The sequence below is a fragment of the Streptomyces sp. CBMA156 genome, assembly GCF_014596515.1.
Taxonomy (GTDB): domain Bacteria; phylum Actinomycetota; class Actinomycetes; order Streptomycetales; family Streptomycetaceae; genus Kitasatospora.
In genome coordinates, this window is the sequence record NZ_MSJQ01000422.1 from 1 (window position 1) to 43422 (window position 43422).

A 43422-nucleotide genomic window follows, 5' to 3' on the forward strand; every position below is an offset into this window, starting at 1 on the left:
CTGCTGGTGAGCACCAGGTGCTCGGCGCCGTTGGCGGCCGCCCAGCGGGCGACGTGGCCGCCGAGGGCGCCGGTGCCACCGGTGATCAGGATCGTGCCGCGCGGCGTCCACGAGCCGCCCGCCTGGTCGGCGAGCGAGGAGCGGACGAGGCGGCGGCCGAACACGCCGGTCGCGCGGACCGCGAGCTCGTCCTCCCCGCCCTGGCCTGACAGCACGTCGGCGAGGCGGGTGACGGCACGGTCGTCGACGGTGCCGGGCAGGTCGACCAGGCCGCCCCAGCGGTTCGGGTGCTCCAGGCCGGCCACCCGGCCGAGGCCCCAGACCTGCGCCTGCGCGGGGTCGGCGGCGAGGTCGGAGCGGCCGACGGAGATGCCGCCGCGGGTGGCGAGCCAGAGCGGGGCCTCGACGGCCGCGTCGCCGAGTGCCTGGACGAGGGTGAGCGTCCCGGCGAGCCCGGCGGGCACGAAGGGGTGGGCGGCGTGCGGGGCGGCGTCGAAGCCGAGCAGCGACAGCACGCCGTTCGGCGGGGTGTCACCGGCCGCCGCGCGGATCCGCTCGGCGAGCGCGGCGCGGTCGGTGTCGGCGGCGTCCCACTCGACCCGCACGGCCACGCCGCCGCGCGCCGTCAGGGCACGCTCGGCGGCGGGCACCCAGGCGTCCCCGGCGGCCTCGCCGGCCGGGACGACCAGCAGCCAGGTGCCGGAGACGCCGGCGGTGGGGGCGGAGGAGAGCGGCTTCCAGGTGACGCGGTAGCGCCACGAGTCGACGGTGTTCCGCTGCCGGCTCTGCCTACGCCAGGTCGACAGCACGGGCAGCGCGGCCTCCAGCCAGGCCGGCTCGGCGCCGTCGACGGCGAGCGCGGCGGCGAGGGCGGCGGTGTCCTCCCGCTCGACGGCCTCCCAGAAGCGCGTCTCCTCGGGAGCGGCGCCGCTGACGGCGGCCGGCTTCTCGGGCGCGGCCGACTCCAGCCAGTAGCGCTGGTGCTGGAAGGCGTACGTCGGCAGGTCGATGCGGCGCGCGCCGCGACCGGCGAAGACGCCGTCCCAGTCGAGCACCGCGCCCCGGGTGTGCAGGCCGGTGACGGCCTGGGTGAAGGTCTGGGTCTCGGGGCGGTCCTTGCGCAGGACGGGAGCGAAGTGGCCGTCCGTGATCTCCTGGGCGAGGGCCGACAGGGTGCCGTCCGGGCCCAGCTCCAGGAAGTCGGTGACGCCCTGAGCGGCCAGGTAGGCGATGCCGTCGGCGAAGCGGACCGCCTGACGGACGTGGCGCACCCAGTACTCGGGCGACGTCAGCTCGGTGGCGAGTTCGCCCGTGACGTTGGAGACGACGGCGAACTTCGGCTCGGAGTAGGTGAGTTCGGACGCCACGGCGCGGAACTCGGCCAGCATCGGCTCCATGCGCGGCGAGTGGAACGCGTGGCTCACCCGCAGCTGACGACCCTTGCGGCCTTCGCTCTTCCAGTGCTCCAGCACCTCCAGCACGGCGGCCTCGTCGCCCGAAACCACCACCGAGGAAGGCCCGTTGACCGCCGCAATGGCGATCTCCGACTCGCGGCCGGCCAGCAGCGGCAGCACCTCGGCCTCGGTGGCCTGGATCGCGGCCATGGTGCCGCCCGCGGGCAGCGCCTGCATCAGGCGCCCTCGGGCCTCGACCAGCTTGGCCGCGTCGTCCAGGGAAAGGACTCCGGCGACGTGGGCAGCGGCGATCTCACCGACGGAGTGGCCGACCAGGAAGTCGGGCTTCAGGCCCCACGACTCGACCAGACGGAACAGTGCGACCTCGACGGCGAACAGTGCCGCCTGTGTGTAGGCGGTCTGGTCCAGCAGCTCGGAAGCCTCGAACACCACGTCCTTCAACGGGAATTCGAAGCGGGAACACACCTCATCGAAGGCGGCGGCGAACACCGGGAACGCCTCGTACAGCTCCTGACCCATCCCCGCCCGCTGGCTGCCCTGCCCCGTGAACAGGAAGGCCAGCCCGCCGACCGAACCAGCCGATCCGGCGACGACACCCGAGCCGGTCCGGTCCTCGGCCACCGCCGCGAGGCCGGCGAGCAGCTCGTCGCGGTCCGCGCCCGAGACGACCGCCCGGTGCTCGAACCGGGCCCGCGACAGCGCCAGCGAGTAGCCGACGTCCGTGAGCGGCAGCTCCGGCCGCTCCCCGGCGAAGGCCGCCAGGCGCGCGGCCTGGTCGCGCAGCGCCGCCTCCGACTTGCCCGACACCACCCACGACACCGGAGCGGTGACGGTGGCCTCCGCCGCCTCCTCGGGCTCCTCCGCCGGAGCCTGCTCCAGGATCACGTGGGCGTTGGTGCCGCTGATGCCGAACGAGGACACCGCCGCCCGGCGCGGACGCCCGGCGGCCGGCCAGTCCCGCGCCTCCGTCAGCAGCTCCACCGCGCCCGCCGACCAGTCGACCTTCGTCGACGGCTCGTCCACGTGCAGGGTCTTGGGCATGACGCCGTTGCGCAGCGCCATGACCATCTTGATGATGCCGCCCGCGCCGGCGGCGGCCTGGGTGTGGCCGACGTTGGACTTGAACGAGCCGATCCACAGCGGGTTGTCGGCCGGGCGCTCCTGGCCGTAGGTGTTGATCAGGGCCTGGGCCTCGATCGGGTCGCCCAGGCTGGTGCCGGTGCCGTGCGCCTCGACCACGTCGATCTGGTCGGAGGAGAGCTGCGCGTTGTCCAGCGCCTGGCGGATGACGCGCTGCTGCGACGGACCGTTCGGCGCGGTCAGGCCGCTGCTCGCACCGTCCTGGTTGACGGCCGAACCCCGCACCACCGCAAGCACCTTGTGCCCGTTGCGGCGCGCGTCCGACAGCCGCTCCAGCAGCAGCATGCCGACGCCCTCGGCGAAGCCGGCGCCGTCGGCCCGGTCGGAGAAGGCCTTGCAGCGGCCGTCGGCCGAGAGGCCGCCCTGGCGGGCGAGGTCGATGAAGGCCTCGGGGGTGGACATGACCGTGGTGCCGCCGGCCAGGGCCATCGTGCACTCGCCGTTGCGCAGCGCCTGCGCGGCCAGGTGCAGGGTGACGAGGGAGGAGGAGCAGGCCGTGTCGACGGAGACGGCGGGGCCCTCCAGGCCCAGGGTGTAGGAGATCCGGCCGGAGGTGACGCTGTAGGCGTTGCCGGTGCTGAGGTACCCCTCGACGTCCTCGGGGAGGCGGTCGAGCCGGGTCGCGTAGTCCTGGTACATCACGCCCGCGAATACGCCGGTCCGGCTTCCGCGCAGCGAGTGCGGGTCGATTCCGGCGTGCTCGAAGGCCTCCCAGGAGATTTCCAGGAGAAGGCGCTGCTGCGGGTCCATCGCGAGCGCCTCGCGGGGGGAAATCCCGAAGAAGGCGGGGTCGAACTGCGCGGCTTCGTAAAGGAATCCGCTTTCCCGGTTGTAGAACGTTCCGGGCTTTTCCCGGTCGGCGCTGTAGAGCCGTTCGATGTCCCAGCCGCGGTCGGACGGAAGGGCGGACACCGCGTCCCTGCCCTCGGCGACCATCTCCCAGAGTTCCTCGGGGGAATTGGCGCCACCGGGATAGCGGCAGCTCATTCCCACGATGGCAATGGGCTCGTGCGCCCGCGAGTCGGCCTCGTTCAACAGCTGCTTCGTCTGCTGCAGATCGGCCATTACCCGCTTGAGGTAGTCGCGAAGCTTCTGCTCATTCTGCATCTAAAGCAACCTCTTGAGGAGCGCGGCGGGACATCGACATGACTTCACATGCGACGCTAGGAGCTGGCTCCCCGCGGCGGCCACCCCTAGCGTCCCTAGTCGCCCCCCTACGACCCCAGAGGGGCGGGAATGCCGATCGGCCAGGGGATATTCGGCCCGCCGGGAAGGTCGTACGGGACCGAGGTCCGGTACGCGGATACGGGGCGGGGATCCCGGGCGGAGGCGTGGGGCGGAGGTCCGGTAGAGGGGTGCGGAACAGAGGTGTGGAACGGCCGTCCGGACGGCCGAGGGGCGGCCGTCCGGACGGATGGGGGTTCCGCGGGCCCTGGCGGGCCCCTGGGGTCAGCCCAGGCCGAGTTCCTGGTCGATCAGCGCGAACATCTCGTCGTCGCTCACCGCGTCCAGGTCCGTCACCGCGCCGCCGGCGCCGGCGCCCCCGCAGGACACCACCACGGAGCGGCCGAGGACGGCCAGCAGGCCCTGGAGGCGGTTGACCACCTTGTCCCGGTCCTCGTCCGACAGGTCGGCGGAGGACAGCGTGGCCTCCAGCCGGCCGAGGTCGGCGTGCACCGGCGCGGCGCCCTGGACGGCCGGGCCGGCGCTGATCCGGGTGCCGAGGTGTCCGGCGACCGCGCCCGCCGACGGGTAGTCGAAGATCAGCGTCGCGGGCAGGCGCAGCCCGGTCGCCCCGTTGAGCCGGTTGCGCAGCTCCAGGGCGGTCAGCGAGTCGACGCCGAGGTCGATGAAGCCGCGCCCGGCCTCGACCTGACGGTGGCTGGTGAAGCCGAGCACCTTGGCCACGTTGATCTGCACCAGCTCCAGCAGGACCTCGGCGCGCTTCTCCTCGCTCAGCCCGCCCAGCCGCCTGACCAGCAGCTCGGCCGGGGACTCCCCCGCCGCGCCGGCGGTCGACGCCTCGCGCCTGGCCGGCACCCGGACGAGCCCGTCGAGCAGGGCGGTGAGGTCGCCGACCGCGGCCTGGGCCCGCAGCTGCGGCAGGTCGAGCCGCACGGGCACGATCACGGCCTGCGCGGTCGCGAGCGCGGCGTCGAGGAGCTCCAGTCCCTCCGCCGAGGGGATCGTCGCCAGGCCCGAGCCGGTGATGCGCTGCACGTCGCCGGAGCCGAGCCCGGACGTCAGCTCGCTGCGCTGCTCCCACAGGCCCCAGGCCAGGGAGTGGGCGGTGAGCCCGGCGGCGCGGCGGTGCCGGGCGAGGGCGTCCAGGAAGACGTTCGCCGCGGCGTAGTTGGCCTGGCCAGGTCCGCCGAAGACGCCCGCGGCGGAGGAGAAGAGGACGAAGGCCGTCAGGTCCAGCTCGCGGGTCAGCTCGTGCAGGTTGACGGCCGCGTCGACCTTCGGGCGCATGACCGCCTCCAGCCGCTCGGGGGTGAGCGAGCCGATCACGCCGTCGTCCAGCACACCGGCGGTGTGCACGACGCCGGTGAGCGGGTGCTCGGCGGGGATGCCCGCCAGCAGCGCCGCCAGGGCCCCGCGGTCGGCGGCGTCGCAGGCCGCGACGGTCGCCTCGGCCCCGAGCCCGGCCAGTTCGGCCACCAGCTCGGCGGCACCGTCGGCCGCCGGGCCGCGCCGGCTGGTCAGGAGGAGGCGGCGGACGCCGTGCGCGGTCACCAGGTGGCGGGCGACGAGGCCGCCGAGCGAGCCGGTTCCACCGGTGATCAGCACCGTCCCCTCGGGGTCGAACCGGGGAGCGCCGGACCCTGCGGCCTCGGCGGCGTCGGCCTCGGAGGCCACGGAGGCCGCGGCCGCGGCGGACGGCTCGACGCGGGCCAGCTTCGGCACGTACAGCACGCCGTCGCGCAGGGCCAGTTCCGGCTCCACGGAGGCGGCGGCCAGCGCCAGCACGTCGTACCCGACGGACTCGGCGCCGTCCGGGTCGAGGTCCAGCAGGACGAACCGCCCGGGGTTCTCGGCCTCGGCCGAACGCACCAGGCCCCACAGGGCCGCGTGCACCAGGTCGGTCGGCGCCGCGTCGGCCCGCCCGGCCGTCGCACCGCGGGTGACCATCAGCAGCCGGGCCCCGTCCAGCCGGTCCGCCGCCAGCCAGCCGCGCACCGTCTCCAGGGCGCGTACGGTCGCGGCCCTGGCGTCCTCGGCGAGCGTCGGCAGGGTGTCGGCGGCGCCCTCCGGGGCCCACGGCAGGCAGACCACGTCCGGCACCTGCCCACCCGCCTCGACGGCCACGAGCAGCTCGGTGAGGCCCGGGTGGACCGACACCCCGCCCGCGACGCTCTTCAGGGCGGCGTGCAGGCCGAGCGCGTCCTCGCCCACCGTCGCCCAGCTGCCCGTGGCGGGTGCGACCGCCGGGGCCGGCACCCAGTCCACGTGGTACAGCGGCCGGGCCGCGCCGCCCGCCGAGGCCAGCTGCCGGGCGGACACCGGCCGGGTCGCCAGGCCCTCCACGGAGACCACCGGCGCGCCGGTGGCATCGGCGGCGGCCAGGGTGATCCGCTTCTCCTCGTCCATGGTGAGGCGCACCCGCAGGTGGGAGGCGCCCTCCGCGTGGAAGGTGACACCGGCCCAGGAGAACGGAAGCCGGACCTCGGGCTCCTCCTCCCCGCCGGCCGCAGGATCGGCGGCAGCAGCCGCGACCCGGTGGTTCACGGCGACGATCGAGGCGTGCAGCGCGGAGTCCAGCAGCGCCGGGTGGACGGAGAATCCGCGGGTCGCGGTGCCCTCCGCGAGCTCCACCTCGGCGAAGACCTCCTCGCCGCGCACCCACACCGAGCGCAGGCCCCGGAAGACCGGACCGTACTCGTACCCCTGCTCGTTCAGCCCCTCGTACAGCCCGTCCAGCCCGATCTGCTCCGCCCCGGCCGGCGGCCAGGACAGCAGATCGGCCTCGACCGTGACGGCGGCCGCGCCGAGCGAGCCGACGGCGTGCGTCGTCCACGGCTCCTCGGCCGCGCCGTCCGGGCGGGAGTGGACGCCCACCGAACGGTGACCGGACGCCTCGGGCGCACCCACCACGACCTGCACCTGTAGCGCACCGGTCGCCGGGAGCACCAGCGGCGCCTGGATGGTCAGTTCCTCGACCTGGCCGTACCCGACCTGGTCACCGGCGTGCACGGCCAGCTCCACCAGGCCCGTGCCCGGCACCAGGACCGTCCCCATCACCGCGTGGTCCGCCAGCCACGGGTGCGACCGCAGCGAGACCCGCCCGGTGAACACCATGGTGTCGGTGCCGGCGGGCGTCACCACGGCACCCAGCAGCGCGTGCGCGCTCTCCACCAGGCCGAGCCCGGCGGGGTCACCGGCGGAGGCTCCGCCCTCCAGCCAGAAGCGCTGGTGCTGGAAGGCGTAGGTCGGCAGATCGGTGCGGCTCGCGCCGCGACCGGCGAAGACGGCCTCCCAGTCAAGGGCGACGCCGTGGGTGTGGAGACCGGCGACGGCCTGGGTGAAGGACAGCGCCTCCGGGCGGTCCTTGCGCAGGACGGGCGCGAAGTGGCCCTCGGCGATCTCCTGGGCGAGAGCCGACAGGGTGCCGTCGGGGCCCAGCTCCAGGAACCTGGTGACGCCCTGGGCCGCCAGGTAGGTGATGCCGTCGGCGAAGCGGACCGCCTCACGGACGTGGCGCACCCAGTACTCGGGGGACGTCAGCTCGGTGGCGAGTTCACCCGTGACGTTGGAGACGACGGCGAACTTCGGCGCCGAGTAGGTGAGTTCGGACGCAACGGCGCGGAACTCGTCCAGCATCGGCTCCATACGAGGCGAGTGGAACGCGTGACTCACCCGCAGCTGACGGCCCTTGCGGCCCTGCGCCTTCCAGTGTTCCAGCACCTCAAGGACGGCGGCCTCGTCACCCGAAACCACCACCGAGGAAGGCCCGTTGACCGCCGCGACGGCGATCTCCGACTCCCGACCGGCCAGAAGCGGCAGCACCTCCGCCTCGGTCGCCTGGATCGCCGCCATCGTGCCGCCCTCGGGCAGCGCCTGCATCAGGCGGCCACGCGCCTCGACCAGCTTGGCCGCGTCGTCCAGCGACAGCACACCTGCCACGTGGGCAGCGGCGATCTCACCCACGGAGTGACCAACGAGGAAGTCGGGCTTCAGACCCCACGACTCCACCAGACGGAACAGTGAGACCTCAACGGCGAACAGCGCCGCCTGCGTGTACGCGGTCTGGTCCAGCAGCTCCGAAGCCTCGAACACCACGTCCTTCAACGGGAATTCGAACCTGGCGCACACTTCGTCGAAGGCGGCGGCAAAGGTCGGGAAGGCCGCGTACAGCTCACGCCCCATCCCCGTCCGCTGGCTGCCCTGCCCCGTGAACAGGAGCGCGACCTTGCCACGGCCCACCGAAGCGCCGGACGCCTCACCACTCGCCAGGCCTGCCAGCCCGGCCAGCAGCTCGCCCCGGCTCGAACCCGACACCACCGCACGGTGGTCGAACCGCGCCCGCGACACCGCCAGCGAATACCCGACGTCCGTGAGCGACAGCTCCGGCCGCTCCCCCACGAACGACGCCAGGTTCGCGGCCTGCGCCCGCAGCGCAGCCTCCGACTTGCCCGACACCACCCACGCGACAGGAGCGTCGACGGTGACCGCGACGGCCTCCGCCGGCTCCTCCACCGGAGCCTGCTCCAGGATCACGTGCGCGTTGGTCCCGCTCAGGCCGAACGAGGACACACCGGCCCGGCGCGGACGCCCGGCCTCGGGCCACTCGCGGTTCTCGGTCAGCAGCTCGACCGAGCCCGCCGACCAGTCGACCTTGGACGACGGCCGGTCCACGTGCAGCGTCTGTGGCATGACACCTTCACGCAGCGCCATCACCATCTTGATCACACCGGCGACACCGGCGGCGGCCTGGGTGTGACCGATGTTGGACTTGATCGAGCCGAGCCACAGCGGGCGGCCCGCCTCCCGGCCCTGCCCGTACGTCGCCAGCAGCGCCTGGGCCTCGATCGGGTCACCGAGCGTGGTGCCGGTGCCGTGCGCCTCGACCACGTCCACGTCGCCCGTGGACAGGCCCGCGTCGGCCAGGGCCTGCCGGACCATGCGCTGCTGCGACGGGCCGTTCGGGGCGGTCAGACCGTTGGACGCACCGTCCTGGTTGACGGCCGAACCCCGCAGGACGGCAAGGATCTTGTGGCCGTTGCGGCGCGCCTCGGACAGCCGCTCCAGCACCAGCATTCCGACGCCCTCGCCCCAGATGGTGCCGTCGGCGGCCTCCGCGAAGGCCTTGATCCGGCCGTCCTCGGCGAGACCGCGCTGGCGGGAGAAGTCCGTGAAGGAGATCGGCGTCGCCTGGACCTGCACGCCGCCCGCGAGCGCGAGGGTGCAGTCGCCGCGCCGCAGCGCCTGCGCGGCCAGGTGCAGGGTCACCAGCGAGGAGGAGCAGGCGGTGTCCAGGCTGACCGCGGGGCCCTGGAGGCCGAGGCTGTAGGAGATGCGGCCGGAGGCCACGCTGTTGACGTTGCCGTTCGAGAGGAACGGTTCGAGGTCGGCCGGCACCGTCGGGAGGATGCAGCCGTACTCGTTGTGGATCACGCCGAGGTACACCCCGGTCGGGCTGCCCTTGAGCGAGGCCGGGTCGATGCCCGCCCGCTCCAGCGCCTCCCACGAGACCTCCAGCGCGAGCCGCTGCTGCGGGTCCATGGCGACGGCCTCGCGCGGCGAGATCCCGAAGAACGCCGGGTCGAAGGCCTCGACGTCCTTCAGGAAGCCGCCTTGGTGGACGTAGGTGGTGCCGGGCCGGTCGGGGTCCGGGTCGTAGAGCTCCTCCAGGTCCCAGCCGCGGCCCTGCGGGAAGTCGGCGATCGCGTCGCCGCCGCCCGCGACCAGCTGCCACAGCTCCTCCGGCGAGCCCACCCCGCCCGGGAAGCGGCAGGCCATGCCGACGATCGCGATCGGCTCCCGTCCGGCCTCCTCGACCTCGATCAGGCGATTGCGAGTTCGGCGCAGCTCCGCGGTCACGAACTTGAGGTTTTCCAGCAGCTTCACGTCTTGCGCCATTTCCGCATCACCTATCGAAGTCAATCTTCGGCGGACGGGCCCGGGTTCGACCCGTCCGTCCCCCTGAGAACAGAACGGCGGCCCGGACGGCGCGTGGCCGTCCGGGCTCGCCACGGCACTACGCCCCGCCGAACTCCCGCTGGATGATGTCCAGGATCTCGTCGGCCGTGGCCGACTCGAGGTCGTCGTTCCCGTGCTCGGCCCCGAGAGCCGTGCTCTGGACCTCGTTCCACCTGGCCAGCGCGGCCTGCAACCGGTCCGTGATCCGCGCGGCCTCCTCGCCCTCGGGCGAGGCGGCGGCGATCGCGGACTCCAACCGGTCCAGCTCCGACAGCACCGAACCGACGGGCGCGACGGCGGGCTCGGCGACCCCGCCGACCTCGGCGAGCAGGTACTGCGCCAGGTCCGCCGGGGTGGGGTAGTCGAAGATCAGGGTCGCGGGCAGGCGCAGTCCGGTGAGGGTGTTGAGCCGGTTGCGCAGCTCGACCGCCGTCAGCGAGTCGAAGCCCAGTTCCTTGAAGCTCCGCTCCGGCTCGATCGCGCCCGAGCCCGCGTGCCGCAGGACCTCGGCGACGTTCGACACCACGAGGTCGAGCAGGTGCTCCAGCTGCTCGGCCGCCGGGCGGCCGGCCAGCCGGTCGCCCAGCGACACCGGACCGCTGCCGGTGCCCGTGCCGGCCTGCGCCACGCGCCGCACCGGTGTCCGGACGAGCTTGCGCAGGATCGCGAAGTCCGGTCCGTCGCTCGGCTGGATCCGGTCCGGCTCCAGTCCCATCGGGGAGGCGACGGCGAGACCGGCGGACAGCACGACGTCCAGCAGTTCGAGACCCCGCCCGGTCGGCAGCGGGCTCATCCCCGCCTGACGGATCCGCTCGACGTCCGCGTCCGACAGGCCCTCGGTGATGCCGCTGCGCTGCTCCCAGAAGCCCCACTGGAGCGAACTCGCGACCAGGCCCTCCGCCCGGCGCTGCTCCGCCAGGGCGTCCAGGAAGGTGTTGGCGGCCGCGTAGTTGCCCTGGCCGGCGTCGCCGAACAGGCCCGCCGAGGAGGAGAACAGCCCGAAGGCCGCGAGGTCCAGGTCCCGGGTCAGCTCATGGAGGTTGTACGCCGCGTCCACCTTCGGGCGCAGCACCGCCTCCAGCCGCTCCGGCGACAGCGAGGCCACCAGGCCGTCGTCCAGCACACCGGCCGTGTGGAACACGGCGGTCAGCGGACGCTCGGCGGGGATGGTGGACAGGAGGCCGGCGAGGGCGTCTCGGTCGGCGGCGTCGCAGGCGGCGAACTCGACGGTGGCGGCGCCAAGTTCGAGCAGTTCCTCCGTCAGTTCGCGCGCACCGGATGCCGCGGCGCCGCGGCGGCTGGTCAGCGCCACGTGGCGGACGCCGTGCTCGACCACGAGGTGGCGGGCCACCAGGCCGCCCAGCGTGCCCGCGCCGGTGACCAGCACCGTCCCGGACGGGTCGAACTCCACCGGCTGTGCCAAAGCGTCCGAGGCGACCCGCACCAGACGCGGCACCATCACCCTGCCGCCACGCACCGCCAACTGCGGCTCACCCGACGACACCGCGCCCGTCAGCCGCTCCCACACCGGCGCGACGTCATCAACGTCCAACAGCGTGAACCGGTCCGGGTTCTCCGACTGCGCCGAACGCACCAGACCCCACACCGGAGCATGAACCAGATCCCCGACACCCTCACCGTCGACCGCGGCCACCGCACCACGCGTCACGAACACCAGCCGCGAACCCGCGAACCGCGCGTCCTCCAGCCACTCCCGCACCACACCCAGCGCCCGAACCACAGCCCCGCGCACCACATCCGCCGAAGCCGAACCCGACACCGGCTCCAACGGGAAGAACACCACACCCGGAACCGACGAACCCAGCCCCGCCAGACCCCCCTCACCCACAACAGCGAAATCACCAGCCGCAACCGACTCGGACTTCAGCTCCGACCACTCGACCCGGAACAACGACTCCTCGAAGCCCCCGGCCACCGACAGCTCACCCGCCGGCACCTCACGACGCACCACCGAACGCACCGAGAACACCGGCACACCCGAACCATCCGCCGCCACCACGGAATCACCCGACACCCGCACCCGCAGCACCGAAGCACCCGACGCGAAGACCGACACCCCCGACCACGACCACCCCGCACCAGGACCCGCCACACCCACAGCCGACTCCATCAGCCCCGGATGAACGACGAACCCCTCCACCGACACACCATCAGCGAGCGCGACCTCGGCGAACAGCTCATCACCGACCGACCACACCCCCTCTTCCACAACCCGCGCACCCGCCGGCGGCCACACCGACAGATCGAAGGCCGGCCCCTCCGACACCACCGACAACACACCCACCGCATGCACCGTCCACTCGGTCCCGTCACCGGCTCCGTCCGGACGGGAGAAGATCCGCACCTGACGACGGCCGTCCTCGCCGGCCTCGTCCACCGACACCCGCAGCACGACGCCGCCCTGCTCGGGCACGACGAGCGGAGCCCGCACGGTCAGTTCCTCGACCGTGCCGGCACCGGCCTGGTCACCGGCGTGCACCGCCAGCTCCACCAGAGCGGACGACGGCACCACCGCCACACCATGCACCCGGTGCTCACCCAGCCACCCGTGCGACTGCAACGACACCCGACCCGCCAGCACCACAGCATCCGAGCCCGGCAGCACCACCACCGCACCCACCAGCGGATGACCGGTGCTCCCGAGACCGAGGCTGGTCACGTCCCCGGCCGCAGCCGTCGAACCGAGCCAGAACCGCTCGCGCTGGAACGCGTAGGTCGGCAGATCCACCCGTCGGCCGCCGCGACCGGCGAACACGCCCGCCCAGTCGAGCGACGCGCCATGGGCGTGCAGGCCGGTGACGGCTTCGGTGAAGGACAGCGCCTCGGGGCGGTCCTTGCGCAGAACGGGGGCGAAGTGGCCCTCGGCGATCTCCTGCGCCAGCGCCGACAGGGTGCCGTCCGGGCCCAGCTCCAGGAACGTGGTGACACCCTGCTCCGCCAGGTACGCGACGCCGTCGGCGAACCGGACCGCCTGACGGACGTGGCGCACCCAGTACTCGGGCGACGTCAGCTCGGTGGCGAGTTCACCGGTGACGTTGGAGACGACGGCGAACTTCGGCTCGGAGTAGGTGAGTTCGGACGCGACCGCGCGGAACTCGGCCAGCATCGGCTCCATCCGCGGCGAGTGGAACGCGTGGCTCACCCGCAGCTGACGACCCTTACGGCCCTGCGCCTTCCAGTGCTCCAGCACCTCCAGCACCGCGGCCTCGTCACCCGAAACCACCACCGACGTCGGCCCGTTGACCGCCGCCACGGCGATCTGCGACTCGCGCCCCGCAAGCAGCGGCAGCACCTCCGCCTCGGTCGCCTCGATGGCGGCCATCGCACCACCCGTAGGCAGGGCCTGCATCAGCCGGCCACGCGCCTCGACCAGCTTCGCCGCATCCTCCAGGGAGAACACACCCGCGACATGCGCAGCAGCGATCTCACCGACCGAGTGACCCACCAGGAAGTCCGGAGTCAGCCCCCACGACTCCACCAGACGGAACAGCGCAACCTCAACGGCGAACAGCGCCGCCTGCGTGTAAGACGTCTGGTCCAGCAGCTCCGAAGCCTCGAACACCACGTCCTTCAACGGGAATTCGAACCTGGCACACACCTCGTCGAACGCCGCAGCGAACACCGGGAACGCGTCATACAGCTCCCGCCCCATCCCCGCCCGCTGGCTGCCCTGCCCCGTGAACAGGAACGCCACCCTGCCACGGCCCACCGAACCACCGGACGCCTCACCGCTCGCCAGGCCCGCGAGGCCCGCCAGCAGCTCGCCCCGGCTCGAACCCGACACCACCGCACGGTGGTCGAAGCGGGAGCGCGACAGCGCCAGCGAGTACCCGATGTCCGTGAGCGGCAGCTCCGGCCGCTGCTCCACGAACGACGCCAGCCGCCCGGCCTGCGCCCGCAGCGCCGCCTCCGACTTGCCCGACACCACCCACGGCACCGGAGCGTCGACCGTCACCTCGGTCATCCCGACCGGCCCGGCCTCCGGAGCCTGCTCCAGCAGCACATGCGCGTTGGTGCCGCTCATCCCGAAGGAGGAGACGGCGCAGCGCCGAGGCCGGTCGGTCTCCGGCCACTTCCGCGCCTCGGTGAGCAGCCGGACCGCGCCCGACGACCAGTCCACCTCGGGGGTCGGCTCGTCCACGTGCAGGGTCTGCGGCAGGATGCCCTCCTGCATCGCGAAGACCATCTTGATGATGCTCGCGACGCCCGAAGCGGCCTGGCTGTGGCCGAGGTTGGACTTGTGCGAGCCGATCCACAGCGGCTCGCCGCCCTCGCGGCCCTGCCCGTACGTGGCGAGCAGTGCCTGAGCCTCGATCGGGTCGCCCAGCCGGGTGCCCGTGCCGTGCGCCTCGACCACGTCCACGTCGCCGGTGGTCAGGCCGGCGTTGCTCAGCGCCCGCCGGATGACCCGCTGCTGCGCGGGGCCGTTCGGCGCGGTCAGGCCGTTGGAGGCGCCGTCCTGGTTGAGGGCGGTGCCCCGGACGACGGCCAGTACCCGGTGCCCGTTGCGCCGCGCGTCCGACAGCCGCTCGACGAGCAGCATGCCGACGCCCTCGGCCCAGCCGGTACCGTCCGCCGCCGCAGCGAAGGGCTTGCAGCGGCCGTCGCCGGCCAGGCCGCGCTGGCGGGAGAACTCCAGGAAGGTGTCCGGGGTCGACATCACGGTGACGCCGCCCGCGAGCGCGAGCGTGCACTCGCCGCGCCGCAGCGCCTGCACGGCCTGGTGCAGCGCGACCAGCGAGGAGGAGCACGCCGTGTCGATCGATACCGCCGGGCCCTCCAGGCCCAGGGTGTAGGAGATCCGGCCGGAGGCGACGCTGCCCGAGTTCCCGGTGCTGAGGTAGCCCGCCAGGCTGTCGATGGCCTGGACCGAGCCGGTGTAGTAGTCCGAGGTCATCACGCCGGCGAAGACACCGGTCTGGCTTCCGCGCACGGAAGCAGGGTCGATGCCGGCCCGCTCGAACGCCTCCCAGGAGGCCTCCAGCAGCAGCCGCTGCTGGGGGTCCATGGCCAGCGCCTCACGCGGCGAGATCCCGAAGAAGGACGGGTCGAACTCCCCCACGTCGTAGAGGAATCCGCCCTCGACCGAGACGGACTTGCCGAACGCGTCCGGGTCCGGGTCGTACAGGCCCTCGACGTCCCAGCCGCGGTTCGTCGGGAACCCGGCGATCGCGTCGGTGCCGTCCGCGATCAGCTGCCACAGCTCCTCGGGCGTGGTGACCCCGCCCGGGTAGCGGCAGGCCATGCCGACGATCGCGATCGGCTCGGTCGCGGCACCGACGAGCTGCCGGTTCTGCTGCTTGAGACTCTCGGTCTCCTTGATCGACGCACGCAGCGCCTCGACGAGTTGTGCCTGGGACGTTGTCATCAAGAGCTCCACACATCAGCCATCAGGAGTCGGAGTTTCCGAGCGCCATACGGATCAGGTCCTCGGTGTCCATCGCGTCGATCCCGTCGATCGCTCCGGTCGCGTCGGCCTCCTCGGCCGTCGTCTCCCCACCCCCGAGGTTTGCCAGGTCAAGCAGGAGGTCCAGCACGCCGGCGGCCCGGAAGCGGTCCAGCGGGATGGCCGCGAGCGCGGTGCGGATGCGGGTCTCCTCCGGGTCCGCGTCGTCCGCCGCGTCGTCCGGCACCAGCTCGGCCCGCAGGTGGGCGGTGAGCGCGGCGGGCGTCGGGTAGTCGAAGACCAGCGTCGCCGGCAGCTTCAGCCCGGTGGCCGCGTTGAGGCGGTTGCGCAGCTCGACCGCGGTGAGCGAGTCGAAGCCGAGCTCCTTGAACGCGCGGCCCGGCTCCAGCGCAGCCCCGCCGCCGTGGCCGAGGACGGCCGCGACGTGGGTGCCGACCAGGTCGGTCAGCACGGCGTCCCGCTCCTCGCCCGGCAGGGCGGCGAGCCGCTCCGCGAGCGACACCGGACCGGTGGCGGTCCCGCCCGTCGCCGCCGTGCGCCGGCCGGCGCCACGGCGCAGCCCGCGCAGCAGCGGGTCGTCCGCGCCGTCCGAGAGGAGCTTCGCGAAGTCGAGGCGCATCGGCGAGAGCACCGGGCGGCCCGACGCGTGGGCCGCGTCGAACAGCGCCATGCCCAGGTCCGCCGTGAGCGGCAGCATGCCGCCGCGCTCCATCCGCTGGACGTCGGCCTCGGTGAGGTGGCCGGTGATGCCGCTGCGCTGCTCCCAGAAGCCCCACTGGAGGGAGACTCCGGCGAGCCCCCTGGCCCGGCGGTGCTGGGCGAGGGCGTCGAGGAAGGTGTTGCCCGCGACGTAGTTGCCCTGCCCGGCCTCGCCGAACATGGCGGCGGCCGAGGAGAAGAGCACGAAGGCCGCCAGGCCCATGGACTCCGTCAGCTCGTGCAGGTGGAGCGCCGCGTCGACCTTGGGACGCAACACCCGGCCGAGCCGCTCCGGGCTGAGCGAGCCGATCGTGGCGTCGTCGATCACACCTGCGGTGTGGACGACGGCCGTGAGCGGGTGCTCGGCCGGAACCGACTTCAGCAGGGCCTCGACCGCCGAACGGTCCGTCACGTCGCAGGCGACGACCTCGACCCGGGCGCCGAGCCCGGTGAGCTCGGCCACCAGCTCGGGGGCGCCCTCGGCGTCGAGACCGCGCCGGCTGGTCAGCACGAGGTTGCGCAGCCCGTGCCCGGTGACCAGGTGGCGGGCCACCAGGGCACCGAGGGTGCCGGTGCCGCCGGTGATCAGCGCGGTGCCGGCGCGGTCCAGCTCGGCCGGGACGGCGGTGCCCACCCCGACGACCGGGACCCTGGCCAGCCTGCGGGCCGACACCCGGGTGCCGCGCACCGCCAGCTCGGGCTCCCCGGTGGCGAGGGCCGCCGCCAGCAGCTCGGCGGTCAGCTCGTTGCTGCGCACGTCCAGCAGGACGAGCCGGTCCGGGTTCTCGCGCTGCGCCGAGCGGAGCAGGCCCCACACGGCGGCGTGCGCCAGGTCGGTCACGTCCTCGTCCGGCCCGGTGGCCGTGGCGCCCTGGGTCACGACGACCAGGCGCGAGTCCGCGAACCGCTCCTCGGCCAGCCACTCCTGGACGAGACCGAGGGCCCCGTACAGCGCGGTGTGGGTCTCCCGCACGAGTTCGGACGCGTCCCCGCGGTTGGGCGTCGCCGAGCCCAGCGGCACGAACACCAGCTCGGGCACGGCCTCCTCGGCCGCGATCTCCGCCGGCTCCGAGTACCAGGTGACCTCGTCGAACGGCAGGCCGCAGGTGTCGCCGCCGAGCACCGCCCAGTCGGCACCGGCACCGGCGTTCCCGCCGGTGGCCGGGGCGAGCGGCAGCGCCGCCCACTCCGACTGGAACAGCGACTCGTGGAAGCCGGTACGGCCTGCGGCCAGGCCCTCGGCGGTCACCGGGCGGCGCTCCAGCGAGGCGACGGCCGCCACGGGCGCGCCCGCGCCGTCGGCGATCTGCACCGACAGGGCCTCCGTTCCCTCACCGCCGCGGACGATGCGCACCCGCAGCAGCGAGGCGCCGGTGGCGAACAGCGTCAGGCCGTTCCAGGCGGCGGGAAGGGCGATCCGGCCGTCGGCCGCGGTGAACGCGTCCAGCAGCACGGGGTGCAGGGCCGCGTCGAGCAGTGCCGGGTGAACGCCGAAGCCGTCGACCGCCACGCCCTCGGGGAGGGCGACCTCGGCGAACAGCTCGTCGCCACGGCGCCAGGCGGCCCGCAGGCCCTGGAACACCGGGCCGTGAACGGCGCCGAGGCCGGCGAGATCGGCGTACACGCCGTCGGTCTCGATCACCTCGGCGTCCTTCGGCGGCCAGGCCGCCAGGTCGAACCCGGCCGCCGGAGCGGCCCCGGTCAGCGCGCCCTCGGCGTGCCGCGTCCACGGCGTGCCCGCCTCCGCGTCGTCCGGCTGCGAGAAGACCGCCACCCGACGGCGCCCGTCCGGGCCGGCCGGGTCGACCGTCACCCGCACGGCGACACCGCCACGCTCGGGCAGCACCAGCGGCGCCTGCACGGCCAGCTCCGCGACGGTGCCGGAGCCGACCTGGTCGGCGGCGTGCACCGCCAGCTCGGCCAGCACCGACCAGGGCAGCAGCGCCGCGCCCAGCACGGTGTGATCGGCCAGCCAAGCGTGCGACTGGAGGGAGAGCCGGCCGGTGAGGACCACCGTGTCCGACTCCGGCAGTGTGATCGCCGCACCGAGCAGCGGGTGCCCGGTCGCGGCCTGGCCGAGACCGGTGGCGCTGCCGAGCGTGGCGACGGGCTCCAGCCAGAAGCGCTCGTGCTGGAAGGCGTACGTCGGCAGGTCGATGCGGCGTGCGCCGTGACCGGCGAAGACGGCCTCCCAGTCGAGTGCGGCGCCGTGGGCGTGGAGGCCGGTGACGGCCTGGGTGAAGGACAGCGCCTCCGGGCGGTCCTTGCGCAGGACCGGGGCGAAGTGGCCGTCCGTGATCTCCTGCGCCAGAGCCGACAGGGTGCCGTCCGGACCCAGCTCCAGGAAGTCGGTGACGCCCTGCTCCGCCAGGTAGGCGATGCCGTCGGCGAACCGGACCGCCTGACGGACGTGGCGCACCCAGTACTCGGGGGACGTCAGCTCGGTCGCCGGCTCGCCGGTCACGTTGGAGACGACGGCGAACTTCGGCTCGGAGTAGGTGAGTTCGGAAGCCACCGCGTGGAACTCGGCCAGCATCGGCTCCATCCGCGGCGAGTGGAACGCGTGGCTCACCCGCAGCTGACGGCCCTTGCGACCCTCGCTCTTCCAGTGCTCCAGCACCTCAAGGACGGCAGCCTCGTCACCCGAAACCACCACCGACGACGGGCCGTTGACCGCCGCCACGGCGATCTCGGCTTCCCGCCCGGCCAGCAGCGGCAGCACCTCGGCCTCGGTCGCCTGGATCGCCGCCATCGTGCCGCCTGTGGGCAGCGCCTGCATCAGGCGGCCACGCGCCTCGACCAGCTTCGCGGCATCGTCCAGGGAAAGGACCCCGGCGACGTGGGCTGCCGCGATCTCACCGACCGAGTGACCGACCAGGAAGTCGGGCTTCAGACCCCACGACTCGACCAGACGGAACAGTGCGACCTCGATCGCGAACAGCGCCGCCTGCGTGTAAGCCGTCTGATCCAGCAGCTCCGAAGCCTCGAACACCACGTCCCTCAAAGGGAATTCGAACCTGGCACATACTTCGTCGAAGGCGGCGGCAAAGATCGGGAAGGCCTCGTACAGTCCCCGGCCCATGCCGGTCCGCTGGCTCCCCTGGCCGGTGAACAGGAACGCCAGACGACCACGCGTCGCCGTCCCGCCGGACACCTCACCGCTCGCCAGACCTGCCAGCCCGGCCAGCAGCTCCTCCCGGCTCGCACCCGCGACCACCGCACGCTGCTCGAACCGAGCGCGCGACACCGCCAGCGAGTACCCGACGTCCGCGAGCGACAACTCCGGCCGCTCCCCGACGAAGGACGCCAGCCGCGCCGCCTGGTCCCGCAGTGCGGCCTCGGTCCTGCCCGACACCACCCACGACACCGGAGCGGTGACGGTGGCCTCCGCCACCTCGACCGGCGCACCGTCCGGAGCCTGCTCCAGGATCACGTGCGCGTTGGTGCCACCGATACCGAAGGAGGAGACGGCGGAACGCCGGGCCCGGTCCACCGCCGGCCACGCGCGGGCCTCGGTCAGCAGCTCCACCGAGCCGGCCGACCAGTCGACCTCGGGGGTCGGCTCGTCCACGTGCAGGGTCTGCGGCAGGTAGCCCTCCCGCATCGCCATGACCATCTTGATCACGCCGGCGACGCCCGAAGCGGCCTGGCTGTGGCCGAGGTTGGACTTCACCGAGCCCAGCCAGAGCGGCTCGCCGCCCTCACGGCCCTGCCCGTACGTGGCGATCAGCGCCTGCGCCTCGATCGGGTCGCCCAGTCGGGTCCCCGTCCCGTGTGCCTCCACCACGTCCACCTCGGTGGCCGCCAGCCCGGCACCCGCCAGCGCCTGGCGGATCACCCGCTGCTGCGACGGACCGTTCGGCGCCGTCAGGCCGTTCGACGCACCGTCCTGGTTGACGGCCGAACCCCGCACCACCGCAAGCACCTTGTGCCCGTTCCGGCGCGCGTCCGACAGCCGCTCCACGAGCAGCATGCCGACACCCTCGGCCCAGCCCGTCCCGTCGGCGGCTGCCGCGAAGGCCTTGATCCGGCCGTCGGGCGCCAGCCCGCGCTGCCGCGAGAAGTCCACGAAGGTCTCCGGCGTCGCCATGACCGTCACGCCGCCGACCAGGGCGAGCGCGCACTCCCGCTGACGCAGCGACTGCACCGCCAGGTGCAGGGCCACCAGCGAGGACGAGCACGCCGTGTCCACCGACACCGCCGGGCCCTCCAGGCCCAGGGTGTAGGAGATCCGGCCGGAGGCCACGCTGCCCGAGTTGCCGGTGCCGAGGTAGCCCTCCAGGCCCTCCGGCGCGGCGTCCCGGCCCGCGTAGTAGTCCGAGCTCATGACACCGGCGAACACGCCGGTCTGGCTGCCGCGCACCGACACCGGGTCGATCCCGGCGTCCTCCAGCGCTTCCCACGACGCCTCCAGCAGCAGGCGCTGCTGCGGGTCGGTGGCCAGCGCCTCGCGCGGCGAGATCCCGAAGAACGCCGGGTCGAAGTCGCCCGCGCTCTCCAGGAAGCCGCCGACCCGCGCGTAGGTCGTGCCGGCCCGGTCGGGGTCGGCGTCGAAGAGGGTGTCCAGGTCCCAGCCACGGTCGGTCGGGAAGTCCGTCAGGCCCTCCCGGCCCGCGAGGAGCAGCTGCCACAGCTCTTCGGGCGAACCGGCGCCGCCCGGGTAGCGGCAGCTCATGCCGACGATCACGATCGGGTCATCGGCCGCCGGGGTGACGGCCACGGCCTCGACGGTGACCGCCGCCTGGTCGTCCCCGTCGCCGAGCACCTCCGCGCGGACGAACTCCACCAGCGCGGCCGGCGTCGGGTAGTCGAACACCAGCGTGGCCGGGAGGCGCAGGCCGGTGGCGCCGTTGAGCCGGTTGCGCAGCTCGACGGCGGTCAGCGAGTCGAAGCCCAGTTCCTTGAACGGCCGGCCGACCTCGACGGTGTGCGCCCCGCCATGGCCGAGCACCGCCGCGACGTGGGTCTGCACCAGGGTGAGCAGCGCCGCGTCCCGCTCGCCGGAGGTCAGTGCGGCCAGGCGCGTCGCCAGGTCCGAACCGCCCACCGCGGGCCCGGTGCGGACGGTGCGGCGCGCGGGGGCGCCGACCAGCCGGTGCAGCAGCGCGGGCACCGGGGCGCCCTGGGCGCGCAGCCCGGTGATGTCCAGCGGGATCGGGACGAGGGTCGGCTCGGTGCCGCGCACGGCGGCGTCGAACATCGCGAGCCCCAGCTCCGAGGGGAGCGGGATGGTACCGGCCCGCCGCATGCGTTCGAGGTCGGCCTGCGAGAGGTGACCGGTGATGCCGCTGCGCTGCTCCCAGAAGCCCCAGGCCAGCGAGGTCGCGGCCAGGCCCCGCGAACGGCGGTACGAGGCGAGCGCGTCCAGGAAGGTGTTCGCCGCCGCGTAGTTCCCCTGGCCGGCCTCGCCGAAGACACCGGCGGCGGAGGAGAACAGTGCGAAGACGGACAGGTCCAGCTCGCGGGTCAGCTCGTGCAGGTTGACCGCCGCGTCCACCTTCGGGCGCAGCACCGTGTCGAGCCGCTCGGGAGTGAGCGAGTCGATCACGCCGTCGTCCAGCACACCTGCGGTGTGCACGACGCCGGTGAGCGGGTGCCCGGCGGGGACTGCGGCCAGCAGGGCGGCGAGCGCCTCTCGGTCGGCGGCGTCGCACGCGGCGACCTCCACCTCGGCCGCGCCCAACTCGACCAGCTCGTCCGCCAGTTCCCGCGCACCCTCGGCGGCGAGGCCGCGACGGCTGGTCAGAACGAGGCGGCGGACGCCGTGCTCGGTGACCAGGTGGCGGGCGATCAGGGCGCCGAGCGAGCCGGTGCCACCGGTGATCAGCACCGTGCCGGCCGCGTCGATCACGGCGCCGTTCACGGCGTCGGCGCCGTCGCCGGAACCGGCACGGTCGCCGGTCTCCGGGGCGAAGCGGGCCAGGCGCGGGACAAGGACCTTGCCGCCGCGCAGGGCCACCTGCTCCTCGCCCGTGGCGACGGCGGCCAGCAGCCGGTCGGCGCGCAGGGCGTCGAAGCCGCGGTCGGCGTCGACCAGGACGAAGCGGTCCGGGTTCTCCGCCTGGGCGGAACGCACCAGGCCCCAGACCGGCGCGTTGACCAGGTCCTCGACACCCCCGGCGGCGGCGACCGCGCCGCAGGTGACGAACACCAGGCGCGAGTCGGCGAAGCGCTCCTCGGCCAGCCAGCCCTGCAACAGGCCCAGCGCCCGGTGAACCGCCCCACGGGCCTCGTCCGCCGCGTCCGCACCGGCCGTTCCGGCGACGGCCGGCGGCACGAACACCACGCCCGGCACGGCGCCCGCCTCGGCCAGCTCCGCGAGCCCCGCGAAACCGGTGAATCCGGTACGGCCGGTGGAACCGATCACCGCGGCCGGACCGGCGGCACCCGTCGCCGAGGCCGCGGTCTCCTGCCACTCCACCCGGAACAGCGCGTCGTGGAACTCACCACGCCGGGCCGTCACCAGCTCGTCCGCCGACGCCTCGCGCCAGCCGATCGCCGCCGCCGAGAACACCGGCGAGCCCGACTCGTCCGACGCGTCCAGCGAGCCGCCCGAGAGCCTCACCCGCAGGGCGGTCGCACCGGTGGCGAACAGGGAGACGCCGGTCCACCCGGAGGCGATCCTGGCCGCCTGCCCGTCCAGCGGAAGCACCTGGAGGGCCGCCTCCAGCAGCGCGGGGTGAAGGCCGAAGCCCTCCGCCGACACGCCCTCGGGGAGCACGACCTCGGCGAAGAGGTCGCCAGCGAGCCGCCAGGCGGCCCGGACTCCCGGCAGCTCCGACGCCACCGGCTGGGCACCCTTCGGCGGCCAGACCGACAGGTCGAAGGACTCGGCAGCGACGGAATCGGTCAGCGTGCCGGTCGCGTTGAGCGCCCACGGCTCGTCCGCCTCGGCGTCCTCGGCGCGGGAGAACACCCGCACCGCGTGACCGCCGGCGTCCTCGTCCGCCTGGACGGTCACCCGCAGAGCGACACCACCGCGCTCGGGAAGGACGAGCGGGGCCGGCAGCGTCAGCTCCCGGAGCGCCCCGGCGCCGACTTGGTCACCGGCGTGGATCGCCAGCTCCACCAGCGCCGACGACGGCACCACGCACGCACCCAGCAGCGTGTGCTCGGCAAGCCACGCGTGCGACTGGAGCGACACCCGGCCCGTCAGCAGCACGCCGTCCGAGTCCGGCAGAGCGATCGTCGCGCCCAGCAGCGGGTGCCCGGTCGCGGCCTGGCCCAGACCGGTGGCGTCACCGGTGCCGGAGGACGTCACCTTCAGCCAGAAGTGCTCGTGCTGGAAGGCGTACGTCGGCAGGTCGATGCGGCGCGCGCCGCGACCGGCGAACACGGCCTCCCAGTCCAGTTCGGAGCCACGGGCGTGGAGGCCGGTGACGGCCTGGGTGAAGGACAGCGCCTCCGGGCGGTCCTTGCGCAGGACCGGGGCGAAGTGGCCGTCCGTGATCTCCTGCGCCAGAGCCGACAGGGTGCCGTCCGGACCCAGCTCCAGGAAGTCGGTGACGCCCTGCTCCGCCAGGTAGGCGATGCCGTCGGCGAACCGGACCGCCTGACGGACGTGGCGCACCCAGTACTCGGGGGACGTCAGCTCGGTCGCCGGCTCGCCGGTCACGTTGGAGACGACGGCGAACTTCGGCTCGGAGTAGGTGAGTTCGGACGCCACCGCGCGGAACTCGGCCAGCATCGGCTCCATCCGCGGCGAGTGGAACGCGTGGCTCACCCGCAGCTGACGGCCCTTGCGACCCTCGCTCTTCCAGTGCTCCAGCACCTCAAGGACGGCAGCCTCGTCACCCGAAACCACCACCGACGACGGGCCGTTGACCGCCGCCACGGCGATCTCGGCTTCCCGCCCGGCCAGCAGCGGCAGCACCTCGGCCTCGGTCGCCTGGATCGCCGCCATCGTGCCGCCTGTGGGCAGCGCCTGCATCAGGCGGCCACGCGCCTCGACCAGCTTCGCGGCATCGTCCAGGGAAAGGACCCCGGCGACGTGGGCTGCCGCGATCTCACCGACCGAGTGACCGACCAGGAAGTCGGGCTTCAGACCCCACGACTCGACCAGACGGAACAGCGCAACCTCGATCGCGAACAGCACCGCCTGCGTGTAAGCCGTCTGATCCAGCAGCTCCGAAGCCTCGAACACCACGTCCCTCAACGGGAATTCAAAGCGGGCACACACCTCATCGAAGGCGGCGGCGAACACCGGGAACGCCTCGTACAGCTCCTGACCCATCCCCGTCCGCTGGCTGCCCTGCCCCGTGAACAGGAACGCCAGCTTCCCGTAGGCCGCGGTCTCCGCACCCGACTCACCAGCCGCCAGACCCGCAAGACCCGCAAGCAGCTCCTCCCGGCTCGCACCCGACACCACCGCACGGTGGTCGAAGCGCGCCCGCGACACCGCCAGCGAGAAGCCGACGTCCGCGAGCGACAACTCCGGCCGCTCCCCGACGAAGAACGCCAGCCGCGCGGCCTGGTCCCGCAGCGCGGCCTCGGTCCTGCCCGACACCACCCACGACACCGGAGCGGTGACGGTGGCCTCCGCCACCTCGACCGGCGCGCCGTCCGGAGCCTGCTCCAGGATCACGTGCGCGTTGGTCCCGCTCAGGCCGAACGAGGACACACCGGCCCGGCGCGGACGCCCGACCGCCGGCCAGTCCCGCGCCTCCGTCAGCAGCTCCACCGAACCGGCGGACCAGTCCACCTCGGGTGTGGGCCCGTCGACGTTCAGGGTCTGCGGCAGGTGGCCCTCCTGCATCGCGAAGACCATCTTGATCACGCCGGCGACACCGGCCGCGGCCTGGGTGTGGCCGATGTTGGACTTCACCGAGCCGAGCCAGAGCGGCTCGCCGCCCTCGCGGTCCTGGCCGTAGGTGGCCAGCAGCGCCTGCGCCTCGATCGGGTCGCCCAGACGCGTACCCGTCCCGTGCGCCTCGACCACGTCCACCTCGGTGGCCGCAAGCCCGGCACCCGCCAGCGCCTGCCGGATCACCCGCTGCTGCGACGGACCGTTCGGCGCCGTCAGACCGTTCGACGCACCGTCCTGGTTCACCGCCGAACCCCGCACCACCGCAAGCACCTTGTGCCCGCTGCGCCGCGCGTCGGACAGCCGCTCCACGAGCAGCATGCCCACGCCCTCGCCCCAGTTGGTGCCGTCGGCGGCCGCCGCGAAGGCCTTGATCCGGCCGTCGGAGGCCAGACCGCGCTGCCGCGAGAAGTCCACGAAGGTGTCAGGCCCGGCCATCACGGTGACGCCGCCGACCAGGGCCATCGAGCAGTCGCCCTGCCGCAGCGACTGCACCGCCAGGTGCAGGGCCACCAGCGAGGACGAGCAGGCCGTGTCCACCGACACCGCAGGGCCCTCCAGGCCCAGCGCGTACGAGACGCGGCCGGACGCGACGCTGCCGGAGGTGCCCGTGCTGAGGTAGCCCTCAAGCTCCTCGGGGACGGACTGGAGGCCGGGGAAGTAGTCGGTGGCCATCACACCGGCGAAGACACCGGTCTGGCTGCCCTGAAGCTCGTTCGGATCGATCCCGGCGCTCTCCAGCGCCTCCCAGGCCGCCTCCAGCAGCAGGCGCTGCTGCGGGTCGGTGGCCAGCGCCTCGCGCGGCGAGATCCCGAAGAACGCCGGGTCGAAGTCCCCCGCGCTCTCCAGGAAGCCGCCGACCCGGACGTAGGTCGTGCCGGCCGTGGCCGGGTCCGGGTCGTACAGGCCCTCGACGTCCCAGCCGCGCTCGGCCGGGAACGGCACCAGGCCGTCGCGGCCGTCGGCCACCAGCTGCCACAGCTCCTCGGGGGAGGTCACCCCGCCCGCGAAGCGGCAGCTCATGCCGACGATCACGATCGGGTCCTCGGCGGCGGTGACCATACGGGCGGCGGCCGATGCGACCACCGGGGCCGCGCCGACCACCTCCGCCCGCAGGAAGTCCACCAGGGCGGCGGGCGTCGGGTAGTCGAACACCAGCGTCGCCGGCAGCTTCAGCCCGGTCTCCGCGTTGAGGCGGTTGCGCAGCTCGACCGCGGTGAGCGAGTCGAAGCCCAGCTCCTTGAACGCGCGCTTGGGCGCGATCGCCTCCCCGCCGCTGTGGCCGAGCGCGGCGGCGACGTGCGTACGGACCAGGTCGAACAGCACGCTGTTCTGCTCGTCCTCGGCGAGCCCGGCGAGCCTGCGGCCCAGCGACGAGGAGTCGGCGCGGGCCGCCTTTCCGCTCGCGACGCGGCGGACGGGCGCACCGACCAGACCGTGCAGCAGCCCCGGCAGTGCAGCCGCGCCCTGGCGGCGCAGGGCGGCCAGGTCCAGCGGCATCGGCACCAGCGCGGCCGTGTCGGCCCGGAGAGCGGCGTCGAGCAGCGCCATGCCGAACTCCGAGGAGATCGGCACCATGCCCGAGCGCTTGATCCGCTCCGTGTCGGCCTGCGAGAGGTGCCCGGTGAGGCCGCTGCGCTGCTCCCAGAAGCCCCAGGCCAGCGAGGTCGCGGCCAGGCCCTGCGAGCGGCGGTGTTCCGCCAGCGCGTCCAGGAAGGTGTTCGCCGCCGCGTAGTTGGCCTGACCGGCGTCGCCGAAGACACCGGCGGCGGAGGAGAACAGCACGAAGGCCGTCAGGTCCAGCTCACGGGTCAGCTCGTGCAGGTTGACCGCCGCGTCCACCTTCGGGCGCAGCACCGCCGCGAACCGCTCCGGGGTGAGCGAACCGATCACGCCGTCGTCCAGCACACCGGCCGTGTGCACGACCGCGGTGAGCGGGTACTCGGCGGGGACGGCCGCCAGCAGGGCGGCGAGCGCCTCCCGGTCGGCGGCGTCGCAGGCCGCGACCTCCACCTCGGCGGCGCCCAACTCGACCAGCTCGTCCGCCAGTTCCCGCGCACCCTCGGCGGCGAGACCGCGACGGCTGGTCAGAACGAGGCGGCGGACGCCGTGCTCGGTGACCAGATGGCGCGCGACGAGCGAACCCAGCGCACCCGTACCGCCGGTGACCAGCACCGTGCCGGCCGCGTCCAGCTCGAACCCGCCCTCGGCAACCGGCGTACGGACCAGGCGCGGCACGAAGGCCTTGCCACCGCGCAGGGCCACCTGCTCCTCGCCCGTAGCGACGGCGGCCAGCAGCCGGTCGGCCCCCAGCTCACCGAGACCGCGGTCGGCGTCGACCAGGACGAAGCGGTCCGGGTTCTCCGCCTGAGCGGAACGCACCAGACCCCAGACCGGCGCGTTGACCAGGTCCTCGACACCCCCGGCCACGGCGACCGCGCCACGGGTGACGAACACCAGGCGGGAGTCCGCGAGGCGCTCCTCCGCCAGCCAGGCCTGCACCAGCGCCAGCGCGTCCAGCGCCGACCAGTGGACAGCGGCCACCAGGTCGTCGCCCTCGGACGACGCCACCGGCACGAACACCAGCTCCGGCACCGAGCCGGCCGCGGCCAGCTCCGCCGGTCCGGCGAACGCGGCGCCACCGGCGAGAGCGCCGTCCGCCTCGCCGAGCACCGCCCACGAGGCGGTACCGGCGGCGGGCAGCGCCAGCGCCGACCAGTCCAGCCGGAACAGCGCGTCGCGGAACGCGTCCCCGCCGAGGGCGAGTTCGTCGGCCGTCGGCTCGTGCCAGGACACCGTCTCAACAGCGAGGACGGGCTCGCCCGAGGCGTCCACGGCGATCAGCGAGCCGCCCGAGAGCCGCACCCGCAGGGCGGTCGCACCGGTGGCGAAGAGGGAGACACCGGTCCACCCGGAGGCGATCCTGACCGCCTGCCCGTCCAGCGGCAGCACCTGGAGAGCAGCGTCCAGCAGCGCGGGGTGAAGGCCGAAGCCCTCCGCCGGCACGCCCTCGGGAAGCTCGACCTCCGCGTAGTGGGCGTCGCCGAGCTGCCAGGCCGCGCGCACCCCCTGGAAGGCCGGGCCGTAGGCCAGACCCGCCTGTGCGAGGCGCCCGTACAGCGACTCCACGTCCACCTCGCGCGCGCCCTGCGGCGGCCAGACCGACAGGTCGATCCCGACCGCCGGCGCGCCGCCGCTCACCCGGCCGGTCGCGTGGCACACCCACGGCTCGTCGATCCCGGCCGCCTCGTCGCGGGAGTAGACCGCGACCGGACGGAAGCCCTCCTCGTCGGCGCCGTCCACGGCCACCCGCAGGGCAACTCCGCCCTGCTCGGGCAGAACGAGCGGGGCCTGGAGCGTCAGCTCCCGCAGGGCTCCGGCACCGACCTGGTCACCGGCGGCCGTCGCCAGCTCCACGAAGACCGAACCGGGCACCACGGCGGCGGACAGCAGTTCGTGATCGGCGAGCCAGGCGTGCGACTGGAGAGAGAGGCGGCCGGTCAGCAGAACCGTTCCGGTGGCCGGCAGGGACACCGCCGCACCGAGGATCGGGTGCTCGACCGAGGTCAGCCCGGCGGGCGCCAGGCTGCCGGTGGGCGCCGTCTGTTCCAGCCAGAAGTGCTGGTGCTGGAAGGCGTACGTCGGCAGGTCGATGCGGCGCGCGCCGCGACCGGCGAACACTCCGTCCCAGTCGAGTTCCGCGCCACTGGCGTGGAGGCCGGTGACGGCCTGGGTGAAGGACAGCGCCTCCGGGCGGTCCTTGCGCAGGACCGGGGCGAACACCGAGTCCTCTGCGTCGGCCAGGACGCCCTGGGCCAGGGCCGACAGAGTGCCGTCCGGGCCCAGCTCCAGGAACGTGGTGACGCCCTGGGCGGCCAAGTAGGTGATGCCGTCGGCGAAGCGGACCGCCTCGCGGACATGCCGCACCCAGTACTCGGGGGACGTCAGCTCGGTCGCCGGCTCGCCGGTCACGTTCGAGACCACGGCGAACTTCGGCTCGGCATAGGTCAGTTGAGCAGCGATGGCGCGGAACTCGGCCAGCATCGGTTCCATGCGCGGCGAGTGGAACGCGTGGCTCACCCGCAGCTGACGACCCCGCCGGCCCTCGGCCTTCCAGTGCTCCAGCACTTCAAGGACGGCGGCCTCGTCGCCCGAAACCACCACCGACGTCGGCCCGTTGACCGCCGCGACGGCGATCTCCGCCTCGCGGCCCGCCAGCAGGGGCAGGATCTCGGCCTCGGTCGCCTCGATGGCGGCCATCGCACCACCCGTGGGCAGGGCCTGCATCAGGCGCCCTCGGGCCTCGACCAACTTCGCGGCGTCGTCCAGGGACAGCACGCCCGCGACGTGGGCGGCGGCGATCTCACCGACAGAGTGGCCCACCAGGAAGTCGGGCTTCAGGCCCCACGACTCCACCAGGCGGAACAGTGCGACCTCGATAGCGAACAGCGCCGCCTGCGTGTAGGCGGTCTGATCCAGCAGCTCCGAAGCCTCGAACACCACGTCCTTCAACGGGAATTCAAAGCGGGCACACACCTCATCGAAGGCGGCGGCGAACACCGGGAAGGCCGCGTACAGCTCACGCCCCATCCCCGCCCGCTGGCTCCCCTGCCCGGTGAACAGGAACGCCAGTGCACCACCGGAGACGACCGACCCCGCGGTCAGCGCGGACAGACCTGCCAGCAGCTCGTCCCGGCTCGCACCCGACACCACCGCACGGTGGTCGAAGTGTGCCCGCGACACCGCCAGCGAGTACCCGACGTCCACCGGCGACAGCTCCGGCCGCTCCCCGACGAAGGACGCCAGCCGCGCGGCCTGGTCCCGCAGCGCGGCCTCGGTCCTGCCCGACAGCACCCACGGCACCGGAGCGGTGACCGTCGCCTCGACGGCCTCCGCCGGCTCCTCCGCCGGAGCCTGCTCCAGCACCACATGCGCGTTGGTGCCGCTGATGCCGAACGAGGACACCGCCGCCCGGCGCGGACGCCCGACCGCCGGCCAGTCCCGGGCCTCGGTCAGCAGCTCCACCGAACCGGCGGACCAGTCCACCTCGGGCGTGGGCGCGTCGACGTTCAGGGTCCGCGGCATGACGCCGTCACGCAGCGCGAGGACCATCTTGATGATGCCCGCCGCCCCGGCAGCGGCCTGGGTGTGGCCGATGTTGGACTTCACCGAGCCCAGCCACAGCGGCTCGCCGCCCTCGCGGTCCTGGCCGTAGGTGGCCAGCAGCGCCTGCGCCTCGATCGGGTCGCCCAGACGGGTACCCGTCCCGTGCGCCTCCACCACGTCCACGTCACCCGTGGCCAGACCCGAGTCGGCCAGCGCCTGCCGGATCACCCGCTGCTGCGACGGACCGTTCGGCGCCGTCAGGCCGTTCGACGCACCGTCCTGGTTGACGGCCGAACCCCGCACCACCGCAAGCACCTTGTGCCCGTTGCGCCGCGCGTCCGACAGCCGCTCCACGAGCAGCATGCCGACACCCTCGCCCCAGATGGTGCCGTCGGCGGCCGCCGCGAAGGCCTTGATCCGGCCGTCCGGCGCCAGCCCGCGCTGCCGCGAGAAGTCCACGAAGGTCTCCGGGGTGGACATGACCGTCACACCACCGGTGAGAACCAGGGAGGACTCACCGCGCCGCAGCGACTGCACGGCCAGGTGCAGGGCCACCAGCGAGGAGGAGCACGCGGTGTCCACCGACACCGCCGGGCCCTCGAAGCCCAGCGCGTACGAGACGCGGCCGGAGGCGACGCTTCCGGAGGTGCCCGTGCTGAGGTAGCCCTCCAGGTCCTCGGGGACGGCCTGGAGGCTCGGGAAGTAGTCGGTGTTCATCACGCCGGCGAACACACCGGTCCGGCTGCCGCGCAGCTCGCTCGGGTCGATCCCGGCGCTCTCCAGCGCCTCCCAGGCCGCCTCCAGCAGCAGGCGCTGCTGCGGGTCCATGGAGAGCGCCTCGCGCGGGGAGATGCCGAAGAACTCGGCGTCGAAGTCGGCCGCGGGGACGAAGCCGCCCTCGCGCACGTACGTCGTGCCGACCCGGGTCGGGTCCGCGTCGAAGATCCCCTCGTTGTCCCAGCCACGGTCGGCCGGGAACGCGGAGAGGCCCTCACCGCCGTCCAGAACCATCCGCCACAGGTCGTCGGGCGAGGCGATGCCGCCCGCGAAGCGGCAGCTCATGCCGACGATCACGATCGGCTCGTCGTCCACGGCGGTGCGGACGACCACCGCGGCGTCCTCGTCGGCGGTCGTGCTGCCGAAGGTCTCGGCGAGCAGGTACTCGACGAGGGCGGTGGGGGTCGGGTAGTCGAAGGTGAGGGTCGCGGGCAGGCGCAGCCCGGTGAGGGAGTTGAGCCGGTTGCGCAGCTCGACCGCGCTCAGCGAGTCGAAGCCCAGCTCCTTGAACGCCCGCTTCGGCTCGATCGCCCGGCCGTCGCCGTGGCCGAGCACGGCCGCGACATGCCCGCGGACGAGGTCCGTCAGAGTGTTCGTCCGCTCGCTGGCGGAGAGTCCGGCGAGCTGGGCGGCGAGGCCGGAGGCGCCGCCGGCCGCGGTGGCGCGACTCGCGACGGCACGGCGGACGGGCGCGCCGACGAGCCCGCGCAGCAGGGCGGGGACGGTGGCGTCGGCGGTGCGGAACGCGGCGAGGTCGAGCACCATCGGGGAGGCGACGGCGAGACCGGCGGACAGCACGGCGTCCAGCAGTCCGAGACCGCGCCCGGTCGGCAGCGGGCTCATGCCCGACCGGCGGATGCGCTCGACGTCCGCGTCCGACAGGCCCTCGGTGATACCGCTGCGCTGCTCCCACAGGCCCCACTGGAGGGCGCTGGCGACCAGGCCGTCCGCGCGGCGCCGGGTGGCGAGCGCGTCCAGGAACGCGTTGGCGGCGGCGTAGTTGCCCTGCCCGGCGTCGCCGAACAGGCCCGCCGAGGACGAGAACAGGACGAAGGCCGTCAGCTCCAGGTCCCGGGTCAGCTCATGCAGGTTGAGCGCCGCGTCCACCTTCGGGCGCAGCACCGCCTCCAGCCGCTCCGGCGACAGCGAGGCCACCAGGCCGTCGTCCAGCACACCGGCCGTGTGCACCACGGCGGTCAGCGGACGGTCCGCCGGAACGGCCCTCAGCAGCTCGGCCAGCGCCTCACGGTCGGCGGCGTCGCAGGCGGCGAACTCCACGCTGGAGGCGCCCAGTTCGAGCAGTTCCTCCGTCAGCTCCTGGGCACCCGCGGCGGCGCCACCGCGGCGGCTGGTCAGCACCACATGCCGCACGCCGTGCTCGACCACAAGGTGGCGGGCCACCAGGCCGCCCAGCGTGCCCGCGCCGGTGACCAGCACCGTCCCGGACGGGTCGAACTCCACCGGCTGTGCCGAAGCGTCCGAGGCAACCCGCACCAGACGCGGCACCATCACCCTGCCGCCACGCACCGCCAACTGCGGCTCACCCGACGACACCGCGCCCGTCAGCCGCTCCCACACCGGCGCGACGTCATCAACGTCCAACAGCGTGAACCGCTCCGGGTTCTCCGACTGCGCCGAACGCACCAGACCCCACACCGGAGCATGAACCAGATCCCCGACACCCTCACCGTCGACCGCGGCCACCGCACCACGCGTCACGAACACCAGCCGCGAACCCGCGAACCGCGCGTCCTCCAACCACTCCCGCACCACACCCAGCGCCCGGACCACAGCCCCGCGCACCACATCCGCCGAAACCGAAGCCGACAGCGGCTCCAACGGGAAGAACACCACACCCGGAACCGACGAACCCAGCCCCGCCAAACCCCCCTCACCCACAACAGCGAAGGAAACCGGACCACCGGAAGCCGTCAGCTCCGACCACTCGACCCGGAACAACGACTCCTCGAAGCCCCCGGCCACCGACAGCTCACCCGCCGGCACCTCACGACGCACCACCGAACGCACCGAGAACACCGGCACACCCGAACCATCCGCCGCCACCACAGCATCGCCCGACACCCGCACCCGCAGCACCGAAGCACCCGACGCGAAGACCGACACCCCCGACCACGACCACCCCGCACCAGGACCCGCCACACCCACAGCCGACTCCATCAGCCCCGGATGAACGACAAACCCCTCCACCGACACACCATCAGCGAGCGCGACCTCGGCGAACAACTCATCACCGACCGACCACACCCCCTCCCCCACAACCCGCCCACCCACCGGCGGCCACACCGACAGATCGAACGCCGGCCCCTCCGAAACCACCGACAACACACCCACCGCATGCACCGCCCAGGCCGCGGAGGCATCCGCCGTCTCCGGACGCGAGAAGACCGCCACGGTCCGCCGGCCGTCGGCATCAGCCGCCTCGACGCTCACCCGCAGCACCACGCCGCCCTGCTCTGGCAGCACCAGCGGCGCGTGGACGGTCAGTTCCTCGACCGTGCCGGCACCGACCTGGTCACCCGCGTGCACCGCCAGCTCCACCAGAGCCGACGACGGCACCACCGCCACACCATGCACCCGGTGCTCACCCAGCCACCCGTGCGACTGCAACGACACCCGACCCGCCAGCACCACACCGTCCGAGCCCGGCAGCACCACCACCGCACCCACCAACGGATGACCGCTCGCCCCCAGCCCCAGGCTGCTCGCGTCCCCGGCCGCCGTAGCCACGTTCAGCCAGTAGTGCTGGTGCTGGAAGGCGTACGTCGGCAGGTCGATGCGCCGCCCGGCGCCCCGGCCGGCGAACACGCCGTCCCAGTCCAGGGCGGCGCCGTGCGCGTGCACGCCCAGGACTGCCTGGGTGAAGGACAGCGCCTCCGGCCGGTCCTTGCGCAGGACCGGGGCGAACAGCGAGTCCTCGGCGTCGGCCAGGACGCCCTGGGCCAGGGCCGACAGGGTACCGTCCGGGCCCAGCTCCAGGAACTTCTTCACTCCCTGCCCGGCGAGGTACGCGACGCCGTCGGCGAAGCGGACCGCCTCACGGACGTGCCGCACCCAGTACTCGGGCGAGGCCAGTTCCTCCGCCGTCGCCAGTTCGCCGGTCACGTTGGAGACGATCGGGATGCGCGGCGCGGAGTAGCCGATCACGCGGGCGTGCCAGCGGAACTCCTCCAGCATGGGCTCCATCCGCGGCGAGTGGAACGCGTGGCTCACCCGCAGCTGACGGCCCTTACGGCCCCGCGCCTTCCAGTGCTCCAGCACCTCCAGCACCGCGGCCTCGTCACCCGAAACCACCACCGACGTCGGCCCGTTGACCGCCGCGACGGCGATCTCCGCCTCACGGCCCGCCAGCAGCGGCAGCACCTCGGCCTCGGTCGCCTCGATGGCCGCCATCGCGCCACCGGCGGGCAGCGCCTGCATCAGCCGGCCACGCGCGGCCACCAGGACGGCGGCGTCCTCCAGCGAGAACACCCCGGCCACGTGCGCGGCGGCCAGTTCGCCGACCGAGTGGCCGACCAGGAAGTCCGGGGTCAGCCCCCAGGACTCGACCAGGCGGAACAGCGACACCTCGACGGCGAACAGCGCCGCCTGGGTGTACGCGGTCTGGTCCAGCAGCTCCGACCCGTCGAAGACCAGGTCCTTCAGCGGCGCGTCGAGGTGCAGGTCCAGGTAGGAGCACACCTCGTCGAAGGCCGCAGCGAACACCGGGAACGCCTCGTACAGCTCCCGGCCCATGCCGGTCCGCTGGCTGCCCTGCCCGGTGAACAGGAACGCCAGCGCACTGCTGGAGGCGACCGAGCCCGCGGTGTCCCCGGCGGCCACCGCCGCGAGGCCCGCGAGCAGTTCGTCGCGGTCCGCGCCGGAGACGACCGCCCGGTGCTCGAAGCGGGAGCGCGACAGCGCCAGCGAGTGGCCGACGTCCACCGGCGACAGCTCCGGCCGGCCCCCGACGAAGGACGCCAGGCGCGCGGCCTGATCGCGCAGCGCCGCCTCCGACTTGCCCGACACCACCCACGGCACCGGAGCGGTGACCGTCGCCTCGACGGCTTCCGCCGGCTCCTCCGCCGGAGCCTGCTCCAGCACCACGTGCGCGTTGGTGCCGCTCATGCCGAACGACGAGACGCCGGCCCGGCGCGGACGCCCGGCCTCCGGCCACTGCCGCGCCTCGGTCAGCAGCTCCACCGCGCCCGCCGACCAGTCGACGTGCGGCGACGGCTGCCCCGCGTGCAGGGTCTGCGGCAGCACGCCGTTGCGCAGCGCCAGGACCATCTTGACGACACCGGCGACACCGGCCGCGGCCTGGGTGTGGCCGACGTTGGACTTCAGCGAGCCGAGCCAGAGCGGCTCGCCGCCCTCACGCCGCTGACCGTACGTCGAAAGCAGCGCCTGGACCTCGATCGGGTCGCCCAGCCGGGTACCCGTGCCGTGGCCCTCGACGGCGTCGATGTCGGCCGGGGCGAGGCCGGCGTCCGCGAGGGCGCGGCGGATGACGCGCTGCTGGGCGAGGCCGCTGGGGGCGGTGAGGCCGTTGGAGGCGCCGTCGGAGTTGATGGCGCTGCCCTTGACGAGCGCGAGCACCCGGTGGCCGTTGCGGCGCGCGTCGGAGAGGCGCTCCAGCACCAGGATGCCGGCGCCCTCGCCCCAGCCGGTGCCGTCGGCGTCGGCGGAGTAGGCGCGGCAGCGGCCGTCCTCGGAGAGACCGCGCTGGCGGCTGAAGGCGAGGAAGCCGCCGGGGCTGGACATGACGGCGGCGCCGCCGGCGACGGCCAGCGGGCAGTCACCGCGGCGCAGGGCCTGGACGGCGAGGTGGAGGGCGACGAGCGAGCCGGAGCACGCGGTGTCGACGGTGATCGTGGGGCCTTCGAAGGCGAAGGTGTAGGCGAGGCGGCCGGAGGCGACGCTGGCGGCGTTGCCGGTGAGCAGGTAGCCCTCCAGGCCGTCGGCGGCGTCGGACAGGCGCGGCCCGTACTCCTGGTTCTCCACGCCGACGTAGACGCCGGTCTGGCTGCCGCGGGCGGCCCTGGGGTCGATGCCGGCGTTCTCCAGGGCCTCCCAGGTGCTCTCCAGGAGGAGGCGCTGCTGCGGGTCCATGCCGAGCGCCTCGCGCGGCGAGACGCCGAAGAAGTCGGCGTCGAACTCGCCCGCCCCGTGCAGGAATCCGCCCTGGCGGGTGTAGGTCTTGCCGCCGTCGTCCGGGTCCGGGGAGTACAGGTCGTCGAGGTCCCAGCCGCGGCTGGTGGGGAACCCGGAGATGGCGTCGCGGCCCTCGGCGAGGAGCCGCCAGAGGTCGTCCGGGGTGTCGACGCCGCCGGGCAGCCGCACGGCCATGCCGACGATGGCGATCGGCTCGTCATCGTCGGCGGCGGCCGGGAGCGGCTCGTCCGCGGGGCTGTCGCCGGTGCCGGAGAGCAGGCGGCGCAGCTCGCGCGCGAGCGCCCGTGGGGTGGGGTGGTCGAAGGGCAGGGTGACGGGCACCGCCAGTCCGGTGGCGGCGACCAGGCGGCGGTGGAACTCGACGGCGGCGAGCGAGTGGAAGCCGAGTTCGAGGAAGGAGCTCTCGGGGTCGATCTCGCTCGGCTCACCGCGGTCCGTGCCGCTGAGCACGTCCCTGACCAGACCGGTGACGAAGGCGAGCAGGTGGCGTTCCTGCTCCGGACCGGTCAGTTCAGGCTGCGAACGGAATTCTCCGGGCTGGCCTACCATCGCTCGCTCCACCACTCTGCCGACACGGCTGTTCTGGGCTGTACAGGGCTGTTCAAGGAAAAACCGGACGTGACGCGAGAGTAGGTCGCCGCCGAGCGGCGCCCACACCCCTACGCACCCCTTTCGCCGGGCGGCGAACCAGTGGGGTTCCGGCGGGATTCCGGTGGGGTTCCGGCGCCGGCCCCCCGTGATTCCGGCGCTGTTCCGGTGGGGTTCCGGCACGGTCGCGGCACGCTTCCGGCGCGGAATCCGAAGGGCGCGGGACCGCCGCCGGATTCAGCGCTTGGCCGGCCTCAGCGCGGCCCGCAGGACGCTCTTCGGGTCGACCGCGACGACGTCGAAGTTCCGCGTGGTGCACTGCACCCGGCGGAACAGGTTCTCGGGACCGGTGATGTAGAGCTTGCGCACCCCGAGGCCGAGCAGCGAGTCGACGACGTCGGGCCAGCGGATCCCCTTGTCGAAGGTGTCGAGCATCATGGTGCGCATCCGGTCGGCGGTGGTCACCCGGCTGCCGTCCTGGTCGGCGATGACGGTCTGGGCCGGGGCGCCGATCTCGTAGCGGGAGAACACCTCCTCCTCGGCCCTGCGGCGCAGTCCGTCGAAGGCCTCGGCGTGCACCGGCGGGCGCATCGTGTACATCGAGTAGCCGCCCATGGCGCCGATGGCCTTCGTGAGGCCTTCGAGGAGGTGCTCCCGGACGGAGAGCATGTAGAAGCCCTCGTCCAGCCGGCCGGACACGTCGTACCACTCGCCGTCGGCGGTGAGCCCGTCGAGGTATTCCCTGAAGTCATCCTCGGGAACGCGCACGAAGGAGTGGGTCACCACGTCGGTGTGTTCGGTGGCGAAGAACTCCTGCTCGCAGCGGGCGAGTTCGGCGGTCATCCGGACCACGTCGGGATAGTCCATGGCACCGGTCCAGGCGGCCGCGGCCTTCTGCCCGAAGCTCGGTCCCGCGACGTAGTCGGCACGCATTCCCATGACGTCCTCGGCCCGGTCGGCCAGCGCCAGGGAGTTGACCAGGAAGGCCACCTGGGTGTATTCGGAGTAGTCGTCGTCGGCCGCGTAGAAGCGGTCGAGCAGCGAGTAGCCCAGGGCCCGGTCCGCGTCGGCTATCCGCCGGCGCGCGTATCTGTCGAGAACCATGAACTTGCCGACCGTGGAAAAGCTTGACGGCCCCATTCCAGGAAATACGACAGCTGTCTTCTCTTCCATCAGCATTTCACCCAACAGTCAGCTAGCGGACAGCGTGACCGAGGCTACGGCGGGGTTCCGTCCGGCGACCACCCCATAGGCCCCCTACGCCGACCCCGCACCGGTTCCGGTACGGTGCGGGCGGGCCCGGGAGACGCCGCCGGCCTGCGGCGCAGGCCCCTCGGGGTGCCATTCCGTACGGGTTGGGGCCGGTTGACAGGGTGCGTAGGGGTTGCCCCTGCGGCGCCGCGAAAAATAGCGTGAGCCCGTCGGCGAAGGCGGTCCCGCGGTAACTGGGGCACAGTGCGCGGCCGACCCCGGGCCGGCGCCTAGCGAGATGCGGCTCGCGCCGCGCGAGCGTGCGGAACTCTGCCGGAAATTCTCTGATTTCTCGACCAGCATTGTCGGCACGGCCCGAGGGGTTTTCCAGATGACGTCACCAAGCGCGGCTTCGATAGGCATGCTCGTTCCCGACTTCCCGTTCTCCTACGACCGGTGGCTGACCCACCCGGCCGGCCTGGGCGTGCTCCCGCCGGAGCGGGCCGGCACCGAGGTCGCGGTGGTCGGCGGCGGCATGGCAGGACTGACCGCCGCCTACGAGCTGATGCGGCTGGGGCTGCGCCCGGTGGTGTACGAGCCCGGCGACCTCGGCGGCCGGATGCGGGCCGTGCCGTTCGCCAACCACCCCGAGTACGTGGCCGAGTTGGGCGCGATGCGCTTCCCGGTCTCGGCGAAGGCGCTCTACCACTACATCGACCTGCTGGGCCTGCGGACCAAGCCGTTCCCGAACCCGCTGGCGCCGGACACCCCCGGCACCCTGATCGACCTCAACGGCGAGCAGGCGTGGGCGCGTTCGCCGGAGGACCTGCCGGAGCTGTACCAGGAGGTCGCCGACGCCTGGGAGAAGGTGCTCCAGGAGCGCGCGTCGCTGTCCACGATGCGCGACGCGATCACCCGGCGGGACGTGCCGATCCTGAAGGCGGTCTGGAACCGCCTGGTCCGCGAGTTCGACGACGAGTCGTTCTACGGCTTCCTGGCCAGCTCCTCCGCGTTCCACTCGTTCCGGCACCGGGAGATCTTCGGCCAGGTGGGCTTCGGCTCGGGCGGCTGGGACACCGACTTCCCGAACTCGGTGCTGGAGATCCTCCGGGTGGTCTTCACCGAGGCGGACGAGAACCACATGTCGATCGTCGGCGGGGTGCAGCAACTGCCGTACGGCCTGTGGCAGCACGCCCCCGAGTCCCCGGCGCACTGGCCGGCCGGCACCTCGCTCGCCTCGCTGCACGAGGACGGCACGCCCCGCCCCGGCGTGGTCGGACTGCGGCGCAAGGGCGAGCTGTTCGTGGTCGAGGACGCGGACGGCGACGTGCGGGTGTTCCCGTCCGTGGTGTTCACCCCGCACGTGTGGACGCTCCTCAACCGCATCGACTGCGACCCCGGCCTGCTGACCCAGCCGCAGTGGACGGCCGTCGAGCGCACCCACTACATGGGCTCCTCCAAGCTGTTCGTGCTCACCGACCGGCCGTTCTGGCGGGACGTCGACCCGCGCACCGGCCGCGAGGTGATGGGGATGACGCTCACCGACCGGATCGCCCGCGGCGTCTACCTGTTCGACAACGGGCCCGACCGCCCGGGCGTGATGTGCCTGTCCTACACGTGGAACGACGACTCGCTGAAGTTCGCCTCGCTCACCGACCGCGAGCGCCTGGATGTCCTGCTCGCCCGGCTGGGCCGGATCTACCCGGACGTGGACATCCGCTCGCACATCATCGACGAGCCGATCAGCGTCACCTGGGAGACCGAGCCGCACTTCATGGGCGCGTTCAAGTCGAACCTGCCCGGCCAGTACCGCTACCAGCGGCGGCTGTTCACCCAGTTCATGCAGGACGACCGGGAGCCCCGCGACCGCGGCTTCTTCCTGTGCGGCGACGACGTCTCGTGGACCGCCGGCTTCGCCGAGGGCGCGGTGACCACGGCGCTCAACGCGGTGTGGGGCGTCGTCGACCACCTGGGCGGCCACGCCCCGCGGGCCAACCCGGGGCCCGGCGATCTCTTCGACTCCCTCGCACCGCTGGAACTCCCGTACTCGTGAACCCTGTTCGCCACCACCGACCGTCCACGTCCTCGCGAAACGAGGTAGCACGACCGTGACCATCACCGAACCGGTGCCGACGGGCCCTGCCACGACACTGCCCGGCGCGCTGAGCCTGCGCGCCGAGAAGCAGCCCGACGAGACCGCGTACGTCTACCTCAGGGACGGCGAGGAGCCGGACGGCTCGTTGACCTACCGTCAACTCGAAGCCGACGCGCGCTCCCGGGCCGCCGCACTGGCGGCGGCCGGCCTCGGCGGGGGCAGCGCGGTGCTGCTCTACCCCTCGGGCCTGGAGTTCGTCCGGGCGCTGCTCGGCTGCATGTACGCCCGGGTGGCCGGCGCGCCGGTGCAGGTGCCGCGGCGGGCCACCGGCCTGGCGCGGCTGCGCCGGATAGCCGAGGACGCGGGCACCACGACGGTGCTGACCACCGCCGAGGTGAAGCACGACCTGGAGGAGCGCTTCGGCGACCACCCGGATCTCGCCGGGCTCACCCTGGTCGACACCGGCGCGCTGCCGCGGGCCGAGTGGACCGGCGGCTTCCCCGAGCCGGAGGACATCGCGCTGCTCCAGTACACCTCCGGCTCGACCGGCGATCCCAAGGGCGTGATGGTCACCCACGCCAACTTCCTCGCCAACGTGGCCGAGACCGAGGAGCTGTGGCCGGTCGGCCCGGACGGCGTGGTCGTCTCCTGGCTCCCGCTCTTCCACGACATGGGGATGCTCTTCGGCGTCCTGATGCCGCTGAGCTCCGGGATGCCCGCCTACCTGATGGCCCCGGACGCCTTCGTCCGCAGCCCGGGCCGGTGGCTGGCGGCGATCGACCGGTTCCGGGGCACCCACGCCGCGGCGCCCAGCTTCGCGTACGAGCTGTGCGTGAAGGCCCAGGAGGAGGGCAAGGTGGCGCCCGGCCTCGACCTCTCCTCGTGGCGGGTGGCCGCCAACGGCGCGGAGCCGGTGCGCTGGCGCGCGATCCGCTCCTTCGCCGAGACCTTCGCCGCGGCCGGCTTCCGTCCGGAGGCGAGCTGCCCGGGCTACGGACTCGCCGAGAACACGCTCAAGGCCACCGGCAGCCGGCTTGGCGAGGAGCCACCGGTGCTCTGGGTGGACTCGGCCGCGCTGCGGACGGACCGGGTGGAGCTGTCCGCGCCCGGCGAGGGCGCGCAGCCGCTGGTCGGCTCGGGCGTCCCGGTCCTCGACAGCGTCGTGCGGATCGTCGAGCCCGCCTCCCGCACCGTCATGGCCGAGCGCGAGGTCGGCGAGATCTGGGTCTCCGGGCCGTGCGTGGCCGCGGGCTACCACGGGCGCCCGCAGGAGTCCGAGGAGACCTTCCGGGCGACGATCGCCGGGCAGGAGGAGGCCGGCCGCTTCCTGCGCACCGGCGACCTCGGCTTCGTCCACGACGGCGAGCTGTTCGTCACCGGCCGCCTGAAGGACGTCATCATCCGCCAGGGCCGCAACTTCTACCCGCAGGACATCGAGCTGTCCGCCGAGAGCTGCGCCCCCGGCCTGCACCCCAACGCGGCCGCGGCGTTCTCCGTCGACGACGGCGAGCGCGAGCGCCTGGTCGTCGTCGTCGAGGCGGACGGCCGGGCCCTGCGCGCCACTCCCCTGGACGAGCTGGAGGCCCGGATCCGCACCGCCGTCCACGAGGGCCAGCGGCTGGACGTGGACGAGGTGGTCGTCGTGCGGCGCGGCTTCCTGCCCAGGACGACCAGCGGCAAGGTGCAGCGCCGGGCCTGCCGCGCCCGCTACCTGAACGGCGAGCTGAAGGCCGCCGCGGCGGCGGAGCGGAGCGCCCGATGACCGAGGACACCCCCGCGGGCCGGCCGGCCGCCCCGGCAGGCACCGCCGCCCGGATCGCCGAACTACAGCGCCGCCGTGACGAGTTGGCCGCCCGCGCCGACTCCGACGCGGCCCGCAAGCAGCACGAGAAGGGCAAGCTCACCGCCCGCGAGCGGATCGACGCGCTGCTCGACCCTGGCTCCTTCGTCGAACTCGACGCCCTGGCCAGGCACCGCAGCCACGACTTCGGACTGGAGCGCAACCGGCCGCTCGGCGACGGCGTGATCACCGGCTATGGCACCGTCGACGGCCGCAAGGTGTGCGTCTTCGCCCAGGACTTCACGGTCTTCGGCGGCAGCCTCGGCGAGAAGTACGGCGAGAAGATCGTCAAGGTGATGGACCTGGCGCTCAGCACCGGCTGCCCGGTCATCGGCATCAACGACTCCGGCGGCGCCCGCATCCAGGAGGGCGTGGTCTCGCTCGCCTACTACGCGGAGATGGTCCGGCGCGAGGTCGAGGGCTCGGGCGTCATCCCGCAGATCTCGCTGATGATGGGCCCCTGCGCCGGCGGCGCGGTCTACGCCCCCGCCATCACCGACTTCGTCGTGATGGTCGAGGACATCTCGCACATGTTCGTCACCGGACCCGAGGTCCTGCGCACCGTCATGGGCCAGCACGTCGACCGCGAGGAACTCGGCGGCGCGCTCAGCCACAACACCGTCTCCGGCGCCGCGCACTACCTCGCGCAGGACGAGAAGGACGCCTTCGAGTACGTCCGCCTGGTGCTGGGCCACCTGCCCTCCAACAACATGGAGGACCCGCCGGTCTACGCCGCCACCGAGCCGCAGACCCTCACCGAGGCCGACCGGGCGCTCGACACCCTGGTGCCGGACAGCCCCAACGTGCCGTACGACATGCGCAGGGTCGTGCAGACCGTGCTGGACGGCGGCGAACTGCTGGAGGTGCAGCCGCTGTTCGCCAAGAACGTGGTGTGCGGGCTCGGGCGGATCGACGGGCACAGCGTCGGCATCGTGGCCAACCAGCCGATCGTCTCGGCCGGAGCGCTGGACATCGACGCGAGCGAGAAGGCCGCGCGCTTCATCCGGATGTGCGACGCCTTCCACGTCCCGGTCGTGAGCTTCGTCGACGTGCCCGGCTTCCTGCCCGGCCTGGAGCAGGAGCGGGCCGGCATCATCCGCCGCGGCGCCAAGCTGATCTACGCCTACGCCGAGGCGACCGTCCCGATGGTCACCGTGGTCACCCGCAAGGCGTACGGCGGCGGTTACGGCGTCATGGGGTCCAAGCACCTGGGGGTCGACATCAACCTCGCCTGGCCCACCGCCGAGATCGCGGTGATGGGCGGCGAGAGCGCGGTGACCGTGCTGCACCACCGCGCGGTCAAGCAGGCCGAGGACCCGGTCGCCGAGCGGGCCAGGCTGCGCCGGGAGTACGAGGACGCGCTCTGCAACCCGTACGCGGCGGCCGAGCGCGGCTACGTGGACGCGGTGATCATGCCGCACGAGACCCGGCGGACCATCGCCGGGGCCCTGGAGACGCTGCGCGGCAAGCGCACCTCCCGGCTGCCGCGCAAGCACGGCAACATCCCGCTGTGAGCGGGGCGGGAGCTGTGAGCGGGGCGGCAGCGGAGGGCACCGACGGGCGGGCCGAGGACGGCCTGCTGGTGGTGTACGGCAGCCCGACGAGCGAGGAACTGGCCGCCGCGGTGGTCGCGGTGACCGCCCTGGCCGCCGCCGAGGGCGCCGCCGCCGGCGCCCCGGCCCGGGCCCGCCCCGGCCGGGGCTGGGCACCGCCCGCCCGGCGGATGACCCCCTGGCCCCGGCACTGGGGCACCGGTGGCTGACCGGCCGCGCGTGCGGCCGCACGACCACCCGATACGACGAGCAAGACGAGCAAACGGCAGGGACGAGGGAGTTCAACGTGCGTAAGGTGCTGATCGCCAACCGTGGCGAGATCGCGGTGCGGGTCGTCCGCGCCTGCCGGGACGCCGGTATCGCCAGCGTCGCCGTCTACGCCGAGCCGGACCGGGATGCGCTGCACGTCCGCGCGGCCGACGAGGCTTACGCGCTGGGCGGTGACACTCCCGCTACCAGCTACCTGGACATCGCC

General features: G+C 73.4%; 10 protein-coding genes. 5 read left to right on the forward strand and 5 right to left on the reverse strand.

The genetic code is table 11. The features are described from left to right. From BU198_RS37485 to BU198_RS37505, 5 genes are all read right to left on the reverse strand, one after another. A partial coding sequence (locus tag BU198_RS37485) for a type I polyketide synthase (RefSeq protein ID WP_188301260.1) occupies positions 1–3662 on the reverse strand: 3662 nt, incomplete at its 3' end. 342 nt (positions 3663–4004) lie between these two features. Next, entirely contained in the window at positions 4005–9749 is a 5745-nt protein-coding gene (locus BU198_RS37490) for a type I polyketide synthase (protein WP_411293280.1), read from the reverse strand. 4 nt (positions 9750–9753) lie between these two features. Then, positions 9754–15084, reverse strand: a complete 5331-nt coding sequence (locus BU198_RS37495) for a type I polyketide synthase (RefSeq protein ID WP_188301262.1) — start codon at positions 15082–15084, stop codon at positions 9754–9756. 22 nt (positions 15085–15106) lie between these two features. After that, positions 15107–36244, reverse strand: coding sequence for an SDR family NAD(P)-dependent oxidoreductase (locus BU198_RS37500; protein WP_411293281.1), 21138 nt, complete (start codon positions 36242–36244; stop codon positions 15107–15109). A 261-nt stretch (positions 36245–36505) separates the two neighbouring features. After that, positions 36506–37372 carry an ACP S-malonyltransferase gene (locus BU198_RS37505; protein ID WP_223245480.1) on the reverse strand — a complete coding sequence of 289 codons (867 nt, stop codon included), beginning with the start codon at positions 37370–37372 and terminating at the stop codon, positions 36506–36508. Between the two features lie 448 nt (positions 37373–37820). Here BU198_RS37505 and BU198_RS37510 point away from each other — a divergent pair, with 448 nt between their 5' ends. From BU198_RS37510 to BU198_RS37530, 5 genes are all read left to right on the forward strand, one after another. After that, positions 37821–39512 carry a flavin monoamine oxidase family protein gene (locus tag BU198_RS37510; protein WP_411293282.1) on the forward strand — a complete coding sequence of 564 codons (1692 nt, stop codon included), beginning with the start codon at positions 37821–37823 and terminating at the stop codon, positions 39510–39512. A 55-nt stretch (positions 39513–39567) separates the two neighbouring features. After that, on the forward strand, positions 39568–41316 hold the full coding sequence (locus tag BU198_RS37515; RefSeq protein ID WP_188301265.1) for a fatty acyl-AMP ligase: 1749 nt from the start codon (positions 39568–39570) through the stop codon (positions 41314–41316). After that, entirely contained in the window at positions 41313–42908 is a 1596-nt protein-coding gene (locus BU198_RS37520; protein WP_188301266.1) for an acyl-CoA carboxylase subunit beta, read from the forward strand. The genes BU198_RS37515 and BU198_RS37520 overlap by 4 nt, the downstream gene beginning before the upstream one ends. Positions 42909–42922: 14 nt before the next feature. Further along, positions 42923–43156, forward strand: a complete 234-nt coding sequence (locus BU198_RS37525) for an acyl-CoA carboxylase epsilon subunit (protein WP_188301267.1) — start codon at positions 42923–42925, stop codon at positions 43154–43156. Positions 43157–43233: 77 nt separating this feature from the next. Continuing rightward, the coding region (locus tag BU198_RS37530) for a biotin carboxylase N-terminal domain-containing protein (protein ID WP_317620487.1) at positions 43234–43422 on the forward strand (189 nt) is incomplete at its 3' end.

Excerpts from the sequence above, each read along its gene's own strand:
- BU198_RS37505 (WP_223245480.1), bottom strand. The coding sequence starts at position 37,372 with ATGGTTCTCGACAGATACGCGCGCCGGCGGATAGCCGACGCGGACCGG.
- BU198_RS37520 (WP_188301266.1), top strand. The coding sequence starts at position 41,313 with ATGACCGAGGACACCCCCGCGGGCCGGCCGGCCGCCCCGGCAGGCACC.
- BU198_RS37495 (WP_188301262.1), bottom strand. The coding sequence starts at position 15,084 with ATGACAACGTCCCAGGCACAACTCGTCGAGGCGCTGCGTGCGTCGATC.